The sequence below is a fragment of the Haloarcula mannanilytica genome, assembly GCF_005406125.1.
In the GTDB taxonomy this organism is placed as follows: domain Archaea; phylum Halobacteriota; class Halobacteria; order Halobacteriales; family Haloarculaceae; genus Haloarcula; species Haloarcula mannanilytica.
The window spans coordinates 1-55793 of the sequence record NZ_BIXZ01000010.1; the positions used below are offsets into that span (position 1 = coordinate 1).

Consider the following 55793-nt stretch of genomic DNA (forward strand, 5'->3'; position numbering starts at 1 on the left):
TTCTCGCGGCTTTCCTTCGTCTATCTGCTCTTTGAGCTTGTAGAGTTCCTCAAGCGTGATCTCGTCGAGCCGACCCATTACCGGCTCTACAAAATCTATCGGTAAATAACTTCCTTAATTACTATGAGGACTTCGGTGACGAGCAGCTGGACTATCAGGTCGTCGATGACGCGTTCCAAGCCGACGACGGTCGTGCTTTCAGCATCCGTGAGTACGACCCGTGGGAGTTCGACACTCGTGTTGAAGCGAATCTCGACTGGGAGGAGAAATATCGAGGCTGCCATTTCGTCGAAGAATACGGGAGCCACAATTGGAGCCAAGTACCAGGATATGCACATCCGGATGGGTACGAATACGAATACTGCTGGTGGTGCGGATCACGCCGGCGGTACGATCACGAACTAACCAGGTTCGTATACGACTACGAGGGTGTGCTCGCACCAGAGGTCGACATCGAAGTTCTTCGTGACGCTGTTATCCCCTATCCCGATGTTGCGGACGATTTTGACGACTGGAAGAACGGCGACTCGTTCGGTCGTGAACGGTCGTTTGAGGGAGCATTAGCAAACCGTACTGATGTCGCACCGTGTCGCGGACCACACGGCATTCACGAATGGACGAGAAAGGAAGTCATCAAACGAAGGTACGATGATCGCGTTGACGTCGCGCTCTGGGAATGCCAGCACTGCCCTGTTCACCTTCTCACGAACCATACCGGGCAGGGGGAGACAGAGGCGGCAATTCTGTTCGGAAAAGCTCCAAATCCGGATTGGGGATTGGACCACCTAAACGGAAATCCGCGAAAGTGTAACAACCGCTCTCACCACGAACAGGCGGACTGGGACTATTGCCCGGACTGCTTTCAGATAGACCCATAGAGATCGTATTCAGAAGTAGAGAAAATTAGCTTAGAGATCGAGGTAATGCACCTCTCATCAGGGAATTAGCCTAACAGTGCGTTGCCCGTGTTTTATACTACGGTAGCGTATCTTCCTCGACTATGGAGGCCTACTTGGATTCAGTTACCGAGTCATTTCTTGAAGGCGACCATCAGCTCTCTCAACTGTCTGTCTCTACGTCTGTGATCGAGTCCGATGACTCTTGGAACCTCGAGGAACCGATTCCAGTCGGAGAGATCATCAATGCCTTTCGCGTCCAAAAGACACTGGTTCAGCAAGGTGGTCAAGTATTTATTCCTCTCCACGAAGATGAGTCGGCAGAGCTAACTGGAGAATATCTTATTTATCGCCGAGAAACTGATGAGACCCTACTTAGTGATGATTCTGACCCACATGAGCTACACTTTCTGAATGGTAACACGGGCGGGGATGATTTCCGAGAGGTCAGAGAGGCTGAATCGACGTATCTAGCGTATCGAATGCGGTTCTGGCACTCTAGTTATTCGCCATCTGAGCTACCCTCATACTTGCCTTCTGAGTATTTCGATGATCGTCCGCCACAACCACCACGGGAACTCTCGGCTGTTGCTCCCCTATCGGATGATGAATATGACGACTTTATCGACGCAACGGAGCAGGCGATGGCGAATGAGTTGGAGGCGGAACGACGGTCTGTCTGGGACTCCAATAGAGGAATGTCTATCGATAGACTGCAGCGGGAACAAGGCGGAGATGGAATCGCTTCTGCGGGATACTCCAGTTTAGCTGAGGATCGTATTTCTGTTTCAGCACCAGGTTCTGGAACGCACCGTAATCCAGTCCAATCGACTTACGGAATCCACGAGGGCAACATTGTCGGGGTTGCGTCAGGTGGTGATTCGAATTCGCCGATCGTACCGGGCATCGTTACGCGTGTCGGGTTGAGTGATTTCAACATAGAGCTTGATTGGGAGGCGACAACTCGGACTTCTCAAGCGAAGGATGATCTCCGACGGGCAGACCGGGTTTCTGTTGCGATCCTCGACCGAAATATTGCTTTCCAGCGCGAGCGTTCGGCTTTCCGACAGATGGCCGACTCCAGTTCGGGCAAGCAGCTTCTAGCAGGTGATTCATCTCTCTCGTTCGATGCACCCCTATCGGTTTCACTGAATACTTCGCTCGAATTGAATTCCTACCAGCGTCGAGCAGCGATTAATGCTCTTCGAGCGGAGGATGCGTACTGTATTCATGGGCCACCAGGAACAGGAAAGACCCGAACACTAACAGCGGTCATCCAGTCGGCAGTCGAGTCGGGGGAACGTGTCTTAGTCTGTGCGCACTCAAATCAAGCAGTAGATAATCTGATCGCTGGAGAGAGCAGTCTGGATGACCTTGACGAGGAGTCACTCCACGGGATAATTCAAGCAGAAGGGTACCGAATGGCACGAATCGGCCGGAGAGACCAAATCACGTCTCGAGTTGTTTCCAGCCACTATGCAGATGAAGAGACGGACCGGGCTCAAATTGTTACAACGACGACCAACAGCGCAGATCGACTTGATCTGGCCCGATTTAGCTTGATTGTGGTTGATGAGGCAACGCAGGCGAGTATCCCAGCAACTGCAGTCCCGTTTCAGCTTGGATCAAAACTCGTGTTGGCTGGCGATCACAAGCAACTCCCGCCGTACCATTCTGCTGAAACCGCGTCAGATGAAGTGTTCTATCCGTCGTTGTTTGAGCATATATTGGACCGATTCGGAGACGATGCGAAGACCACACTTAGAAGGCAATACCGAATGCACGAATCTATCGCCAATTTCTCTAATAAGGAGTTCTACGATGGGCTTTTGCTCCACGGCGAACCGAACAGATCGGCGACTATCTCCGGGTTACAACCGCTAGTTGGAATAAATATCTCCAACCCGGAATCTGATCATGGGAATTCACGTGAAAACCCATCCGAGGCGGAGGTCGTCGTTGCACAAGTTCAGAGATCACTGAACGCTGGAGTTGATGCAAGTGACGTTGGAGTGATCACGCCATATACTGGTCAGAAGGGTCTCGTAGAGAGTGAGCTAGCTTCAGAATTTGATACAGAGACAGCAGAGAAAATCAAGGTACAAACCATCGACTCCTTCCAAGGAGGTCAACGAGAGGTAATCATCGTCTCTTTTACGGTGAGTAATGACCGAAACAACTCTGGGTTCTTGGCGTTCCCAAATGAGGGGCCTCGTAGATTGAACGTTGCACTCACTCGTGCAAAGAAGCGACTCGTATTAGTTGGTGATTGGGATACACTCTCCTCAATCGCTCCCCACCGCGATACTTCTACAAGTTGTGCCGATCTGTATCGTCGTCTCTTGGACTATATCCACGAGCAAGGTAGGATGGTCGGGTAGACTATCTCTGAAAACGAATACCACAAATTAGTGCCATATGCCGATATGGGGAGCTACATTGGCTCTTCTACTTGGAGACTCATCGTAATTATATGCTCTAAGGTCTGGATTGAGTAGACATCTGTAGAACTGGACTGCTCTATTGCTTCTGACATCGGTTCTGCTATAGTTTGTCCGCCTTCTCGCCCCATAATCAGGTTGTAGATAAGATTCAAAATCACCTTCGACATCTGCTTGCACACCTCACTGTTCACATGGTAGAGGTTCAACTCAGCGTCGTAATGTCGGTCCCCGAGCGCCTCCGTCTGAAGTCTAAGGAAAAAGAAGCCCCATTGGTCCTGCTGTACAGCTTCCATGTCGTCTATTAGGTCTTCAACCTCGGTATCCAGCTGTCCGAAAAGCCCCTCTTCCCAAAGCCACTCAATATCCGCCATCGTGACTGGTAGAACGCGAAATCCGTGCTTCAAATCATTCAGTAGCGGTCGGAATCCTCGCCAAAAATTGAGGGCAGCATTCGCAGCTGCGATATGTAGGTCGGGATCTTCAACGAAGTCTAATTCATTTGTTTCCTCGTCGTAGACTGCGGAACACCCTAAGAACTCTCGTGCGATCATCTCCCGGTCTGTTGCATCTATTTCGTCGATGACCTGCTCAAACTCAATTAGACCCTCCGGCTCCTCTGCTAAGCGGCTAACTGAAACCATCTCACCGTCATCAATTTCGACTGTAAGCTCATCAAGAACACTAGTGATATCATATGTATAGGTATCCTCTTTCACCATCATCCACGGCTGCTCGGGGTTCCGTGTATTCACCGCGAACAGGTGGGCATATAGATCCGCTAATTGAGCCAAAATATAGAGAGAGTCCATCCCATCGTACCGATTGTAAGGGTTGAGTTTCTTGATTCGGTTATCCCAGTAGCCAAACGCGAAATTGCGGCGCCATAAATTTGCTAAAGGATTTTCCAAATCGAGGTCTTCCATACTGATTCTCTGAAGTGATGCAGATACAAAGAATGACTGTTTATATAGTGGCTGGTAGATTTTGAGATGCAATGTCTGACCTAATCGTCAAAGCAGCCGTGAAAGACGCACTCGCGGACAACAACGTCTCGGCAGATTTCTACGACGCCCTCAACGAAGAGGTCGCCGAACTGCTCGACGACGCCGCAGAGCGTGCCGAGGCCAACGACCGAAAGACGGTCCAGCCCCGCGATCTGTAAGCCTGCGTAACGCAGCCCACCCCGTCGCTCGAACGTAGCTTTTTGAGGTTCCTGTTCAGAAGTTAGGAAACGGAGATGGCGGACGCACCGGATACCGAACGGGAGGCGGTCGAACCCGATGCGAGAGAGGTCCTTAGCGTGTCCCAGCTGAACGACCGAATCGCGTCGGTCGTCCAGGACACGCCTGCCCTCAACGGCGTCCGCTGTATCGGGGAGGTCACTGACCTCCACCAAAACAACACGGCGCTTTACTTCACGCTCACCGACGGCGACGCCGAGCTCCCCTGTATGATCTGGGCGAACCGCTACCGGGAGATGGACGCCGATCTCGAGGACGGGACCGAAGTCATCCTCGAGGGCGATATCGATTACTGGGTCGAAGGTGGGAAAATCGATCTCAAACCGTGGGAGGTGATCGTCGTCGGCGACGGCGACCAGGCGGCTGCAGTCGAGCGACTGCGAAGCGAACTCGAAGAGCGTGGCTGGTTCGACGACGAGCAGAAACAGCAACCGCCGGCGTTCCCGGAGCGGGTCGGCGTCGTCACATCCCTGCGAGGAGACGCCCGGTACGACATCCAGAACGCAATTCACGTACAGGACCCCACCGTCGACATCCTAGTGAAGGACGCAACCGTCCAGGGGTCGAACGCGCCGACGTCCATCGCGAACGGCATCCACCATCTCGACCGCTCGGAGGACGTCGACGCCATCATCGTCGGCCGTGGCGGGGGGAGCGATTCGAACCTCCAAGCCTTCAACACCGAGCGGGTCGCGGAGGCGATTTTCACCGCGAATACCCCGGTGGTCACCGCGATTGGACACACCGATGACCGGCTCATCGCGGATCAGGTGGCGGACGTCGCGACGATCACGCCAACCGCCGCCGGCGAGTATATCGTAAACTCCCGCCAAGAGTTCCTTGCGAGTGAGATCGAGCCGCTGGAGCAACAGCTCGACGCCGCGTACGAGACCTTCCAGCAGGAGCACGAACACGAACAGGAACTCGCCGAAACAGTCGATGAAGCGACCGCACCCGAGGGCCTCCCACCGATTTACTACAAGGTCGCCATCGTAGTGCTGCTGTTGCTGTTGTTGGTCATCACCGGGCTTTGGCTGGGGGTGATCTAACCGTGGCAAACGACTCCGAAATTCACGATCGGCTAAGTCGCGTCGAGGAGATTATTGAGCAGCTCGATGCGGACGAATGCGACCTCGATGAAGGTACAGCCCTCCACGAGGAAGGGAAGGAACTCCTGAGGGAGGTGCGAGAGCTCCTCGACGAGGGAAGCGGCGAGGTTGTGGAGCTATAGTAAGTGAGCGGAATCACACCCTTAACCAACAGAACTCTACCCCTACCGACAAGTGTTGGTTAAGTCTTTCTACGAGGGAAACAAGTAATTAGGTTATAATTTACTCAACAAATTTGCAGTTCTTGCTGGCCAGAAAGCATTTAGGTATCATCCAGCTACCGCGCCAATATGTACCGGGACTGAGCCGGTGCATACCCATACCCGCATGTATGATTACGAGGTCAGTCACCATCGAGGATATCGATGACCTGTACCTGATGTGGAACGACCACATCAACGCCTCCGCCCTCTATCGCCGCGCCCTCCGCGAGGAAATGGAAGTCCGCGGTGTTGATCCCGATGAACTCCGCGACCTCCTCGAACGGGCCCGCGAGCAGGGCTACACGCTCGAAGAGATCGCAGAGGACACCAACCGCTTCGACGACCTCCAGTCGCTCGTCGAAGAGCAGCAGAACCAGCCTACGGCTGGAGACGCCACCGATGATTAACCCGCTATGTCACAGGACCAGACTCCCTCCGACCCTGAGCGTAGCGTCGAAAACCAGTCACCGCTGACCGGGAAGATCCCTCGGCAGGCAGCACTCACCGTCGTCCTCCTGAGCCTGTTCGCTGTCCAGCCGGTCGCCGCCCAGAGTAACGCGGTCTGTAGCGCAGACAACCTCCCGAGCATGATTGAGGGCTTCTTCCAGCTGACCACCGCGCTGGGGATCGTCGGCCTCGCCATCGTCTGGCAGGCTGACTCCCTCATCGAGATGTTCACCCTCAATCCCGAGCAGAAGAAGGGCCTCAAGCGCCACAAGCGCTCGGCGATGAAGTCCGCGGTCGTTCTCGTCGTGCTCGGCCCGCTCTATACAGTTGCCGGGTCGATGATGGGCCTCCCGCTGGCGCAGTGCGTCGACCTCGTCCCCTGGTAACCACCCTACAGTCCCCGTTGCGAGCCCTATGAACCATCGAGAGCTCTCCGTGCTCATGGCCGGCTTGCTCGCGACGAGCCTAGTCACGGGTATCGTCGCCGCTGACCCGCCACGACCAGGTACGGAGGGGAACGGGCTCACGGAAAACGAGTCGGCAACGCTGTGGTCACGTGATGCGGACAACTACATCACCCAAGAGGAGTACCGCCAGCGCTACGGCGAGGACCGCTCCGCTGTCCATCAAGTCGCGAACGGGACGGACATTACGTTCAAACGGCCGCCCGCGACAGCGGCGACGTGGACGCGGAACGACTTCGAGGACCTCGACGCCGCCGGCCCAGATACGTCCGTGCATCCGCCGCACGCGAACCTCGAGGACGGCGTCTTCATCGAAGATGCTCACGCAACGATCTTCGCGGTCCAGCCCTCCACTCGTGGACACCTCGAGTCCGGTGAAACCCCACTCTACATCGCGCCGAATGGGACGATGCGCGGGTTCGTTGATTACCGCGTTCGCGTACCCAACGGGAGCTCCTCCGGTAACACAACTATCTCGTGGTCGCTCACGGAGCACGAAATTGAGGAAGTCCGGTTGAAAAAGGACGGTGAGACCATCGCGACCCAGGCTGGGTCCCACACGCCTGCCCTCGACTACCAGATCGAGGACGACTGGAGTGCGAATCTCACGCTGGAAGCGGAGATTAGCGTCCGGCTGAAGAAGACCGTCAGAACCGACCTAGGTGACCGGACAGACGTCGATGTCACCTACCGGACAGAATCCCGAAACGTTTCGGACTCGATCGCCGTCGAGATCTACGACCTCTCGGCGTACCCCTACTACGCCGAGTATCCGAACGGCGACGCCGGCGTGGCCATCTTCCAGTCGCGGCCGTGGCAGGGGTATGCGCTCACGGAGGACGGTGAGGCACGGGTCCGTGGCATCTGGCGGTTCTACACCGCTCGGAACACCAACTGGGATACGCTCATTCGGTCGAATCGCACGGATAGCGCCACCGTCGAGTCAGACGCGATTCCGGTGTACGTCCACGCCTATCCCTCTCGTATCGGGCCGCGTGCCGAGCCGGTTCGAGACGGGCCGGAACTCATCGAGACCTGGGGGACTGACCGCCCGTCGCCAGTCGGCACCATCGGTGAGAACATCAATATCGACATCGTCAACCAGTCGTACACGACGACGTACGGCGTCGCCGTTCGAGCCGATAACGTCGACCGAGAGGCCCTCCACGTTGCGGGAATCGTCCGGGGCGTGAATGCGTCAATCGTCGAGCCGGACGCCGGCTCCGAGCGGCAGCTCCGCCGCAGCAATCTCACTGTTGAGGTCATCCAGCAGAATCAGTCCCAAGCGACGCTCAGGGTCGAACTACGGGACAATCAAACTGGTGCGCCGATCGCGCTCGACGATAGCCGTCAGTATCCAATCGGCGGCACCACTCGGAACGGGTACATCACGGTCGCGGATCAGCGCGTCGAGACCAACGCCTCCGGGGTGGCGATCGTGACCATCGACGAACCGGGCATCTACACGGCTCGGTACCACCCTGGCTCGTGGATCGGCCACGACCCTGCGTACGTGAGTGATACCGCGACGGCCCGCTGGCACCCACTCGGGACGATCGACGGCTGGTTTGCGCTGGTGTTCGAGGTCGGCTGGCAGCTCCTGCCGTTCTTCGTGATGTTCTACGCTGGCAAACGCCTCCTGCGGATGCTCGGCCCAGAAGACATCTTCGGACAGAAACCATGACTCAGGACAATCCCCACCTCAGTAGACGGACCGCCCTCCGAACAGTCGCCGGCGCCGCTCTCGTGAGCGTGGCCGGATGCCTCAACAGCGGCGATTCCCCAGGTGGCGGGAACTCAACACCGTCTGATGAAGGAGGAGTCATCCAGCAAGTCACTGTAGAGGGGACAGAACTCGTCGTTGAATACTCCTCAGAGGGGGAAGTCGACCAGATCAACCTCGTCCAGCCGAATGGGGAGCTGTTCGGTCAGCGAGAAACCGCTGCTGGGTCACAACAGGTCTCTTTCGAGATCGGAACTTCATACGAGCCTGGAGAGTATACTGTCGTGGCTCTCAGCGGTGAAGAAACGATATCTGAGAGTTCCTCACTGATTCAGCCGGAAATTGGAATTCAAGAGGTCGGTCTTTACCGGAATAACCCTGAGAAGCCGTGGGACGAAGTCTACGGAGATACCGAGACGGATCGGCTAAAGAACGGGGAAGCGTACGTCACCGTCGAAAACACCGGAAGCGGACCAGGAGCGGTTGTTGAGTTAATTTTCTCCGGTGATGTTCCAAACCCGGTTGAAGATCCCCGAGGTAGCGGGATGTATGAAACCGAGCAGGTGGTGATCTCGCCGGGAGAAACGACCGACCTGTTCAGTAGTTCGTTCCCGTTTGGTTCCGAATCTGAGGAGGGAATGGGATGCTCCCCGGACGGGAACAGCGGCCAGTTCACCGTCACAGTCCGAACCCAGGTTGACGGCGACCAGGTGTCCGAATCCTTCGATGTACAGTACTCCGGATCCACGGAGATGAGTGACTGCGAGGTTTCAATCACGGAGGCCTAACGATGGTGGACCTGATAGACGTCGTTCTCGAGGGATTCAAAGACGTCGTCGATTGGTTCATCGGTCTGTTCATGGACGGGCTTCGGTCGGGGTATCAGACGCTGACCGAAGAGATGTTTGGCACTCCGACTCCCCAGACTGACGGGACGTTCATTTTCGGAGAACCAAGTAACGCCCCTTGGCCAGCAATCCAAGAAGGGCTCATCGGCGGCGAGATCATGTTGATTTCTCTGCTGCTACTCGTGATGAGCGTTCAGGGACGACACACCATCCGCATCTTCAATATCGGGAGTGCGTACGAGGCTCGGAAGACCAAGAAGACTGCCTGGGTCGGAGCCTTTCTGATTATTACCTGGTACTGGATTGGGGCGCTCGCACTCTACCTTGTTGATGGGTTCACGATTGCCCTGATGCCGGAGCTGTCCTCGCTGGGCTCTGCTATGCTGCAGTTCATAACGGGGTCGATTACCAACCCCGGTCTTGGTCTCCTCTTTGCTCTTATCGGAGGAATTTCGATGTGGGCACTGGAGGCGCTGTTCTACATCCGGCAGATTCTCCTTTACGTCTACCTGTACGGGATGCCCATCGCGTTCGCCGTCGCCTATGGCAACATTCCTGTCCTCTCTGATGTCGCGATGGGGTTCAGCAAACGGTTCGTCCCATTGGCCATCCTACCCCTGCCTGCGGCGATAGTACTCAAAGGATACGACCTACTCTACTCTGGAGGGACGTTGACGCCGGGATCAGCGTTCCTCAAGTATCTCGTTGCGGCTTCACTTCCCCTCGTTGCGCTCTATGTCACGTGGAAGACGTTCAAGTACGCGACCCCGCTGACGGCGAAGGTTCTCGGTGGTGCGACGAAGGGAGCGGCCCTCATCGGCGGTGTCGCCGCTGGGGCCTACATCGGCGGCGCCGGCGTCGCGACGACCGCGGCCCGGTGGGGACCGAAGGCCGCAGCGGGACACGCTGTGGCGCAGAAAGCTGCAGCCCGGGGCGCGAACAGCGACGAAGACAGCGGGACGCCGTCGTACCGGCGGACCGAGAACGATCCTGGAAGCTACTAACAATCCATGTCCATCGACCAAGACGCAGCCGCACGGCGCATCATGGACCAGTTCGGTGAGGAGAGTCGCATCCCCTACCTCAACATTGAGGAAGGCGACGTTGGCGTCCTGATCGCCTTCCCGATCGTCGGCCTGTTCATCGCCGGCCTCACCGGCATCGAATCACTCGCCCTCCCGTTCGTCGCAGGTGGCTTCGGGTTCGGCGTCGCGATCGTCTACGTCTCACCGGATCACCTCAATGCGTGGACGTGGACGAAAGACGTCTATCGCTACGTCAAGCGCCCCCAGATCACCTTCAGCGCCCCAGAGGAGGCCGACAGTAGTACCAACGAGACAGAGCGCAACGAAGGCGGGCTCGCGAACTACACGCCATTCAAGCCCGACGAGCGAACGCAGGACCTCACGAACATCGAACGAGCGTGGCCGGGCGCTGGCGCGATCCAGCGCGATGACGGGACGATGGAGGCGTTCATCGAGATCGACCCCGGCAATATGGACTTCGCGATGTCCGACGACTGGGCACAGCTCCAGGACGCCGGCGAAGAGTTCGCCAACAAGGAACTGGACTCGAAACTCAAACTCCACGCCACGACCCGCTCGTTCCCGGTCGAACAGATCACGGAGAACATCGAGGACCGCCTGAACGACGAGGACGTCAAAGAGAACCCCATCTTCCGGGAACTCCTCGAAGAGTATCGGGAGACGCGGCCGAAGGAGATGCGCGAGCGGGGTATCCAGCAGGTGCGGTACTACATCGGCGTCGAGGTCACCCCGCTGGAGGTCTACGACCGCTTCCGGGACGAGGGCACACCGGCCGAGAAGCTCACCCAGTTCCCCGTCATCGGGTTCCTGTTCAACCCGTTCGTGACCCGCCGCGAGGACCTCACCGACGTCGAGCGCCGCGCACAGATGTTCGAGAAGCTCGACAGCCGGGTCAACGATGTGCGGTCAGAATTCATCCAGCAGGCGTCGGGCTGGTCCGCACGTCGGCTCAGCACGGTCGAACTCTTCGTGTTGAATATGGACTTCTGGAACGGCCGCGAACACGAGTACGACGACGCAGAGAGCGTCGTTCGCGAACAACCCATCATCGGCCATTCGCGCAGGGAGGATGACCACGATGCGTAACCTCGTCCTCCAGACGGGCAGCGGAGCCGTCGACCAGCTCACAGAGTGGCTCACGAATCCAACCTCAGCTGAAGGTGCGGCTCTCTACATCCTGCTCGCGGTACTGGTCGGTATCGGCGGGAAATTCCTTTGGGACTGGTACACCGAAGACGACGAGGAAGAGGTCGAGTTTTCGGACCTCCTCGACGAGGAGACCATCGAACAGGGCGCGGCCGAACGCCAGCTTCTCGACGACATCGCCGAATCACACAAGACGGTGACCGCGCCGGCGGCAATCGAGTGGGAAACGCGTGCGGCACGGGTCGGCGAACAGTGGACGACGACGCTGTACATCGCTGACTACTCGGACTACCCCAACGATGGCTACCTCTCCGAGCTCTTCGAGCTGACCGACGTGCAGTTCGACCTGACGGCTCACATCATGCCGAAGAATCAGGAGCGGGCCCGGAACGAACTGCAGGACATCGCTGACGACCTTCAGGTGGATGCTGACCTCGAACAGAGCGTCCGGAGTGCCTACCTGCAGGAACGCGCCAACGAGGCCGCAGCGACGTACAAGGCCGTCGAGAACGGCGCGAACGTCTTCGACCAAGGAATGTTCATCACGGTGCGGGCTGACGAGAAGGAGGACCTCCGCGACGCCGTCCAGAAGGTCAAGAGCGCTCTCCGTGACGACCCGGCGAACCTCACACCAAAGACGGCGATCTGTCGGCAGGATCTCGCCCTTCAGTCGGCCGCGCCTATCGGCGACAACGAGTTCGGGCGGACGTCGATTGCGCTCGGCGGCGCCGTCGGCGCGTTACTGTCTTCGCCGCACAACGCGACGATCCTCGAGGAAGGCGGGGTGGAGTTCGGGATTCACAAGGACAACCAGAGCCCGGTGGTCATCGACCCATTCGCCCGGGACAACGGGTACGCGATGTTCACCGTCGGCGACACCGGCTCGGGGAAGTCGTTCAGCTCGAAGCAGAACTTCATCCGGTCGATCGAGCAGAGCAAGGACCGTATCGGCATCATCCTCGAGCCGCTGAATAACTGGGCCGGCGTCGCGGAAGCGCTCGATGCCAAACGCATCACGGTCGGAGGGACGCTCGGACTGAACCCCTTGGAGATTCGGGAGACGCCCGAACACGTCCAGCGGGCGATGGGTGAAGACGCGAGCCCGTTCAACGAGAAGCTCGACGACGCGATGAGCTTCCTGACGAACTTCTTCGCCCTCCGCGGGATCTCGCTTGGCGACCGCCGGACGACGCTCGAACTCGGGCTCAAGCGGGCGTACAAGCGCAACGGGATCACCGACGACATCTCGACGCACGACAACCCGAGTCCGACGATTCAGGATATGATGGACGTCTTCGAGGACATGGTCGACGAGCCCGAGGAGTTCGTCGTCCGGTCCGATGAGGAGGCGGGCAAGATCAAAGAGGACGCGACGTGGCTCCTTGACCAGCTCCGACCCTTCGAGGACGACGGTCGGCACGGCAACCTCGGCCAGGAGTCCGACTTCGATATCCGCGACGAGAAGGTGATCTACCTCGACCTCGCCCAGCAGGAGGGCAGCGTCGACAGCAGCACGGCGCTGACGATGCAGCTACTCATCTCGCTGGTGTACGAGCGGGCGAAAGTCTCGGAGAAGGAGGTCGTGTTCTACATCGACGAGGCGCGCTACATCATGCAGGACGCCGCGAGCTTAGCGTTCCTTGAGACGGTGTTCCGCCACCACCGCCACCACGATCTCTCGATTCGGCTGGTCACGCAGACCGTCGACGAGTTCTTCGAGCACGCCGAGAGCGAGGCCATCCTCGACCAGTGTGCGGTCAAGCAGTTCCACCGCCTCGACGGGATGGACGAGGAGTGGGCCGACGAGTTCGGATTGAACTACGCGCAGATGCGGTTCGTTCAGGACGCCGTGCCCGGCAACGAGGACGCCGGCTTCTCCGAGGCGCTGGTGGGCGTCGACGGCGAGTGGCGCGGCATCCAGGTCAAAGCGATGCCCAAGGAGAAACAGGTCATCGACTTCGACCCGACCTCCCAAGTTCGGTCCTCGCTGCCTGGCGCCGGCGACGACGCCGTTGATACCGAGATGAAGGAGTTCCAGGACGAGCTCGAACATCGAGCAACGAACGGAACGAACGAAACGAGCGAACTGAACGAGGACTCAGACGCCGTCGAAGCTGAGCCAGACGGCGGGTCCACGGAGGGGACCAACGATGGCTGAGTACCTGCGCGTCACACCGACATCCGAGCGGCTTGACCCGGAGAGTATCTCCCGAGTTCTCGACAGCCTCCACAAGCTGACCACGCCCGGCTCGTCGGGTCTCGGGGCGAAGCTGAACCCACTCCACAGTGAGACACCACCCCGGTTCGAGTTCCTCGCGATCAGTGATGGCCCGGACGACCCAGTAGAGTTCTTCTACGGGGCCGATGCGCACCTCGATACGCTCGAGAAGCGCCTCCGCTCCATCTATCCGGCCACGTTCGACATCGAGCGCGTCGACGTCGACGTCGCCGCTCGGCTCATTCAGCCAATCGAGCTCACACCCCAGGAATTCGTCGACCACTACGAGGCCGGGCGGCTGCAGTACGAGTTTGACCCGGCAGAACAGTACGACATCGTCGACGAGGAATCAGGGGACTCCGAGACAGCCGAAGCCGACCCCGTTGTCGACGGCGGTACGGCAGCCACGAGGGTCCCCGATCATCACGTTACTGTCGGAGACTCAGCTCTCGAACTAGCGCCGCCCGATGCGCTTCCAGACGACGAGGAAGAGCGACGGGCCATCGAGAAGCCGACGATGACACCGGCGGGAACGATTCTGGCTCGCCCGGCACAAGACGCTGTCTCGCCGCTCGGTGTCCGGTGGTGTGGCTCCGCGTCGCGGAAGCAGGACTGGATGACCTCGCTGACGCCGTTCACGGCAGAGGAAACGAACGGCGACCTCTCGTCCGTCGACGAACCGGGCGCGGCGCTGGCGTCGCTGATCGACCACCTGATGGAGGCGACAGCGCCGACCGCGTTCCAGGTCGTCTTTCAACGGCGTGCCAGCTGGCAGTCCGACGCGGAGGTGCGGAAAGAGGATCTCGTCGACGGCCGCGACACGTTCTTCCAGGAGGTTGTCGGGTCGCTACTCGAAGTCGAGGACCAGCGGAGCGACCAGGACGACCGCCAGCTCAGCGAGGCCGTCGAGAAGCGCATCGAGTACATCGACGCGAAGAACGCCAAACGGTCGTTCACGGTCAACATCCGGGCCGTCGGCGTCCCCACCGACAACACCCGCGACGATCTCGATGGTCGGATGGACTCGCTCCTCCCGGTGTTCGACCCGCTTGATGGGCCGTTCTACGAGGTCGAGGGGCAACGCCTCCGGGACAGCGGCTTCCGTGAGAAAACGAAGGAGAAGAAGGCGCGGGCCGCTCTCCAGCGCCTCCTCAATCGCGAGTTGACGACGGGCCGGGGGAAGACCCGCCCCGAGCTGGTTCTCTGTGGGACGGAGCTCGCGAACTTCGTTCTCGTCCCCTCCTCCGAACAGCTGACCGTCGAAGGGACGCGGGGAACCAGGGCCGAACAGCAGAGTCGGAACCCGCTCCCGTGGCCGAATCCCGACTTGATCCAGCAGTTCCAGGACGGGATGGCCATCGGCTACGCACTCGACGAGAACGGTGAGCCACGGCCGGACCCCATCCGGATCCCGCCGGACCTATTGCCGACGCATTACGGCCGGTTCGCGTCGACGGGCGGCGGGAAGTCGAAGGCCATCATCAACGATGCGCTCTCCCTGCGCGAGTCGACGGGTGGCCCTGTCGTCCTCGTCGATCCGAAGGGGGACGGGATGTGTGAGAACTACCTGCGCTGCCACTACGAGCGGTTCGGGGGCCTCGACGATGTCTACCACTTCCGCGTCCCCGAGACGATTCCCGCGTTCTCGTTCTTCGACATCCGCCCCGCACTCGAGGCGGGGCGGAACCGCGAGGACGCGATTCAGGACAAGGTCGACCACTTCCACGACATCCTCCGGATGATTATGGGCCGCGAGCAGTACGGCCAGGCGTTCGTCGCGAACGAGATCCTCAGCTACCTCATCAAGGCGCTCTTCGACGAGGAGTACGGGAGCGACGTGTTCGGGCTGGACGATCTCTTCGCTGCTGCCCTCCGGATGCAGCGCGACCAGACGATTCCCCCGGTTTCAGCGGACAACCAGAACATCGAGGAATCGCTGACGCGCCACTTCGCGAAGGACAACCACCAGTTCCAGGTGTCGATGGACGCCGTTGGGAATCGCCTCGACAAGCTCAAAGAAGACGCACATCTCCGGCGAATCTTCAGCCACGTCCCCGAGCAGAACGACGCCGGCGAGTACGTCGACAATCGCTTCGACTTCCGCGAGTTCCTCGATGAGGATGCGACCATCATCTTCGACCTGGGAGACCTCCGCCCGGAGGCCCAGCGAGCGATTACTCTACTGCTGTTGAGCAACCTCTGGGACGCCGTGCAGGTGCGCCGGCGCGACGGCCAGACCGACTACGAGAAGCTCACGAACCTTATCATCGAGGAGGCGGCGCCGGTCGCGTCGACGAAACTGGTCTCCGAGCAGCTACTGCCGCAGGGCCGATCGTTCGGCCTGAGTATGGGGCTCGTGATGCAGTTCCCCGAGCAGGTGCGGAACCGGAACGAGCGAGCCTATGACGAGGTGCTGAACAACATCAAGACGAAGCTTATCGGGAACATCTCGATCGAGCGCGACCTAGCGGAGTCGCTTGCCCACGAGGACCTCAGCCCGACCGAACTCCGCAACCGAATCAACACGCTCCCAAGTGGCGAGTGGATTGCGCAGCTCCCGAGTCCGTCGTTCGGGGAGACTGGTCCGCCGCCGTTTTCGTTAAAGCCGCTCCCGATTGCGCCGGGGCATCCAGAAAGCGACCAGCCACTCACAGAGCCCCAGGAAGACCATTTCGAGTCCGTGTCCCGGCCACGGATGGTCGAACGGACACAGGCCCAGTACGGGCTGACAGAGCCGACTGAGTCGAGCACTGCCCCAGAGGAGACTGGCTGGGGGAGTTCGGGGACTGAGACGACGGGCTCAGCTGCCGACGGCGACTCAGGAACGGAACCGACGCAATCCGCGTTCATCAGCGAATCGACGACCGAGGACGCGTCGACGTCGACCACCCAGCCCGAGGCGGACAGCGACCCAGATGCAGGCGAGGCAGCGATGAGCCCCCTGTTCGGGCAGGCCACCGAGACGGACGAGGAACCAACTGGTGACCAAGCAACGCAGCCGGAGAACGGGGCAACACCCGTTCAGGAAAGCAGCGTGCCCGTCCCCGATGACGAACTCCAACAACGCGGGCTCAGTCGAGACGACGTTCGGTTCCTGAATCGGGTCCTCGACGTGATGAATCGAGAGGACGACGAGTACACGCTACTGGACAGGATGAGCCAGCTTCGGGACGAATACGACGACCTCCATATAGAGCGGCTCACAGAGCAGGATCTCCTGGAAGCGGACTCCGCGGCGGGGCGCAAGTACTACACCGTCCTCCCGGACGGTCGAGACCTCCTGGGGAGAGAATTGAAGGCGGGACCAGGAGCGGGCGATCTCGGCGAGAAAACGCCACACAAGGTTGGCGTCCGGCTCCTCGAGCTCTGGCTCCAGCAGCGGGATGACGTCGTTCGCGTGGAACCGTACTACGAAACTGACGACAGCACGGTACTGGACGTGGCCGGCTTCGACGCGGACGGCGATCTCGTCTGGGCCGGCGAAGCAGAGCTCGCGAGTAACAACCGGCACGCCCCAGTCGAGGATTACGACAAACTCCGCGCGGTGGACGCCGACGCGATCTGGGCCTTCAACAATCGCGAGACGGCGCTCGATGTCCTGGATAGCCTTGCCGACGCGGATCGGATCGAAGAGCGGGTCAGCGGGCGGGCGGCACGGTCGTTCGCGACCATCAGAGACGCCGTCGACGAGTTCGATGCTTCGGGGCTGACCACCGTTCGGGGCTTCAAAAATCTCGATCAAGAACTCAACCAATGACTTGGCGACAGGCGACCCGCGAAGAGATTTACACCTACTACGCCGAGGAGTTCCCCCGCTATCTGGACGACCTACCGGAATTCATCACGGCGACCGGCCCGAAACAGTACGCCATCGCCTTCCGCGAGTCCCACCCGGTTCGCAAAGACGAGGTGCCGGACAAGGACTTCATCCGGCGGGATACGTGGCAAACAGATCCATCGGGGGACCGAACGACGCCCGAGTTCGACGACTTCGAGGACGTCGTCGAGTTCATTCGGCATCCAGCGCGCAACGACCCGCTGGGACGGAGCGAGTTCGCGCTTGCTGATCCAGAGGTGCTGGAGAAACCGGACCCACGGCCCGACGCCGTCTACTACGCGCTGGATCACTGGGAACGTCCCTGGGTCCTCCTCGTCGACATCGACGCCAAAGAGATCGCCCGAGACCGAGCGGACGAGATGGTGTCGGCGGACCTCGACGATCGGGACGACGATGCGCTCCTCGACGCTGCGGGTATCCTCGACGCCGCTCCCAAGGGATATCCGTACGCCTTCGAAGATATCGACCGCGCCATCGAGTACGGGTTCGAGGTGCGCGATATCTTCGAGGACGATTTCGACGCCGAGGAAACGATGGTCGTCTACAGCGGGCAGGGTGTCCACGTCTACCTCCTCGACTCTGACCCGGCGCACCGATACGACGAGCAGAGTCGCGAGGTGTTGAACGACCTCCTCCTCGAGACGTACGACATCCCCATCGACCCCGTCGTAACGGCCGACCGCCGGCGGGTCGCCCGTCTGCCCTACTCACTTCACGCCGACGTTTGTAGCATCGTTCAACCCATCGAGAGCCCGGCGTTCGACGTTCGGTCGGCGACACCCGAGGTGATCGACGAATGAGCCCCAGTACGCCTACCGACGACGAGGACATGGCGTATCGAGTTGCAGCACTCCCGCTGGAGTACGGTGAGACCCGTATCAACCAGCTGTTTACGCGTGGCTACAATCGATACGTCGTCGACGGCGAGGACCAACCCGAGGACCTCGTGAACGACATCGAGCGGTTCGGGACAGCGGCGTTCAAAGAGCAGGTTCGTACCGATGCCTCCGTGGAGCCGTTCGTCGACGAGCCGGGGACGCTCGCCGTGCTCGCGACGCTGAGTGCGATCTGTGTGAAAGAGCACCCGAAGTTCGAGCACGCGTCGCCCCGGAACATCCAGGTGCTCTACGACATCCGAGAGCTGTACGTCAACAATCTCGCCTCCCTCATCCGTGCTCGCGGTGACGGGGGGCTCCAGCAGGACATCGCAGACGTGCTCTACAGCAAGGAGCCCGGCGAGGATGGACCGCATCCCGGCCGGGTCTGTACGAGCATCACAGAGTTGCCGGAGTTCGGGGATGGCCTGTACCTCGAAATCCCGATGGCGGCGGCATCACGCAAATGTCTCGTTCGGGAGGACGAGGCGTCGACGGGAAGTGACGATGGCGGAAAGATGCTGACACGAGTCAAAGACAACAAGCTGTACGTCCCGGTCGGTGATTTCGACAGCAAGTATCGGGACTACGCTGAGCGGGCGTTCAAGAAGCTCCTTCAGGTACAGGAGGATGGGCTCTCGGAGGAGCAGCTGACGTGGCTGACAACGAACGAGTCGGCCATCACGGAGCGGATCGACCGATTCCTCGAGACCGGCCATCACGAGCGCATCTGGCGGAACTGGGACCGTGGCGAACGGACGATTCGAGTGCTCCGGCGAGCCCTGAGTGACGCCCCCGACGACGTCGCCCAGAAAGGAGAGTTCCTTACAGCGAAAGAGCTCTATCGAGCGGTCGAGGCGTACGATGCCGGGGACGACTGGGAATCGTCTGTAACGGATTGGATCTCGAGTCCGAGCAGTCTCGCCAAAACGTTGGCCGACCACGAGTCACATTCGGCGGTCACGATCGACCGCGACGGGCGCGTCAACACCTATCGAATCGGGCGGGCCGGAACCGGCGCCGAACAGATCGAGGTGAGAGAGATTGAGGATCTCTTCGAATTCCCCTGTATGGCGAATATGGAGGAGCGACTCCACGAGAAGAAGCCGGTTCGGAAGGATCTCTACAACTTCGCGCGGATGGTGATGTGGCTCCCGCAGTACCAAGACAGCAGCCTCGACGAAATCGTCGCGGACCTCAAGGACGTTTTCTCCCGGTGGCCGTGGTACGACGAGCAGGAGACCGAATACCAGGTCCGCTACGAGTTCTCGAACACGATCGACGGCGACACGCCGTTGCCGATGAACTGCGATAACGACGATCTGCAGCGCTACTGTATCGGCCAGGACCAGTGCCCCTACTCGATCTGGGGCAGCCTTCCGTTCCCGGATGAGATGTACGAGCAGGTTGAGGAGGAGTCTGCCGGCCCCACTGAGCAATTCTAAAGCATAGACTCCCCGAATTTGTGGAACCCTAGATTGTGATTGGTTTGGCGACTCTGCTGAATAGAGAGTGCGGATCGACCATCGCGTTGAATCGCTAAGTACAGAAGAGACAGATATCGGCCAATCCAAGCGTCTTGCCGTTACTCAGATTCCGCCATCTCCGAGAATTCAATCCGTACCCCCGTCTTCACTCGTCGTCACCTTCACCCAGTCCTTTCCGTTCAACTCGACCTTCTGATGCTCCGATTCCTACCTTTGTGATTCCTCCCGCAGCTCCCGCTGCGGTGATCGGTGCAACCATCCCCGAAGTCAAGAAAAATACAATCACGAAAGCAACTGCAGTCATCCCGACAGCGATCTCATCCTCTGTTGCATCCGTCAACTCTCCAGCCTGTTTTGCCTTCAGAAAAATATGGTCGACAATCGTCACTGCAATCTCCCAGATACGGTCCTGATACCAATCTCTGCCTTCCCACGATGTCTTATTGAGGATCCGTTCTTCCGGTGGTATCTCATGTGATGGATTTACAGGAGATGTGGTGGATGGTGTAGAGGTGGACGCCTTTCGTTGAGTTATTTGGATTGTGGCGAGGTCCGCCTGGATGCTCGGGGAGTCGATCTGTTGCAGTACGGAATTCAGTGTGTTCTCAAGATCGACTATCGTAGAGACGGGGATGTCCAACTGGATCGGCTGGAAGGCGTTGTTGAGAGTGTAGATTGTTGAAGGAGACATGCCCACTTTCTGGGCTACTCGTGCCTTCCTCAGTTCCTCTTCGGGGAACGCCCGTTGAGCAGAGAGAACGATATCGATTACCTCAGAATCTAATTTGTATAGTGCCGCATCTAAACCGGAGAGATCAGGAAGAGTTAGTCGTAGATCCACCATTGGCGGCAGTTTGCTGTGATTTCACATAAAGTTGATTCAGTAGAAAACGCCAGAGTGGACTTCGCGTAGGCCGTCGACGAGATCCTGAACCTCGTTCTCCTCAGGATAGTACTCATATAGAAGATCGTCTCCGCCGGCATCGAGCAGCGATGTCTCTTCTTCGAGGATCGATTTTCGTTCGTCCTCATCGTCGATTGTTATCTCAGCATAGAGCACTGAGATATCCTCCTCTGAAAGGTTGAAGTCCAGCTCGGCGTCGAACGTTTCTCCCTGAAACTCCAGTTCGCTATCGACGAAAAACCAGCCGATGTCGTCACCCATGTGCTGGTCGACCCAGATGTCGTGTTCCGTTTCCTCCTCGACTGCGTCCTCGAATTCGTCTACCTTATCGGACATGGAACGGGATTCAGGTGGGATATGTATGAAGGTATTTGTGAAACTGCTTCTTGAAAGCGAGCTATCATACATGTGTGCTCTGAACTGAGGAACAATGCCACCCGAACCAGAGGGTCTTCCACTAACACTGCTGACTGGAGAATCACACGCTGTAATCTACGAGGCAAATGGGTTCGAGATCGTTCCTTGGTATCGCAAGGACTGGGGGTTCGAAGGGCCAGGAGTAGAATACTTCCCGAACTACGTAAAATCGCTGGTCAAGTACTACGAACGGCCCGAGGAGTTGTGGGACCAGGAGAAGTCCCACTTGGAACATCGTCCTATCTACGACCAAGAGGACCTCTCAGACATTTGGTTCGAACCGGAAACACTCCCAGACGAGCCAATAGCGGATCAGTCTGAGGTCGAGAAGCACCAACCTTTCTCGGTCATTATCGACGACGATGCTCCATTCCCTGACGATGAAACCCAGGTCCCCGACCATGAGGTCCGTATCGAGGACTCTGAAGGGGCGATCTGGTATCTGATTCAGGCAGATGAGTACGATGCGTACTACCGAGAAAACGAGGAGAAGGCACCAGAGGCAGTTGCGGATTTCACTACATCACTCCGCCTGATGTACGAGAAGCCCGAAGTCTTCGTAGCTCGCTACACTCCAGAAGAGTAACCCCTTCAGATGAGTCGCTACGGACCTTAGTAGTGAATACCGGTGCTTGGCCAAAGGCAGAGTTGGGTTGGCCATCTTGTGGTGACCCTACCGCTTTCTCCATTAATGCGTAGTCCGCCTACCCATTTAAGTCCAATATCGGCGTAGTTGTAGGTAAGAACGTACACCTAATTAACGGCAATTTCTCTATCGAAAGCGCGAAACAAACATCGGCAGCATTCTGCATCAATCCCCTAATTTAGCAAGCCAGGCTTGTGAGTTAGGACGGTTTCAGCTGATCCGCTCCCCTCAGTATGTCGATGATTATACTTCGGACTAGAATCAGATTCTTCTGAACCCCCGTCGAGCAATTCTCAGATGCTAACACGCCCGGAATTGATAGAATCGGGGGTATTTCACGATTAGAAGGGTCGAATCGGATGACCTCGAGAGACTTAGCACAGGTGAAGCAGCGGTCCCAAGAATCCAGATACGACCAAAATCACTTTCGTTACCCCACCGTCGAGCAATTTCTGAAATCACAGCATTATCCTGAAACTCGTCGAGGTATCTTCTACGCTCTCAAATCGGCCCGACGATGTTCTTCTCCGATTTGATGGCGTGATATCGTCTTGCATATCGCGGTTTTCGTCCAAAGAAAGAGGCGATATGCAATGTGCGAAGGCCGCCGGCTCTCTCAGGCCGAGGGGCCGTCACAGAGAGAGTTGAGTAACGAGCGTATCAGATGTAGCGCATAGATTGACAGGGTGCGTTTCGGTGGTGTCTGTTGCCCCCGCGAGGGGGTGGCGGGGTACATCACGTGCCCCCGATAGACGATGGCTTCGGAACGACGCAGCGAAACACGAGCAGCGCATCACGCAGCAAGTACTCCCGGCGGGGAAGCGCCGTGGGGAGCCCTCGAGATGACGGTTCCGACCGACCGGGATCACGCGTCGGTCGTCGCGCTCGTGGAGTGTGCCCTCGTCGAGGTCACGCACGAGGCCGTGGGCGCCGTTTTCGTCTCCCGGCAGATCGGACGGGCCACGCGGACGCAGTACGTCGCCGCCGACGACGTCGGCGAGCAGTTCCAGAAGCGGCACTTCGACAACCGGCTGGGCTGGCACGAGACCACCGTCCCTCGACAAACCGTTCGCGACGAGCTTATCACCCAGCTCACGCGGTCGGCATCAACGACGGCGGAGCGGTCAGGTGAAGAAGCAGCCAGCGAGCCAGACACCTTCGTCGTGAAGCCAGTTCGAGAGCTCCGAACGCCGTAGCGGCTAGACTTAACCAACATTCCGAACCGATACCGACACACTGTTGGTTAAATCTGGGGTTGGATCCACTCCCTCGCCCCCACCCACCGCCCGACTCCTCGAGTGAATGAATCCTGGCGACCGGTCGACTCGAACGGCCGTCGCGACGGGTTTTATCGGGCCGCTACTCCTCGAGAGCGAGTATGGTCGTCGTCGAGGAGGTCACCAAACTGAGCGAGCGCCGTACCCAAACCTCGTCCGAGGCGTTTCCGGACGATGCGCTGGCGTCGATTCGGTCGGCCGTCGAGGCCGTCCCAGCAAGCGTCTTCGACGGCTCGACGAAGCACACAGAGGTCGGCGGCTTCGATGCCGCGATCGCCGACGGGCTCTCGCAGTACGAGTACGAAGGGGACGCCGCCGGCGGCTACAACCCGAACTGTAAGCTCTGGTCGCATCAGGGGTTTAACTACAGCGTCGATCTCTACGACGCCGACGCCCGCATCGCCATCGAGGTCGAGAAGAGCGAGCGGAAGAACGTCAGCGACGACCTCCTCAAGTTCCAGAAAGGCTACCGCACACAGAAGGACGGCCGCCCGAAGATCGAGTTCGGCTGCCTTATCGTGCCGGTGAACTACCTCGGGCGGCACAACCTCTACCAGCACAGCCTGACCAAACTCGACTTCATGAAGGGCGTCCTGTTCATCGACGACGTCGCCGTCATCGGCTACCGCGACCCACGGCCGGACTGATGCCCTCCAACTGGGCTGTTTGTCGGCGCCGGGAGGCGTGCAGCGCGCGACAGCGTGCGCAGCGTGATTCACCATGCCTGGTCCCGATCCTCACGACGACACGAGTAGCGACTACGAACGGTTCGAGAAGGAACAGCTCGCCCAGGACCGCGACGCTACCCGGGTTGACACGGCGGACATCGACGACGCATCTGCGCAGAACCTGGTCAGCGAGCTCATCGACGCGGACGTCGTCACGCTGGTTCCCGAGGACCAAGTTCTGGTTCACGAACCGAGCGGTACCGCGTTCGACTCATCGACGCAGCTGGCCGTCTTCCACCGTGGCTGGACGGCCGGCCGCGACGCCGACGGGGAGGGCGAGTGATGCAGCAGACCCTCGTCGGCTGTGCGTTCTGCGACGCGCCGCCCGGTACCGAGACTGGCGAAGCCCACACTTGGGGGCAGGACGAGCGGGTCACCCACCCGATCTGTGTCGACTGTGCGATTCAGACGCGGCCGGATCCCGACGAACGCGACCACGTCGCCTGTGACGGCTGTGGGCTGGTCGTCGACACGCTCGCAGCGCTCACGCGCTTCCGGGTCGAACTGGGGCACCTGGAAGGCCCGATACAGCTGTGTGCCCGCTGTAGTCCGGGTGGTCTCGCGACGTACTGGACGCGCGATCTCGAGGAGCATCTCGTCGCGACGCCGGCGGAGTGACCCCAACACTCTTTACTGATTCGCTGTAAACTGTAATCAAGAACGAATCGTGTCACGCACCTCAAACCGCGCCGACGGCGACATCGTCCAGGACTTCCTCTCGGTCGCGGACCTCCTCGAGGAGCCACAGCTCGCCCAGCTGTACGCCTACCTTGCTCGTGAGGGTGAGATGACCGTCCAAGACGTGATGGACGACCTCGAACTCGCTCAGGGGACGGCATACAGCTACGTCAACCGGCTCGTCGACGCCGGCGTCGTCGACGTCACCGATGACGAACAGCCCCGCCGGTACGCCGCCCGGGAGATTGACCTGACTGTGACGACGGCCGCCGGCGACCGCGAGTACACGATCACGCCGGCGCTCATCGACGCCGTTGGCCGACGCGAGACGGACGCGGACATCGATACCTACATCGACCGCCACGGCGTCGCCGGTCTCGCGACGGCGCTCACCTACGCGGTCGCTCGCGAACGCGGTGAGGTGACCCACCGGCTGATGTCCGACGACCTCGATATCTCCCCGCTGGCCGCGGAGATGATCCTCCAAGCGCTCCGGCCCGTCGTCCACGAGCACTACGACATCGAGGCGGCAGGAGCGTCGCTCGAGGAGTTGGATATCGACGACGACGTCTCCGCTGACGACGCGTGAGCCGGCTCCACATCGCCGACACCGGCCTGTTTGTCGCGATGGGACAGCCGTCGAACAGTCGCTACCAAGCAGTGCGGCGATTCGCCCGGCTGAACGACGTTACCTTCGTCCTGCCCGAACGGGTGTACGAAGAGCTGACCGTCGACGACCCCGACGTCGAGGACGTGCCAGTCGACGCCGCGATCGACGAGGGATGGGCGACGGTGGCGGCGCCGCTCGAGTTCTCCGAGCCGATCTTCTCGCGGGTGATGGACGGCGTCCAGCGGTACATCGCGAACGCCGATGACCGGCCCGCGGACGAGGTCGAACGGGCGGACGCCGCACTTGCGGCCCTTGCTGCTCAGGAGCTCAGCGCGGGAGCGGTGATGGAGGTGTACATCTACACGACCGATATCGCGGCCGGCGAAGGCGCTGAAACCGTGCTCGCGAGCGAGGGGTACGGTGACTCGGTGACGTTCGTGAACGGCTTCCGATTCATCGAGGAGCTGGTTTCGTCGTAGTGAGGGATAGGGACGGAAGGAGACGCATCTTACCAAGATTTGTGGTCGCTCAGCATCTCCCCCTTATTCGATTCCAAGTACCATCGCTACAAGAGCGACCAGAAATAGACCAGCAACAACCGTCGCTTCGAACCACGAAAACGCAGAAGATGCAGCTAACCCCGCTTGAAGCTCACTTGCAGCACCAACGAGTGCGCCGCCGATGAGCACGAGTACAAAGAGGCCAACGATGAGGCGAACATCGACCTGACCACGTTGGCTGGATGCTGCAGCATCGTTTTCTTTCCATGTACGTAGTGATTCGCCAGTCAACCGCCAATAGACGACGTATTCAGTAACAATCGTAGCAAGCTGCGTTCCACCCCCGACGAACCACGCTGCTCCACCACCACCTGCGATGGCGTATCCCCACACGAGCAGTACATCCGCAAAGGGATCGACCGGCGTTGCTGCGAGTGCTGTACTCAAGCTCGTGAAGATGAGGGCAAACCCGGTGAGGAGGATATACATTCCCAGTCGGCGGGTCATTGCAAACTGGTCTCGGATTAGGTCAAAGGCGTGAACAAGGCGGTCGATTTCAGGCGGAACTACGTCTCGCCGTTCATCTGGATGCAGATCCCAAACGAGAACGCTGCCGATTTTCTGTGACTGGACTCGATTCTCGAGTTCGAGCTCGTCTAATCGGTTCTCGACTCCCTGTCGAGACATATCTACTGCATCGGCGATATCCTGGGTTCCCATCGCGATACGGTCATTCTCACGGAGGACGTTCAGGATCTGCTCATCTGGAACCTCCTTTCGGTCATTCGTCGAGACGAGGTCGACGAGAAGTGAGCGTAGTGTCATACAACCTCCGAGATGACGGCACCGGCTGCAGCTGCAGCGGCCGTTACGAGGACAACGATACCGACGAGGACGTAGACGATCCCCCAGAAGCTGAGATCGATCAGCCCCGTCGTACCCAGAGCGCTCCCGAACAGGAGGAAAATGAATCCCCCGCACACTAGCGCGATAGCGCCCTCGGCGGCATCAAGCAGGTCACTCATCTGGACATCACCCGGTTTTGATTCGAGTACGTTAATCGCATCGTTCAGTAACACGTATATTCCGGGGTTACAAAGGTCATATCGACCGTTTTCGTGATTTTACGGTCTGGATTGGACTGGGGATAGACGAAGTGGCTCTTTGCCCCTGCAAACACCGTGTTGGTCCAGAGCAAACCGCATGAAGGCACCGTGATAGACGGTTCACGACTAATTGATGAAAGCCCTCGTCCGCTCGACGTCCCGCGACCACCGCTGCGCGCCTCGTCCCTGCGGTGCTTGCGGGGTCGGGGGACGGCCGAGGCGGCCTCGCCCTTTCTGAGTCCGCCAGGCCGGTAGATGGTTCACTGAGCGACATAGCCGGCTGAACAGGTGTGTACGTAGCGGCCCGCCCCGCTCGCCGCTGCCGCCCTCCGCGTCGCTCGCGACCGACCATTCCGGGCGTGCGGGCGCTCTCCGCACCGCCCGCGCCCGTTCCGGGCTAAAATGAATGTGCCCTCGGCGCCAGCGGGTAAGCGCGAGGGGTTGCGCAGCGTGGCTGCTCACCCCCCACGCTTACTCCGCTGGCCGCTCGCTCCGGGCGGGTCGGCGCGCGGTGCTGGTTGGGGCCACCTCATGCAGGCGCGCTCTCGCTCGCGCCCGGTAGGGCGCTCGCGAAGGCGCGAGCGAGAGCGCGCAGATGGTTCTGTCGGTCGTTGTCGTCGGAAAACCGCGATGTAGTAGCATCGCGGAGTCGGCGCGTGAGCGCCTTCGGAATCTGGTGTGATTCCAATGTCTAGTAACAACGCTAGCGGAAAGGTCGTTTCGGTCGATGAACAGGCATTCGAGAAAGCGGGCGGTCAGGCCGTCGATGAAGACGGCTTCCCGGTCGTCGACGAGACGCCGGAGTTCGAGGCGACGGTCGAGCAGGAGACGCAGGCGAAGGTGGATGCGAACCACCCGGACGGAATCGCGGACACGAGCCAGGAACGGATTCACGGTGTCACCCTCGAACAGGAGGAGCGCATTCGGGCGCGGGAAGCGGAACTGGAGCGCATCAGTGCCCAGGCCGAGCTGGGAACGCAGGACGGTCGCGAGCAGCGCACGCGAGAGGTCGTCAGCGAGCAGTGTGGTCGTGACGAGCCGGCGCCGGCGGAGCGCACGGACCCCCGGGAGAAGCTGACGCAAGACGAACTCGCGGAGGTCAACGAGCAAGCAATGCGGATCAGCGACGAAGTGCAGGGCGGCTGGTCGAGAGCGGTCGCCGCGAAGCAACTGGCCGAAAAGGTGCAGCGCGGTCAGGACATCACGAAGGCGGTACTGGAAACCCTCGAAGAACTGAAGGCGGCGCCGGGGGCGATCGTGCCCATCGCGGACGTGCCGGACGTCCCGGTCGGTGAGGTGACGGTCGAAGGTGAAATCACGCAACTCTGGGATCCAAGTGATACATCCATCTCTCAGGTCGGGCTAATCGAGGACGACAGTGGAAAAATCAAGTTCACGATTTGGGAGAAATCCCGGAAAACGGTCGTGAGCGAAGGTGAGACGGTCCGGTTCCGGGCCGTCAAGAAGAACTGGTACCAGGGACGGTGCAGCATCGCCATCACGGGCTGGAGCAGAATCGAATTCCCAGAGCGCGGTCGGTGGTGGGAAGAGTAGGCAAGCGCGGCGCCGTTCTTTTTTCGTGTGTGCCGGACCGGCCCTGACCCCGCCGCCCCACCCTCCGCTCCGTGCTCGCTTCGCTGCGCGCGCAGCCACGACCTTCGTAAACAGCCAATCACGTCATAACCCGTCCATGCTCCGACAGTCAAGGAGATGAATTCGGAGGGATTGTTGTGGTTCAGTCCGTGTTTTGGTACAGCCGGAAGCCGCTGACAGCGCATCCGAGGAAGGCAATTCCTTCCCAAACTAGAATCTCGATTAGGCCAGTGGTGACAGCTCGCCGCACTGAGGTGATTCCCCAGAGAGCGGTTGTTCGGCGTAGACTTATCGCTCCCACTGTTTTGATGGCTTCTACTGGTGAGACACCGAGGAGTGCTGATCCGGCGAAGGTGAGTACTACGAGAAGAGCTAATTGCTGGCGGCCGAACTGGAAGAAGTTGCCGACGGCACTACTGAGATAGGTGTTGATGACGTATCGAATTGTCCCGAGGACACCCACCATTTCTTACTTGTCCCATTTCAGACTGAATCGCATAAATTTTCTCACGGATGCAGGGTTCTATTGGCCGCCGATCCCTCGCTTACGTGCGATCCAGAGAATCAATGATTCGGGCGGGTACTGGATTCGGAGGCGGATCTTGTGAAGGAGTCCAGCATCGGATTCTTCCTTGACCTCGTCAAGTACGGATCGATACTGTGATCGTCCGATCTTGGAGATCGCAAAGAGTTCGGCCATTGTCTCATCGATCCAGCAAACAGCTACGAACGGAAGTATGGCGGCGATAGTGATCCCGATCCCTATAATCAGGTAGGCAGGTAGCATCACCGTAGAGGGTGCGAACTGGAAAGCTGCAACGAGTGTGCGTGGTAAGGCCATTATCCCGGCGAGGAAGAGCAGGCCGAATGTTAGGTAGAATGCCCAGAATAGGGCCCTCCCGATGAATCCCATCTGGTCGTGGCCAACCTCATGCAGAAAGACGTAGTCGACGACATCTACTGAGAAGTCCTCCTTGGCTTGTTCGTTCATCAAGAAGGTGCCGAGCGGAGAGTAGTCTCCCATCCGTTTGCTCTCGTCGTGGAACCAGTACACGGTCCGTGAGATCCCGCTGGCAGAGTATTCCCCGGTTTCGGTGACTCCTCCCCGGTTCTTTGCGTAGAGTCGAGTCAGCCCGGACTGTATTTTCCCGAACACGACCACGTAGCACCGTCTTGGCAAATGTATATGAGAAGCTGGTATTTAAACGAACTGACGGTGATGGTCACCGGATTCCTGAGCCTTTGGTTACGTGAGCGGACCGCCGTTGACGTAGAGATATTTGGATGGATGGCCGAATTTCGCTACGAAAGGGGTGGGTCTGAGCTGGTAGCCGATCCGGAGGATGTCTACTATTGGCATGACGGCGTTGATGTGGTGGTCCTGTCCTATCCGCAGGTGACCGTGCGCTGTCCGGTTTCTCATGTTGCCGTCGGCGGTTTCTCCGGTTTTCTCGTTGTACGCGTACTCGATGTATTCCTGAAATTCCTCTCCTGCGTGGGTGTCGATCTGGGATATGAGTGGTGTGAGTGTTCTTGTACCGGTACCGCCGTCCATTTGCCGGACTACGTCGTCTCCGAGATCGTTCAGTAGTTCGTAGAGGGTTGATTCAAGTCGGGGGATGCTGATGTGGATGGAGGCTGCGTATTCTTTGTCAAAAAGGTGGTTGACGGCATCCGTAAGGTACCAGATGGTGTGGTTGGAAAGCCCCGAGATCATGTTCAGTAGACGGAAGAAGTCCCGTTCCCGAAGCCATCCTTCTTCGATCAGTCTGATCACCGCTCCGGAGATCACTACATGGGATTGGAGTAGGTCTTGAGCGTAGTCCTGAGTGATGTCGTCGTCAGGACCGACCTGAGTGAGGTGGCCTGACAGCTGCGGGTGAAGGTTGTCTACGTGATCGATGAGCGAGAAGTCCTCCGGGTCCTGTTCTCCGAACGGTGGGAGCAGCTCGAACTCGTTTACAAGCCAGTAGAGTGCCTTCGTAGGGTTGTCGTAGACTGCGATATTTTTGAAAATGTCCTGAAGAGTTTCTGACTGTGCTTTCAGCGTTCCTGGGGCTGCTTTCTGGATTTTCTGCCCGGAGTTCTTCAGCTCTCGTCCGCCTTCCCGGATCGAGTCCTGCATCTCGTTCTTCCACTCCACCTTCTCATCGTCGTCCAGCGTTTCGGATACGATCGGGTCACGAAGAGCCTCGTCGATTATATTACCTTTCAGTAAGGCGTCTCGCTCGCCTTGTGTTTCGACGTATCGCCAGTATTCTTCCGTGTATCTCCGTTTAAGATCGGCGTCGTGGATATCGAGTGCTCTTCCGATCTCGATGGCTTTTCCCAGGAAATCGCGGCAGGCGTTCTGGTCGGTGACGTTCTCCCCCAGTTCGTCGTCTTCCTGTCTATACCGGTTCGCACGGACGATGCAAATCACAAAGAGCCGTTGGAGTAGACCTCGGTCGAAGGATTTGTCAGGGCCCGTGTGTTCGAGTACGAGGTCTATCGTTTCCTCGAATCCTGTTCTCGTGCCTTTCTCCTCTTCGTAGTATCTGTCGTCCAAGAAGTCGACGGCGGTGGAGAGTTCAGACGAGTTGTCGTGAGATAGTTTGGCTTGGAGGGCGACCAGTTCCTGAAGAGATCTGACGATGATCGAATCGTGCTCCTCCCTTAGTCCCTGCTGAAGAGATTTGCTGAGGAGATGTTTCGCGGCTCGTGCGTGGTCGTATGATCCATTGTTGACCTTCCACTGGCGCAGGGCTTCGATTGCTGCTATCAGAGGGTGGAGATGGGATATCGGCCCTAAGTTTTCTGGGATCTTCTCGTTCGCTGTCTCTGGGTTGTCGTCGATGAACCGGATAAAGATCTCTAAGTCGGAGGTGAAGCTAAAGGCTTCTCTGGGTTCTTCTTCAGCCTTCTCCCAATGTTCCTGTATAGTCTCTGTAGAAGGCACGTAGACGTACATCAGCGCTTGATTTTCATTATATCTTCCGTAGGTGTTTACTGATCTGGATTGTCTTCTGTCCACATATATCCGATATGCTGCTTAGTTCTTAGGCTATTGTCGTAAAACGTGGGAATATGGTATGGGCAAGAATCCAGCTGATGAAAGTGGGCGTCTTGAGACCGCTGTTACAACTCTTCATAGTATACTTCCCCGGATTCTCTGATCTGCTCCACTTCGTCGTCCTCGATTGAACTCTGTGGGATATAGCTCCACACTTCGACATCGTCCATCAGGCCACCGTAGTGGTCGACGTAGTATTCGGCGAAACTTTTGCCGTCGCTGTCTCTGAAGTCGTCTTGTATCACGATCATTTTCCGTTCTGCTTCAACGCGGCTCAGAAATAGCAGAGTCTCGTTCAGAGTGGATATCTTGGCAGGAGGAATATCTTCGCCATTAACCCAAGTGTAGCTCTTGCATTCGATGACGATCTCTCCATCTTTCGAGACCGAATCGAACTTATGGACTTGTTCTTGACCGACTCGCCATTCCTTTTCCCGGAAGAAACTCCGTCCGAAATACTGCTCAAAGTAGCGATTTACCCGGTCTTCGAATGCTCTCCAGTCGACCCGCTCCATAGAGCTATCTCAAATATCCTGGAACAATAAAATGGCACATATTTTGAGTAGTAGACTGCTTGCTATATACGGTGTCTCGTGTTGAGCGAGGTCTTCTGCGCCCGGAATAGGCACTTCAGTCCCGCGTAGAGTCTATTTACCCCTGAATGGGTGAGGGGCGCGCCGAACTGGCGGGTTCCCGAAACACGGTGAGACCGATGGCAACCAGAGACATCTACGAGAGCGGATTCGACGAGGACGTCCGAACGGAATCAAGTGCGAACCAATGCCCCGAGTGCGACGGCCGAGTCACCACGAACGCGGTCGAAACGGTCTGCGAGGACTGTGGCCTGGTCATCGACGAACAGCGCATCGATCACGGGCCGGAGTGGCGGGCGTACGACGACAAGGAGCGCGAGCGAACGGGTGCTCCACTCACTGCGGCCCGCCACGATCACGGCCTGTCGACGGAAATCGGTCGGGGTACCGACGCGAACGGGAACGAGATCTCCGGGCAGAAGCGACGGCGACTCGCTCGGATGCGCCGTGAGCAGACACGTGGTCGCTGGCGGTCGAAAGCGGAACGGAATCTCGCCCACGGGCTGGGCGAAGTGCGTCGGTTAGCGAGTGCCCTCGAACTCTCCGATTCGGTCCGCGACCAGGCGTGTCAGCTCTTCCGGAGCGCCCAGAACGAAGATCTGCTTCGAGGCAGATCCATCGAGGCCATCGCCGCGGCCAGCGTCTACGGAGCCTGCCGGTGCAACGGTCTCTCGCGGTTATTGGACGACGTCAGCGAGATGGCCCGCGTTGCGGAGTCACGGGTCACGAACGCGTACAAAACGCTGAACGAAGAGCTGGGCCTTCCCGCCGAGCCCGTCTCCCCCAGCATGTTCGTGCCGCGCCTCGCCTCGGACCTCGAGTGTCCGGACAGGATCCGACAGCGGGCCCGAACGCTCGCGGAGCAGGCCGAGGAGCGCGGCGTCACGACGGGCGTCCACCCGGCCGGATTCGCCGCGGCCTGCCTCTACAAGGCCGGTCACGAGGAGGGCCGATGGCTGACGCAATCCGAGGCCGCGGACGTGGCGAACGCCTCGAAGGCGACTGTCCGGGCACACCGGGATACGTTGGAGAAACAGGTCGCCTGAGGCAGATCACTGTCTCTCCGTCTGTACTGTACATCGTTCTATCCACGCTACGATTTAAACACGAAGACGAGCCATGTTCTCTGTAGACTACTCCATGAACGGTCGTTACTCCGACTTCGAGGAACTGCGGCCGACCGGCGAGGCGTCCCACGTACCGGATACGAGGCTGGACGACGTGTGTGAAGGTGACCCCCGACGGCAACGCGTCGCAACGAGCTCTGGTGGCTATCCCGATGCGCCGACGGTCACCGACGGCGAGTGCCGGTCCTGTGGGACGTCAGTCCCAGACGGCCAGACGAAATGCCGATTCTGCCTCACTAACCATCTCGGAAATGACGCGAATAGCACGGGCGAGACAGCGTCGACGACGGTCCTCGGCATCGTCCACCTAGTCGTCGAATCGACCACGTTCTACGGCGCCGTCGCGAAGGGCGGCGCCGCGGCGAACCTCCTCTCTGCCAGCGAGGCGGAGCCGGCCGTCGACGACTACACACTCATCTACGACCTCGACGAGGCGCCGGCGCGCCAGCTGGCCGAGCAATGGCCCTCACTCCCTGAAGCGGTACAGGTGTCGTCAGAGGAGGGAGAGCAGCTTCTCAGTGCCGCCCGTGACCAGACTGGGTGGCACGGGCAGGAAGCGTCGGAGGGTCAGGAGCAGGCCCCGACGCGGCTCTACGACCAGCGAGGGAACGGCATCCGCGACGAATCGCGTCTCGCAACGATCCTCGACGACGCCGACGACGCGGTGTGGCTGGTTCCAGCGATCGCGCTGACCGAATCTCCTGCCGAGGCTGTGGCTGATCGCCAGGTATCGTCGGTGCCGACGACGCAGAACCTCGACTGTCAAACCTGTGGTCGGACGACCGACCATCGGTTCAAGACCCACGAGTCGGTCCCAGATGAGGCGTGGTCGGGACAACCAATCTGGGAGTGCCAGGTGTGTGGCTCGGCTCGTTACGGCCCCAGTCTCGAGTAGGGTCAGTGCTGGGAGTGAATTAACCAACACCATGCGAGTAGCGTCGAGGTTCGTTGGTTAAGGCCGTGATCTCCTGCAAGCCCGACGCCAGTCTCGATGGGGAGTCTTTCCGCGCCGGCGAGCGGTGAGGCGCTTCCGATGGAGCAAGAGTTCAAACAGGGCTACCGGATGCACCGCGTACTCAGCAATCTCAACCGACTCGACGTCGATCGATTGGACGACGCGGATCGAGAGCGAGTCGAGACCGCGAGAGACCTCCTGGAGGAGGTGAGCCTTCTCACTCGGCCGGGCGACGGAGCCGGGGCGGACGCCCACGCAGATTCCTAACTGGCGTCGCCGAACACGCCCAGGGAGGCAGATCTCGCGTCGGTTTATCGCCCCCGATAGGGGTGCGGGGGCGACCCCGTGAAGTCCAGACATGGCGACACTGCAAGCTGCGACGACGTCGACTGGCGCGATCGTATCGGATCCGCAGGCAGTCCGCGAGCTCTGTGAGAGCTACTGCTTCGGGACGCTCGACTGGGAAGTGACCGAAGACGGAGAGCTCACCATCTGGGGGTACGACGACTTCGAGGTGTACGAGGCGCGGGAGAACGGCCTGCCGGACTACGAAGGCGGGATCGTGACCCACGAATTCCTGCGAGAACTCGCCGACCATCTCGAAGCTGACGAGGAACTCGATATCCAGACAGCGGGGTTCACCAAGTGCCGCTTTCCCGTGCTGGCGAAGCGGTACGTCGTTCGCGACGACGAAGTTCTCCACGCGGACCTCAGTTCCCCCGACCCGATCGACGAGTAGAGTTGTTCGTCCCCCGGGAGGGGTGCGGGGCGATCCAGTCGCGGTCGCCCCGTGAGGTGATTGCTCGATGGGACACCGCGCACTCGTTGCGTATGAACGCACAGACGGACAGTACACGCTCCACTACAGCCATTGGGGCGCAGCGAACCTGAAGCTCAAGCACCGAATCTCGGCTGAGTCGCCGTTCGGTGGCGACGACACCGACTCCACGTGGGCGAAACAGCTCCTCGCAGAGCTTGCCGATGGGCTCGAGGCAGATGCCGTCGACGGCTACCTCGCCGGCGAGAATCGTCCGTCGTCGGTCGTCGAGCCGAAGCCCCGCGCTACCGGGCTCACCCTCGACGAGATCGTCGCTGACCATCTCGACTACCTCCACCACGAGGCGTTCTTCGTGGTGTCGACGACGTTCGAGGTGACCGCCTATCGGACGCTGTGGTTCGGCCTCCAGTACGACTCGGAGACGGTCGAACAAGGAGAAACAGTCGGGAACGGCGCGCTTGCGACGGTGCGCTGGTACGACGGCGAGCCGGTCGGCGATGGCCACCTGCAGGGACAGTTCGCGGCACTCAAAGACGTCGTCGGCGATATGCTCGACAAGGGCGTCTTCACGCCGTCGACCGCGAGACAGTACCTGAAACGGAAGCTAGCCGAGCGAGTCGGAGACCGACAGGAGCTGCTCATTCCGACCGGAGAATCACCCTTCGAGAAGGCGATCCTCAACCACTCCTAGTTCGATCTGCTTCGTGGCAGCTGCAGTTTTTCAAAAGTCGGAATGGGTGAGCCCCGCCAAAGGCTCGTGATAGGGCGCGTGGCACTCCCACCAGTTCGTCGGACAGGAAACCCGAAGAGACAACCAACTGCCCTTAGGTTAGCGTGGGAAGCCACCGACAAGAGTCGTGGGAGGATATTACTTCTGAGCCGGGAAGGCAGGGTTTCAACAAAAGCCTCTCGGCCACAACCATTCGTCACTGGAGAGTGTTCCTAAGTGCCCCAAACTCGAGAGGCATAGCAGGCAACTCGCGGCTGGGCTTCCGTTCCTCTTCGAGATTGACGGCGAAGGCAAGGTAGATGAGTGCTGCTCGGGTTTTCCGCAGCATCGTGACTGCTTTCGTCTCGAATTCGTCTCGTGACATCTTCGTCGCTAATTCATCCGTAAAATGGCCCGCTGGTCGCTCCGTTGTCTCCCACCCCGTGAGTTTCACATACCGGTGCTCGACACCATTCCGCAGTTCAGTAAGCTCTCGGCCCGCCAAATCCAGCGAGTTCTCTATCCGTAGCGAATCATCTCGCAGGTCCTTACTCAACCAGTACAGTCCTCGAAGCGGTAGGTTCGCCCGGCCTGAAAATTTCTCTTGCAGAGTACTCCCGTGCCGGTTCTGGAACCAGATGTCGGTAAATGAGACGTCCTCCGTATCGCGGCCGCATTCGAAATAGTAGTTGATGAACTGCGCGATCTTATCGAACAGAGAGTACGCTGTCCGGAGCGCAATCTTCAGCTGCTCACCATACACGGAGTGAACGGGGTAATCCAGCGTATTCGTCAGAGAGACCTCCTTATCTGCGAAGTGCGGGCCGTCAGGGTGACTCCCCTGGTACAGCAAATACCGGGCAGTCACGTACTCCTCGACCAAGTGATTCCATAATCCAAGACAGGTCACAATTCGTTCCGTCCGAGCGTCCAGTAGCTGGCCAAGATGGAGTGTATCTTGAGCAGCAATCGGCTCGTCCGTTACATCGTTCAGCGTGTTCAGAAAGAGACGATGCCGGAGACCCCACCGTCGATACGCTCGCTCCTCGTCGCTGTCCCCGAGGTCACTCTCCTCGAAGTCAAGAATCTCATCAGATGGGGGTGAAGACTTGAACTCGGCTGTGATTCGGGTTTGATACCGGTCGAACTGCTGGAGCGTTTTCTCGGGCGAGAGGCCTACGAGGCGGTCCATCTTTGCCTTCTCTATTTCATCGTACGCTTTCTTCAGCAGAACCGCACGATGCCCCTCGTCGTAGTCATGCCTCCCGTACGTGTAGAAGCCGATGCCGCGTTGACCCCGGGCAGGGAAGAAGTACGGTTGGCGGATTAACGCCTCATTCCAGAAGTCGAACGCCTCGACGAACCGCCCGATGGTCGAATACAGATTCCCTAGGTTCGTGAACGACCGCCATTGTTCTAGTGGCGAGAGTTCGTCTACGGTATCTTCCTGAATTGCGAGGCGATAGTGCCGGATAGCGTGTTCCCGGTCGGTGTTCTCCCAGAGCCATTCGTCGCCCCGGTCGGCCTCCAAGGACATCCGGTTCGAATATGCTGTGCCGAGCCGGTAGTTCAACATTCCGCGGAGCTCGGCATCAAGCGAGGACGGGTCCAGGTCTTTGGCGAGGTCAATCCCTGCGGAGATCGCGATTCGACTGTCGATGTCGGCGCCGTGGTCAACGAGCCAGCCGATAACCCTAAGTTGATTGCGAGAAGAGAGATTCTCGACTGACTCGACCATTTTCAGGCGGTCGATGACCTCCTCCCGATATTCGGGAAGCAGATCCTGGAGTGACCGGACCTCTAAAGCTGTCAGACGAGACGTTTGCTCTGCTTCCACGGTTAACGGTCGAGAGCAGGGTGGCGGTTTATTCGATACATGTGCTCCGGGTTCGCTGTCTCGAGGGGGATGTCCATTTCAGTCAATACAATTTCATAATACTGTCGTGCGATTTTGTATTAGTACTGCTGCAATTCACATCGTAGAGGATGTGAAGTCTGATAGAGTTACGTAGCTACCTACTAAAGACCAGATTAATATTACTTCCTTATCAATTTGTCTCGTAGCAACTGCTGTTTTTCAGGGGCAGGAAGGACCGAGCCCCGCCATAGGCTCGTGATTTGATGACCGATGAAACAGCTGATGATTTCTTCGACGACTGCGAGTTAGATCCCGAGGCGGTCCTCGGGACACACACCTTCGAAGATGTCCTGTTCACTGACGAGACAGAAACCCCGGTGAACGTGCTGACCGGCGAGACACCGGCACATTCGCAAGCAACCGTCGAGGAAGCGAAGGAGTTCGCTGCGAGTATCGACACAGAGACGCCCCAGATCGCGCTCCCCGCATCCGTCGAGTCGCAGGTCGAAACACAGAGCAAGCCCTACACAGCGGCCGCGTTCTTCCACTTCAAGGCGACAGGCTCGCTCGAACGCCACCGCGCCTACCATGCCGCCTACAAGGCGGACGCGTTCTCGGTCGATTTCGAGGCTGACTACGCGTCGGGCGACCTGACCATCACTGTTGAACGAGCGGACGAACCCTGAGAATCCGCCGTCACGAGGAGAGTTTTTCGAGCGCCGGCGATGGGTGCCGGCGCAGCTGGAGCGAGCAACGATTCCCGGTGCGTCGGCGTTTCGAGGTGTTCGAGATGCATATGGTGATTTACGCACTGGTAGAGGCATCGACGCACGACGACGCGCTGGCCACCGGAAAGACGGTGTTCGACCGACTGGTCGGCGCGGACCCACACGCCGGCGCCGTCTTCGATTACTATGTGACCTTCGACGAGGAGGACACGTCCGTTGCGGGGAAGGCACGATGGGGGGAGTTGCCGACGGCAGCCCCCGTCGACTCCGATGACGGCGAAGACCTGCTCGAGCGTGGCTGGGAGGCGACGAAGGAAGAATTCGAGCGTAATCTCGACCGGGTGAAGGAGGCCATCGAGGAACTCTCCGACGAGGAGATCATGCGCGACGAGGACCTCGCCCGGCACGCCTTCCACAAGGTAGGTGCGTACGACGGCCCGACGATCTTCCTGTACACCGAACACGGAACCGGCATTCGCCACCGTGGACAACTGGATCGACTCCTCGAGGAGAGTGAAGAGCTCTGGATCGTACCCGCTGACGTCCACTTCTGAATAATGCCTCGCATCACCAACTGGCGACGCGAGAGCCGCTCGCCGACGCTTGCGTATCGGAACACCGAGACCGGTGCGCGAGCCGTCCTGCATCGAGCGCCGGATTCCTACCGGTACACGTGGCGCGGGGTGATTCTCGTCGACGGCTACCCGGTCTGGTCGCGGGATTACGAGACGAAGGATGCGACATCGTTCCGTGACGAACTCCGGGAGCGGCCCACCCCGGAACTCAGCTGTCCGGAGTGTCCGAACGACGACGTTCGCGTCGGCGAGAAGGCAGCAGACGGGGCGAAAATCCAGCGATGGTACGACTGCCCCGACTGTGGGTACGAAGCCCCCTCACGCATCGTCTACGGCGCCGAACGGTGAGTGAGTGAGCGGTGGGCGCTGTTTTTCGGCCGGGCACGAGGTGGTGGCCCGGGACGACCGGGTGAGTCAACCTATGACCCTCGAAGTACATGACCGACACAGTAAGGCGCTGTTCGAGTTGCTCTGGTGCCCCGTCTGCGGGCAGGAGGTCTTCACTCACATCCCCTTCGAGGGGGTGTTCTGCAAGAACTGCAACACCCAGGTTGAACTCCAAGAATCCCGAGAAACACGCGGCTACGAGGAGGCCGTGCTCGCCTGCTTCGATTCTACCACGACCTGGAACATTCACGTCGACGAAAAACTGCGTCGCGGCCTGCCTGATGGGTCGGCCCGCGTGAAGATCCTCGGCGCACCGGGCGCCTACAAGGTCGACTGGTGGAGTCCAGAGCCGGGTGAGGACTGGGAACCTGTAGAGCGCGGCGAGTTCGACGACGTCGCGGAGCCGGACGAGGTGTCACATCTAGCGTAGAAAGGCAGGACAAGGACGGGGGTTATTACGGGCGACACACATCGCAATCGGCGCATCCACGAGTTGATCGCTCGCCGAAAGTCAACTCCGAGTTTCGATTTCTGAATATTAGCGGCGCTCAATACAGATTACGTCGGAACAGAAGAGTGACCGATTGTTACTGAGGGCCACGAATCCGCCGTTGAGCTCGAGAATCCAGTACCTGCCGGGCATAGAGTGAATCCTTTCGGTCGCTTTCCGCGACCCATTCAAACGCTTGGCGAGAAATTTGTTTCATCAGTAGCTCACCGTTTTCGATTTTCCACCCAAACGGTTCTTTAGGATCTAATCCCCGCTCTCGAAGTATTTCATCGTCCACACGTAGAGCCATTACGAGGTCGTCCCCGTATTCAGCTGCTTGTTCCGGGCTCAGCACCAAGTTATCGAGGAGTCCATCGCTGTTCGGCTTGGGCGTCATCCACTCGACGGTCCACTCATCTCCGACCGGCTTGGAAGGCATACCTGTAGAATAATCGTTGCTCGATAAAATGGACAGGGGAACACAGGTTCGTATTAGAATGAAGAGTTTGCGCTCTGAGCAGATAGATTTCAGAGGCGAGAGATCATCAACATCCTCGGGAGATTTTTGAATACCGTCGAACCTGGGGCGAGAGGAAAACGATTCGACACCTTGGCCCTCAGATTACGCCTCCGAGTGCGAGCATGCCAAGCAGTAGTACAACTGCAGTAACTACCCCACCAGCCGTGAGGACCTTGTTCTCCATCGCCTTCTCGTGGATGGGCATGGCGGCGTACTCCTCGCGGAACGCCTCGAGGTTCTCCTCGTCGTAGAAGTACTTCGTCTTCAGCGCGAACCGCTCGGTCACCGCACAGCCCGTACAGACCGGCTCGCCTTCCAGCCGCTCCGTTTTGATGTGACTGGAGCAGGCGATAGCCCCGCAGTTCGGACAGTAGGTGTACTTCTCGTCGCCGCCGCTCGTGTCACAATGGACGCAGCGGTGGATGCCATCCTCAGCTGTCACTCGTGACGGACCTGCCGCGTAGTACTCGTAGGGGTAGGTGTACTCCTGGAGGCCGGTCGTGTGCCGAACCTCGGGGAGGTATACGGGCTCGATCGACTGCACGGAGATGTCCGAGCGGTTCGGCTCGCAGGTCTTGTTGTAGGTTACGTTGTTGTCGCCGGTGTAGGTGACCGTCGTCGTGTGGTGCTGCTGGAGTCGCTCGACGGCCCACTCCTTATACTCCGTTTGGGTCTGCCCGAACCGGCGCTCCTCAACGTCGTCGAACACCTCTCCGAACTGCTCGGCGTCGACGTCGACCGTCGCGTGAAGGTTCTCGGTGACCAGCGTTGCGACGTCCTCGTCCGCGACCTGTGGCTGCCCGCGTTCGGCGTGGGCGACGAATCGCGATCGGTCGTTGATCCGGTGGATGACGCCCACCGACGTCTCGAAAACGGCGTTCGTGTCCGCGGTGACCGCGACCACCGGCCGGAACGTCACCGATGAGTGTGGGTCTGGGAGGTCGGCGGCCTCGATGTTCTCGACGTCGCGGAACGCCTCTTCGACGGGTGTGTCGACGTCGGCAGCCGGGTCGTAGGGACGTAGCGTTTCGTCGCAGAGAATCTCGATGCGACCGTTGTAGAGGTCGAGGCCGATCTCGTCGGCGATCTCCCGGAGGTCCTCGCCGTCGAGCAGCTCGATTGGATGGGGATCGTCATTCTGCTGGAGGCGGTCGGCGTACTCCTGGGCGGGATTCGTGAACCGGCCGGTCGTGACGACCATCCCGCGTTTGGGGCCGTCGAAGTCGAACGTCGCGATCGCCGAGTGGAGCTTCTGGACGACCGGCCGTCCGACCGTCCCCGTATGCTTGCACTCGACGATGATCGCGCGCCGCGTGCCGTCGACGACCTCCTCCATGATGACGTCGCGACCCTCGTCAGCCGTGCGGTCGGCCTGGCGGACGTTCTCGTAGCCGAGGTTCCGGAACACGTCCTCCATCACGTCCTCGAACTCGAACCCCGAGAGATCGTCCAGTACAGCCATCCTCAATTATATGGACAGTACGTTGCAACTGCCAAATACGTTGCCGAACGCTGCGCCGTCCTGTTTGTTGAACCCCTGAGAGGGGTGCGGGGGTCACCGAACCGCCCGCGAGCAACGATGAACGGGAATGTACCTGTAGCAAGTTCGGAATCGGTTCCAGTAGCATCGGCCGCTCAGTCTCACCGAGACGCAGTCGAGTACGTCGGCTTCCGTGTCGACGGCCAAGCTGTCGTGCTGAACCTCTCGGAGCATCGGCGACTCTCCCTCGAGCGCAGTCTGGACCTCGTCAACCACAGTCCGAGCGGGTTCGAGTGGGGGTACAGTGGTAGCGGGCCTGCCCAGCTCGCGTGCGCGCTCCTTCTCGACTACTACGACGATGAACAGTTCACCCGTGAGCACTACATCGCGTTCCGGAATCAGGTGGTCTCACAGCTGGAGTGCGACGGTGCAGCGGCGTGTTGGCACCTCACTGGCGAGGAGATCGACGCCGCGATGGCGACCCTTACCGACGACGTCGTCGCGCTCGCGGACGGCGGACGGCCGTCACCGTCGCTCCCCGAGAACTGGCGAACCGTCTCTCGCCCGGACCGGCGGGTCTTCCAGCGCGCTGATCGCGACCACTACATCGTACTCGGGGATGGAACCGACGAGTGGCTGGTCGTGCTCTGCAGCCAGGGCGACCGTGCATATCCTGCTCCGCTCGCACATCGGACGGTTGCCGAGGATGCTGACGTAGAACGGGTAATCCAGGAACTCGCCGAAGAGAGCAACAACCTCATCGAACCCCCGGAGGGGGAGCACTGATGGAGACGCTTCGACTGGCGCGAGCCACCCACCAGCTCCTCGAACGTGGTGTCGAGGCGCTCGAGAAACTCGGGCGCGAACTGGAGCGATACAACGACCGACAGGAGCGCACCGACGACACCGACTCGTGACCGAAACTCACTCTCTAGACCAAATACGGAGTACCGGCTTCCAGTATACGCCTACCCCCGAGGGGTGCTCGTGTCCCATCCATCGCGACGGCCAGCCAGTCACGGCGCCGCTCGGTTTGCGGTTCGCAGAGCGGGTCCATATCGAATCGATCCCGCGCCATGTCGCCGGCGCGATCTACGAAGCACACCATTCCTATATGGACGATGTCCCCCGGACGAATCTCGTCCATCACGGACTCTGTTACCAGAACCAGCTACTAGGTGCGATTACGTGGCGCTATCCGCTGATTCGCTCGCTGGAGTACGAGGGGGCGCGATTCGAGGGCGACGAAATCGTCGAGGCAGCACGGATTTGCATCGGTGTCGATTTCCCCAATCTCGCCTCTGCCGCCCTCGCCCAGTCGATGGAACGGTTCGTGCGTCGGCACGGCCAGCGACGAGGCGTTCGGCTCCTGCTGACGTTCGTGCGAGCCGACTTCGACGGCTCGATGATCAAAGCGCTCAGAGACAAGGGCTGGCACTGTGCCGGTAAAACAGAGCCGGGTCAGGCTGGCAACCGACCAGACAAGCAGATCCGAGAGCAGCCGAAGTGGCGGTTTCTCTGCGAAGTCTCATCTGAATCAGACCGGGAACAGGCGCCACTCAATCGGTGGTCATGACGACTGTCCCACGCGGCGGTCTTCAAGGAACTGTTGCATCCGTTCGAGTGCTGCCTGTGCCTCCGCACGGTTCTCTTGTAAGTTCGACACGGTCGGCTCCGGGAGCCCCAATTCATCGGCCAAGAGAACCAGCCGGTCAAGGAGCGTGATTTCTAGTCGCTCGTTGATCATCCCGATACTGATTACGTCGAGATCTCGGAGGTCGTCGTCTTCGACATCGAGGACAAATTGATCTTTCTCCGCGAGCAGCCCCTCCATAATTGGACTGCCCTGTTCGCGCGGTTCCATATCGAGCGTCGCGAAGATAGCCTCAATCCGGTCGATCTGGTCGACCGTATCACCTTCGTGGCCGCCGAAGATGGCCCGAACCTCGTCGCTCGCTGCGGCGGCAGCAAGATCGCTATGAAGATCGAGGATTTCGATTTCGGCGTGATAGAGTTTCTGGAGTTCCCGATCGAAGAGTTCCCGCTTGGATGTGATGGACATCTCTATCAGACCTCCTCCGAATCGTCCTCGAGCAATTGATCGCGCAGACAGTCTTGCACGACGTCGGTATCGACAGCCCCACTCTCCATCAGGAGGTAGAGGCTGCCGGCGGACATCGGCTCGTCCGAGTGGAGGTCCTCAAGGAGCTCCGGGATTCCCACATCTGTGGCTTCAATATCCAGGGATACCGAATCGACAAGCAGACCATCCCGATGGCCGGCTCGTCGAAGCGCTGCCGTGAACAGCCGCTCAGGAACCGTCCCCTGCGACACCTGCCCGTCGCGCATCAAGGTGGCGATGCCCACCGTCCGGAGAAGAAACGCGAGGCCGTCGCGAACGCCCGCCTGGAGATCTTCATCCGCATTCTGCCACTGCTGCCCCCCATCCACTACTTCACCGAAAATTTCGCGCCACTCGTCGTCGTCCAACTCGTCGAGCAAAATCGAAAAATCCAGCATAGAGTTGTAGACGCGCTCACGGATATCTCGCCGGCGCTGATAGCGCTGCTGCTTCGCGTGTTGTCCGTCGTACACCTTCTCACCGGTCAACCACCGACGGTCTTCGGTGGTGAGCATCGCGTTCTTGCGGCCGGTCATATACCCCTCGATGAGTGACAGCAGTAAAAACCCGTCCGAAAGTAAATCGGAGATACTACACGACTAGAGAAATATTATTTACCCCGTGGCGAGATAGCCGTCTATGAGTCGTATCGTGTCTCGGTTGGAACCACCTGCCACCAGCGGCACTACGGGGGTGTTCAGAAACGGTGACTGACGTCGAAGCAGCCAGTGCTGTAGATGACTACAGCGGACGATCGAGCCCTGCAAAACTCGTCGAGATTGCGCGCTACTTCCTGTTCATCGGTATCGTCGGATTCGGCGGGCCACTTGTCCACATCGCCATGATGGAGGACGATCTGGTCGGTGAAGACTCACGAGGATGGACTGATGAGTCGATCTTCATGGAGGGGCTGGCGATCTGCAACATGCTCCCCGGACCGGCGTCGACGCAGCTCGGCATCTTCATGGGGTGGATTCGCGCCGGTAATCCGGGAGCGATCGTCGCCGGCTTCTTCTTTATGCTCCCGACGTTCATCCTCGTGGTCTTCTTCTCGTGGCTGTACTTCGCGTATCAGACATTGCCAGCTGTCGAAGCCGCCTTCTACGGAATCAATCCGGTCGTCATCGGACTCATCGTCGGTGCCGCCTACTCGATGGCTCAGAGCGCCCTTGCTGACGGGCAGTCACACGCCGAGTTTGACATCGGGTCGGATACCTGGTCGGTGGACTTCCTGCTGGTAGCACTACTGGTTGCCGCGACCGTCGCGACAGCCACACTGAATCCGAACCCCGTCCTCGAGTTCATTGTTGCTGGACTCATCGCTGTCGCGCTCTATCGGTCGGACTGGGTGCGGGCGAATGTGAAACGAATCGCCGCTGCCGGCGTCGTAACAGCCATCGTCGGTGGCCTGTACGCGCTCCGAAATCGCGTACTCGACCTGGTAGGCCCTCGAGTTCGGGCGGCGATCGAGGCCAGTCCGCTCTGGGGACTCGCGCTCGGTCTCTGGGCGAATCCGTGGGTGAAGCTGTTCCTGTTTATGATCTATACAGGGTCATTCATCTACGGTGGCGGACTCGTCCTCATCCCGTTCATCGAAAAGTACGTCGTCAACGAGTTCGCGTGGTTGACTGCACGGGAGTTCGTCGACGGCATCGCCATCGGCCAGCTATCCCCCGGTCCCGTCGTGATGACGACGGCGTTTGTCGGCTACAAGTTGTTGCTAGACGTTTCCGGCGGTGTCGTGTGGATTGCGATTCTCGGAGCGCTGGTCGCCACGATTGGCGCGTTCGGCCCATCCTTCGTTTTCATCATGGGCTTCTTCCCGTATTTTGCGCGAGTCCGAGAGAACGACATCATTCAGACGGCGCTAACGGGTGTCAACGCTGCTGTCGTCGGTGCGATCCTCGGCGCGACCGTCACACTCGCGGCAGAGTCGTTCGTCGACGTCTTCACCGTCGCCCTCGCCGTCGTGACGTTCGGGCTGTTCGTCCGCGGGACGCACGCCGCATACCTGATTCTCGGCGGCGGCGGAGTCGGCATGACATGGTACTTCCTCGTCCTATGAGTCAGGCACCGCCAATCAGGTACGGAAACGCAAGCACGCAATTGAGTTCAGCAGGATTCCGAGTATGAGTCAGGAGCAAGTCACGGTTGAGACGGACGAATCGGGACCGCTAGACACATTCCGGCAGTTCTTCGCGTTGAAGCGAGACGTACTGGTGCTGTCGCTGGCGATGTTCGCCTTTAGTCTCGGTTTCCAGATGACTAGTCGGTTTCTCCCCAAGTACATGGTCGCGCTTGGCGCATCTGGGTTCGTGGTCGGTCTGTTCGGGACTGTCGGGAACATCATTTCAGCTGTGTTTCCGTATCCGGGCGGGGCTATTTCGGACCGCATCGGATCCCGCTACGCACTGACCCTCTTCGGGTTGATTTCGACGCTCGGCTTCGGTGTCTGGTTGGTCGCGCCGAATCTCGGAGCGTTCGCCGTCGCCGGCGTGACGATCCAGCCGTGGATCTGGATCTTCGTCGGCCTGCTGCTTGCGCAGGGGTGGAAGTCATTCGGACTCGGAGCGACGTTTGCAGTCGTCAAGCAGGCGACCGACCCCTCACAGCTGGCCGCAGGCTTCGCCAGTACGGAGACATTCCGCCGGACGGCGTTCCTCATCGGGCCGGTGCTTGCGGCCGTCCTCATCGGCTTCCATCCGGACTTCACAGTGAGCTTCCAGTACGTGCTCGCGGTAGCGGTCGTCTTCGGTATCGTCGGAACGGTCGCCCAGCACCTCCTTTACGATGCCAGTGAGGACTCCCTCGGTAATTCGTTCGAGGGGGTCGCCCAGATCAGACACGACCTGCGGAATATGCCTGCCCCACTCCGTCCACTGTTGGTCGGAGATACGCTCGTCCGGTTCGCTAACGGGATGGTGTACGTCTTCTTCGTGCTGGTGATCACCCAGTTCTACCAGGTCGGCTTCGAGACGACTGTTTCGCTGGCTAGCTTCTCGTATGCGATCGATCTCTCACCAGAGGCATTCTTCGGGTATCTGCTGGGTGTGGAGATGCTGATCGCGCTGTTGATCATGGCGCCAGCAGCGAAAATCGCTGAGCGGGTCGGCCTCAAGCCGATTGTCGCGCTGGGGTTCGCAGTGTACGCGTTGTTTCCGGTCGTCCTAATCGGCGGGCCAGAGGTCCTTGCTCCGGTGATGCCGCTGCAGTGGGCGATGGTCCTCATTTTCGCGTTCTCCGGGCTGCGGTTCGCGGGGCTGCCCTCCCACAAAGCGTTGATCGTCGGCCCTGCTGAAGCTGGCGCCGCCGGACGCGTCACCGGGACCTACTATCTCCTCAGGAACACCGTCGTCATTCCGAGTGCTGCGCTGGGCGGCTACCTGTGGGAGTTCGTCAGTCCGGAAATTGCATTCACGATCGCAGCAGCTATCGGCGTCGTCGGAACGGGGTATTTCCTCGCCTTTGGGAAAGAGTTCGAAGCCTACGTCTGAACTCGTCTTGTCTTCTTCTCAACTGTGAGTGAAAACCAGACATCGGGAAGACGTTTAACCAACAGAGCGGTGGTTTCATCGATATGTTGGTTAACGTGGTGTTGTTTTTGCGCCCGGGAGAGGGGCGCAGGGCGCGAGACGAGGCAGGCGGCCGTCGATGAGCGTTCCTGCGTCGAGGTGACTGCGATGAAAGACCCAGAGTCCAGAACCATCTTCGCCGGCGTCGATGGACGTACCGACACCGAACTACCAGAGTGGTACCGAGAGCGACACGGGGATGCAGACCCTGTGACCTTCGCCGAGGCGATTCGCGATCTTCCGCAGGCCGTCGGCAGGTTGAGAGTTTATAACGCATTACGGAGGAACCGCGGAGGGAGGTGACGGAGCTTTGACCGACCATATTTGTGACTACTGTGGCGAGTCGTTTGCAACCTCCAACGAATTGGGCGGCCACGTAACCGCTGCCCATCGTCGCGACCAGATCGTAACGGACGCAGACCTAATTCTCGACGATATTCGGCGTGTTGCAGACGAATTAGGAAAGCCGCCGACAGCGAAGGAGATGAGCGAGCATGGTGAATACTCCCAGCGCGTCTGCCAGAACAAATTCGGGAGTTGGAATGAGGCGCTTCATGAGGCTGGCTACGTTCCAAATCGGAAATTCCGACTCACTGATCAGGATCTACTGGATGAAATCGACCGCCTTGCAGAGAAGTTCGGTCGCCCACCATCGAGCGGTGAAATTAATCAAGTGGGAAAGTATCACAAGTGTACGTATCTCGAACGATTCGGCGGGTGGGAAGAGGCACTCAACGAAGCAGGCTATCTGCAACCGAGATCGTATCAAGACTCCACGGAGATCCCCTACGGACCGAATTGGCTTGAGCAGCGGCAACGAGCCTTAGAACGGGATGACTTCGAGTGTCAAACGCCCTGGTGCGATGTAACCCAAATAGAGCATCAAGATCAGGTCGGGAAGGAACTCTACGTTCATCACATTATTCCGCGGAACTTTTTCTACGGGTCGGACGACCAGTTCGACTACCAGCAGGCCAATGCCCTCTCAAATCTGGTGACTGTCTGTGCGAAACACCATCTAGTGTGGGAGGCTGTCGCTCCACAGCGATTAGATGTGCTAGCCTACGAGAGACAACCTAGGGCGAGCGCCCCCGCGGATCGCGTTTCTCTACCCCCAGAGGGAGGTGAGGGGGACTGACTCCCCTCGTGGTCGCTATGGAAGACATTGAGCCCCATACAGACGAGGATATCCCGATTCCAGAGCGAGACGCAGTAACGCCGAATGAGCGACTCCACTGGCACCTCACAAACGCTCTCGTGAGCGCTGAATCTCCAGAGACGACAGCGCATCTCCGAGAAGCGCTCTCAGTGTACCAAGACCTCCCGCCGACGCCCCTCGTCGAGTGTCCGCTCTGTGGAAAAGTCGGGCTTCCGGAGCGGATTCGTACCCACGAGTGCCAGTAGCCGCTGTAGCGTCGTTTTTTGCGCCATAATGGGTGGAGGCGCAGATCAGAACGCATCGCGCCTTCGGAGGATGTTATGAAAGACCCAGAGACAGCGACGGTCTTCGCAGGACTCGATGGGAGAACTGACACCGAACTACCCGAGTGGTACGCCGAGCAACATGGCGAACCCGATCCGATCAGCTTCAGTGCGGCGATTCGAGAGCTTCCACAGGCAGTCGACACGGCAGTCGCGTATCGCAATCCATACACCGACGAGTGGGTCGAGACGGAGCGGTTCAACGCAATCGTCGAGCCGTCCCGGTTACAAGCAGAAGCAGGCGGCGACACCGGGACGGAGTCACTATTTCACATCCCGACTGACTCGTACTCGATCATCAACCCGGTCGACGTCTACGGGCCGCTGGAGGAGGTCCTCCGCGAGGAGACCATCGACGGAACGTCGCTGGGTGACGTGATGTTCGGCGAAATCCGGCGTTACCGGGGTGGCGGCGAGGTCCACATGGATATCATGTTCGACGGCCTCGAGGTGCGCCTCCCCGGCCGGTCGGACCCGATCACGATGGGCGTCACGTCGGGCTACGACTTCTTCGGCGAGCACGCGGTCTACGTCGAGGGCTTCGCTCAGGACGGCTACTGTTTGAACACGATGCGCTCGCTCACCGACAAGGAGGTCATCAAGCACGTCGGCGACGTGCGGAACTTCCGAACCTGGTGGGAGGAGCTCCTCGCACAGGTCGAACTCGTCGCCGACGACCTCTTCGAGTTCATCCGGGACGCCCAGGACATCGACCTCGACTTCTCGGAGCTTCCGTTCACCGTCACGGAGTTCTACACCCTGCTGGGCTTCCCGGACTACCTGGCCGAACGCGCCGCGAGCGATGCGGAGGCCAACGCAGCCTCTCCCGTCGAGATCGACATGTGGACGCTGCATTCCGGCGCGACGTACGCGCTGACCCACTTCTTCCAGGGCAAGGAAGGCGCGTCGCTGGACGGCTACGTCCGGACGGCCAACGACATTCTGTTCAATCCGGAGGGCACCATCAAGCGCGTCGAACGGGCCTATGAAGAGCAGCTGGAGGCGGACGGCGACAACGGGACACAGGCGTCTCTCGCCGGCGAACGGGCGCTCGCGAGCATCGAGCGGGTCAGCGACGACCTACAGGAGAAGGTCGATCAGTTCGAGGAGCGCGAGGATGCACTCCGCGAGCGGTTCCAAGAGGCGATGGCCTGAAGCCGCGACGATGAGCTAGTCGTCTGGTCTGTTTTCTCTCCCTCAAGAGGTGGAGGGCGATCAAGATGGAGAACTCCACGGACAGCGATGGGAGTGACGACAACTTCCCACCCGAGAAGCGCCTTGAAGCACCGAATTATCGACTAATCGAGGCCGGAATCGCGACGATCCCCGACATGGAGACACTCCGAGAGTGCGTTGCGTACGAGAACGCACACCAGAACCGGACCCAGATTTTGCGTCGCCTCCAGTGGAAAGCCGAAGAGTTGCGTGAGAGTGAGGAGTAGCGACCTGTCTTAACCAACTGTCGGAGCAAGGCACCATCCTGTGTTGGTTAACGTCGAGTAGATCCCGTTTTTCGGGCCCCGGAAGGGGCGCGGGGCGGCCAGCAGCGGCCTCGCGAGGTCAGTCGTTACAGAGACACGAGCACTGACATTCAAATACCAAGCCGGGACCAAACTGAGTGACTCAATCACCTCACAAATCATGGGCAACAAGCTGTATTCAAACAAAGAACTCCTCAATCGCCTCCAGCAATTCGCTTCAGAGCTTGGTCGACCCCCATCACTGAATGAGATGAATGCGTCCGGACCGCATGCTGCAAAGACATACACGGACCGGTTCGGCTCGTGGAATAAAGCCCTCAAGACTGCCGGACTTGAGACCGGCACAAACGAACCAAACGGGAGACCGGCGACACGGAAAGATGATCTGCTAGAGGATCTCAAGTCTGTTGCCGAAACCGTCGGAGAGGCACCATCTGAGCGGAGCTACAGCGATCACGGAGAGTATTCGGTGAAAACATACTGTAAGCGGTTCGGCGGCTGGAATTCGGCGCTCCGGGCAGCTGATCTCGAATCCAACGTTGAGCTGAATCTTTCTGAAGAAAAACTCATTACCGCGTTACAAGAGTTCGCTGAGGAACTGGACCGACCACCCACGACAGACGAGATGGATCAAGATGGGCCGTACACAACGGGCCCATACAAGCGGGTCTTCGGACATTGGAATCAAGCTCTTCGGCAGGCTGGGTTGGAGGTTAACTATCCACGGAATGTGAGTGAGGAGGATCTACTCTCTGAACTCCAGAGATTAGCCCAAGAGCTGGGACATATCCCCCGGCGAGATGAGATGCGAGATCAGGGAAAATGGGGTGGAGCAATCTACCAGGATCGATTCGGCTCTTGGAACGAGGCTCTGGCAGCCGCTGGCTTCGAGCCAAATTCCCGGTGGCGAATTCCACGGGAAGAGTTGATAGCCGAACTACGAGCCCTTACGAATGAACTGGGCCATCCGCCGACAACAACTGAAATGAACGAACACGGGAACTTCACAATCGATCCGTATCACCGCGAATTTGGAGGTTGGCGAACGGCACTTCAGGCGGCTGATCCAGATTACCTAGAAAACTACCGCCAATCAGATACTGAGACAATTCCGTTTGGTTCGGGTTGGTCACAGATTCGTGAAGAAATTATTGCGCGTGACAACGAAGCTTGTCTTCGCTGCGGTATGAGTCGCGAAGCTCACCGTGAGAGGTTCGGGCGTGACCTCCCAGTTCACCACCGGATTCCCCGACGACGATTCTACAATCACCCAGACCGGTCAGTGGAGGAGTCAAACGTTCCGAGTAACCTCCTGACACTCTGTATTCCGTGCCATCGGCGTCTCGAACGGATGCCAGTTCAACCAGTGGTTGAGTAATATTTGACCTTGATGGAAAGCTCGGTAGGCGATAGGTCGTGGACTGCGTACTGAGTACACTGCGCATACATAATGACGGTAACGAGGATGTAGACGTGGTCTATACGTACAGGCGACGTCGCTTCATTGCTCAGCAAGCCTCTCAAGTAAGGGTTTGACGGCTTCTTGGTCTGATTTCCAGTCGTCTTCAGACCGGATGACATACTTTTGTTGGCGCTTCCAACGGTCTCCATTCTGTTTCCAGAGATAAATACCGATCTCGCGCCCACTAAATCCGTTATACAGCACCACAGCTTTCCACCACTCGCTCGATTTGAAGATAGTCCTGCCCTCAAGAACTTCTAACTGCTCGTGAGTTGGGAATTCGTCAGGCATTGGCTTCACCCTCAAGTTTCTCAACGACGCGGTTGGCGGTCAACTCCGCGATCAGGGCTGCAGATCCTTGGGAGGTATCGTCCATCTCTTTTAGCAATTCTTTGAAGTTGACTTGATCCTGGAGTTCACGGGCCTTTTCCGCGAGTTCTTCTTGATCCTCACGACTCATCGATCCCAACTCTTCAATCGTTGTGCCCCAGCTCGGGATGCGGGGCCGAGGGTCGTGATAGGCGTCCAGAAGATGATTGAGATAGCCGTCCCACGTGGAATTGTCAGGCTTTGAATTGATTAGACGTTCGTGTGTGTCCGGACTGACTTTGATGTTTTTACGGTCTGCCATTGTATCCCATCTGTATCCCAGAGTGGAGGCTACAAGTAATTTGGGATAATATTGTATCCCAAGTTCAGCCAGTGGGACATAGAATCGATTAGCCAATTAGATTCTCCCAGATAGGGTACGGCCTTCGCTCAGCACAACCACCGTATTTTTGACCTCGTTTGTGTCAGTTTTCTCCACATAGCGTCTACTTGCCGCCAGTGTAAGGGAGGAGGGCCATCTACTCACTATGAAGCCAGGAACCGTCGCGCAGAACCCCTTTAGCGGGTGAGCGACTACACAGGGTAATGGACGAGTCGCCCGCAGCACAGTCGCAATCTCGCATCTACACGGCGCCGCGAACGGATGTCTCGCAGAATCAGGGCAAGTTCCGGATTCACTTCAATTTCCCCGGCCACGCCGTTCCCGACCACGACGACCACGGCTACGGCCCGCTGGCGACCGTCGTGGAGTCGTTCATGGACCCCGGAACCCTGATTCGGATGCACCAGCACCGCAACGAGGAGATCATCTCGTGGGTCCCCGAGGGCGTGATGCGCCACGACGACCGTCAGGGCAACCAGCTGGTCACCGATTTCGATCACCTAATGGTGATGAACGCTGGTAGCGGCTTCTGGCACGCTGAGGAGACCCTCGCGGACGACCCGCCCCTGCGGATGCTCCAGATATTCGTGCGGCCGCATAGCCTCGACCTCGAGCCCGGCATCCAGCACGAGCCGATCCCGAACCCGGTCGCCGGCGAGTGGCGCCACCTGTTCGGGCCCGAGGGGAGCGAGGCCCCGCTATCCGTTCGGAATGACGTCGACTGCTACGACTGCCGGCTCACGGACGGGGCAACGACGACGCTCCCGTCCCGACCGGGCCGGCACACCTACCTATATGTCTTCGATGGCGCCGTCGAGATCGGGGATGAACCGGTCGGGTACACTGAGAGCGCCCTCGTGACCGGCGACGACGTGGCCGTTACTGCAACCGAGGACGCCACAATCGTCGCGTTCAGCATCAATCCCGACGCGCCGGTCACGCGCCAGGGGACCATCGGCCGCTGAGACACCGGTGTACCGACTGTGAGTTGTTTTTCGCCCCCCTGAGAGGGTGAGGGCTTCAGCCGAAGTCCTCGCAATCAGGTGATTCCCGTGAGCCAACAACAGTCACCGAGAGATGTCTCGATCGACGACATTCCTGTCGATATCGACAACACGCAATCAGCGGAGGTCGATCCCGCCGACGTCCCGGCCGAAATCGAATCCATCACCCGTGGGCTCGCCGGTGAGCAGCCGCCGACGAATCCCATAGTGGTTCTCAAGGCGGCCCGGTGGTGGTACATTCACGGCAAGGGCGGCACGGATCCCGCCTTCCAGTGGGCCATCGAGTGGGCGCGTCATCTTGCGACCGACACGCCCAGTGACGTCGAGCGGTTCGACGAGTTCCTCGAGTACCTCGTCACGGTCGGCTTTGCAGACGAACGCCACGAGCTCCGCTGACCGACAGCGCGGTTTTTTGAACGCCCCTGAGGGGTGCGGCGCGGTCTGAACAGACGCAGTCGCCGTGAACTTGATTCGGTGAACACAATGGCTACGACTAGTAACTCGTCGGTCTCCTTCGAGGAGACCGACACGCGAGACGACGAGATGAACAGTACGATCGAACAGTGGATCGATGAACTTGTCGCCGGCGTCGACGACGCGCAGGCTAGCGAGGAGTTCCAGGAGTGGCTCGACGTCCAGAGTCGCTTCCACGACTACTCCTACCGGAACACGCTCCTCATCAAGCAGCAGTGCCCCGAGGCGAGCCGGGTGGCGGGCTACCGGACGTGGCAAGAGGAGTTCGACCGGCACGTCAAGGAGGGCGAGTCGGCCATCTGGATCTGGGCGCCGATCATCACCAAACAGTGCCCGGAATGCGAGAACTCGCCGAGCTACCATGAGGACAGTGACTGTGAGTACGACGAGACGCCGCCCGAGGAGTGGTCCGAGGGCCTGGTCGGGTTCAAGCCCGCACCGGTGTTCGATGTCTCCCAGACCGAGGGCGAGCCACTTCCCGACTTAGACACGGAAGCGACCGGCGACGCCGGCGACCTCGTCGAACGGTTGACTGCCGCCGCTGATGAGCTCGGCGTGACGGTGCGAATTGTTCCAGCCGAGGAGTGGACGCACGGCGAGGCGAAGGGCATCTGCGAGCAGCTGAGTCTCGTCGATATGCAGCCGCGTGTCGAGGTGCGTGATCGGGAGAACGACGCTGATCTCGCCCGGACGCTGGTTCACGAGTACGCGCACGCCCTGCTCCACTTCGACGTCGACGACGATACGGAGCGGTCGAAACGCGAAGTCGAGGCCGAAGCCGTCGCGTACGTCGTCGGGCGGTACTGCGGGCTCGACACCAGTGGGTCAGCGTTCTACCTCGCAGCCTGGGAGTCGGACAATCCCGAGGTCGTTCGCGAGCGGCTCGGACGGATTAGTTCAACAGCAGAAGAGCTCATCGACGTGCTCGAAGGCGAATCCTCGTCCCAACCCAGTTAACCAACAGGGTGATGGATTCCTTCCGCTCTGTTGGTTAAGTTTTTTCTGCGCCCGCCGAGGGGCGGAGGCGCATTCAGATCTCCGTCGAATGATGACTGAACCAAATCTCACGACGGTCCTTGAGGAAGCCGAGCACGTTGCCGAGCAGCACGACCAGGTCGCTCGAACGACAGACAACCAAGCTCACGAGTACCTCCGATACGCCGTCCTCCGGGTGCTTGAAGGCGAGGCGAATCACCTCCCAGCAGACTGGACGCCGATCGACGGCGTGACCGTCGGTTACGGCAGCGACGACGCGATGTTCGACAGTTGGAGCGCCAGCGAAGACTGGTGGGAGACCGTCCCGCCGCAGGAGGCGTGTACCCGCTTCCGGGTGTTCTTCCCGGACGACCACCAGACGGTCCCCCGGGTCATCGTCGACGTGATGGCCACGCTCGGTGCCTGGCGCGTCTGGACCGGGAGCGCAGCCGCGTGCGGCTCCTACGACCATCGCGAGCGCCGCGAAGTCCACTACCTGTGGCCGGAAGGCCATCCGGTCGAGGAAGTGCTCCACGAGCGGCTCAGGGGGCCTGCGGAAGCCCTCGCTCCCGACGGTGGCCGAACGGGCGATGTTCGCGACCGACTGGTCGTCGACGAGAACGCACAGTTGGAGGACGATCTTGAGCCCCGCACGAAGCGTGCCGTCGCCGAAGCGATGGACGTCTCACTCCTCTCGAAGGGTGGCCGCTACGAGGTACAGTCTGCGTCCGGGAACCGGTACGAAGTCGACGTCATCGACGAATCGTGTACCTGTCCTGACTGGCAGCAACGTTCACCCGAAGGCGGCTGCAA

Annotated in this window: 63 protein-coding genes (1 of these 63 running past the window's edge); 46 read left to right on the forward strand and 17 right to left on the reverse strand. The window is 59.2% G+C overall.

The features are described from left to right. Positions 1 to 95 precede the first annotated feature (95 nt). Positions 96 to 284: a hypothetical protein gene (locus Harman_RS21665; protein WP_200830979.1), complete on the reverse strand. Its 189-nt coding sequence runs from the start codon at positions 282 to 284 to the stop codon at positions 96 to 98. Between the two features lie 716 nt (positions 285 to 1000). On the opposite strand from Harman_RS21665, the gene Harman_RS18265 reads away from it, so the two are divergent. Further along, positions 1001 to 3277 carry a DEAD/DEAH box helicase gene (locus tag Harman_RS18265; RefSeq protein ID WP_137685142.1) on the forward strand — a complete coding sequence of 759 codons (2277 nt, stop codon included), beginning with the start codon at positions 1001 to 1003 and terminating at the stop codon, positions 3275 to 3277. A gap of 53 nt (positions 3278 to 3330) precedes the next feature. Here the strand turns inward: Harman_RS18265 and Harman_RS18270 are convergent, their stop codons facing one another. Further along, positions 3331 to 4263, reverse strand: coding sequence for a hypothetical protein (locus Harman_RS18270; protein WP_137685143.1), 933 nt, complete (start codon positions 4261 to 4263; stop codon positions 3331 to 3333). 71 nt (positions 4264 to 4334) lie between these two features. Between Harman_RS18270 and Harman_RS18275 the strand changes: the two genes are divergently transcribed. The 13 genes from Harman_RS18275 to Harman_RS18335 all read left to right on the forward strand — a co-directional run bounded on the left by Harman_RS18275 (position 4335) and on the right by Harman_RS18335 (position 19943). Further along, positions 4335 to 4502 (forward strand): DUF1931 domain-containing protein, encoded by a 168-nt coding sequence (locus Harman_RS18275; RefSeq protein WP_137685144.1) that lies wholly within the window; start codon positions 4335 to 4337, stop codon positions 4500 to 4502. A 75-nt stretch (positions 4503 to 4577) separates the two neighbouring features. Beyond that, positions 4578 to 5630, forward strand: a complete 1053-nt coding sequence (xseA, locus tag Harman_RS18280; protein ID WP_137685145.1) for an exodeoxyribonuclease VII large subunit — start codon at positions 4578 to 4580, stop codon at positions 5628 to 5630. 2 nt (positions 5631 to 5632) lie between these two features. Then, complete coding sequence (gene xseB, locus Harman_RS18285) at positions 5633 to 5812, forward strand: exodeoxyribonuclease VII small subunit (protein ID WP_137685146.1); 180 nt, start codon at positions 5633 to 5635, stop codon at positions 5810 to 5812. Between the two features lie 209 nt (positions 5813 to 6021). Continuing rightward, positions 6022 to 6300 (forward strand): hypothetical protein, encoded by a 279-nt coding sequence (locus Harman_RS18290; RefSeq protein ID WP_008364407.1) that lies wholly within the window; start codon positions 6022 to 6024, stop codon positions 6298 to 6300. Between the two features lie 6 nt (positions 6301 to 6306). Continuing rightward, positions 6307 to 6726 (forward strand): hypothetical protein, encoded by a 420-nt coding sequence (locus Harman_RS18295; RefSeq protein WP_008364408.1) that lies wholly within the window; start codon positions 6307 to 6309, stop codon positions 6724 to 6726. Between the two features lie 28 nt (positions 6727 to 6754). Next, entirely contained in the window at positions 6755 to 8488 is a 1734-nt protein-coding gene (locus Harman_RS18300; protein WP_200830980.1) for a hypothetical protein, read from the forward strand. After that, entirely contained in the window at positions 8485 to 9315 is an 831-nt protein-coding gene (locus Harman_RS18305; RefSeq protein ID WP_137685147.1) for a hypothetical protein, read from the forward strand. Before Harman_RS18300 ends, Harman_RS18305 begins: the two co-directional genes overlap by 4 nt. Before the next feature lie 2 nt (positions 9316 to 9317). Next, the gene (locus tag Harman_RS18310; RefSeq protein ID WP_137685148.1) at positions 9318 to 10379 is read left to right on the forward strand and encodes a hypothetical protein; all 1062 of its coding nucleotides are present in this window, start codon (positions 9318 to 9320) and stop codon (positions 10377 to 10379) included. Positions 10380 to 10385: 6 nt separating this feature from the next. Then, on the forward strand, positions 10386 to 11507 hold the full coding sequence (locus Harman_RS18315; protein ID WP_137685149.1) for a hypothetical protein: 1122 nt from the start codon (positions 10386 to 10388) through the stop codon (positions 11505 to 11507). Beyond that, positions 11491 to 13725, forward strand: coding sequence for a VirB4 family type IV secretion system protein (locus Harman_RS18320; RefSeq protein WP_200830981.1), 2235 nt, complete (start codon positions 11491 to 11493; stop codon positions 13723 to 13725). The genes Harman_RS18315 and Harman_RS18320 overlap by 17 nt, the downstream gene beginning before the upstream one ends. Next, entirely contained in the window at positions 13718 to 17542 is a 3825-nt protein-coding gene (locus Harman_RS18325) for an ATP-binding protein (protein ID WP_137685151.1), read from the forward strand. The genes Harman_RS18320 and Harman_RS18325 overlap by 8 nt, the downstream gene beginning before the upstream one ends. Continuing rightward, positions 17539 to 18423, forward strand: a complete 885-nt coding sequence (locus Harman_RS18330; RefSeq protein ID WP_137685152.1) for a DNA primase — start codon at positions 17539 to 17541, stop codon at positions 18421 to 18423. Before Harman_RS18325 ends, Harman_RS18330 begins: the two co-directional genes overlap by 4 nt. Next, complete coding sequence (locus Harman_RS18335; protein ID WP_137685153.1) at positions 18420 to 19943, forward strand: primase-associated protein; 1524 nt, start codon at positions 18420 to 18422, stop codon at positions 19941 to 19943. Before Harman_RS18330 ends, Harman_RS18335 begins: the two co-directional genes overlap by 4 nt. A 187-nt stretch (positions 19944 to 20130) precedes the next feature. Here Harman_RS18335 and Harman_RS18340 read toward each other — a convergent pair whose 3' ends face one another. After that, entirely contained in the window at positions 20131 to 20829 is a 699-nt protein-coding gene (locus tag Harman_RS18340; RefSeq protein WP_137685154.1) for a hypothetical protein, read from the reverse strand. Between the two features lie 36 nt (positions 20830 to 20865). Further along, positions 20866 to 21225 (reverse strand): hypothetical protein, encoded by a 360-nt coding sequence (locus tag Harman_RS18345; protein WP_137685155.1) that lies wholly within the window; start codon positions 21223 to 21225, stop codon positions 20866 to 20868. Positions 21226 to 21319: 94 nt separating this feature from the next. Between Harman_RS18345 and Harman_RS18350 the strand changes: the two genes are divergently transcribed. From Harman_RS18350 to Harman_RS18380, 7 genes are all read left to right on the forward strand, one after another. Further along, positions 21320 to 21892 (forward strand): hypothetical protein, encoded by a 573-nt coding sequence (locus Harman_RS18350; protein WP_137685156.1) that lies wholly within the window; start codon positions 21320 to 21322, stop codon positions 21890 to 21892. A gap of 815 nt (positions 21893 to 22707) precedes the next feature. Beyond that, complete coding sequence (locus Harman_RS18355; RefSeq protein WP_137685157.1) at positions 22708 to 23148, forward strand: hypothetical protein; 441 nt, start codon at positions 22708 to 22710, stop codon at positions 23146 to 23148. Between the two features lie 182 nt (positions 23149 to 23330). Next, a complete protein-coding gene (locus Harman_RS18360) occupies positions 23331 to 23876 on the forward strand; it encodes a hypothetical protein (protein ID WP_137685158.1) in 546 nt (181 codons plus the stop codon). Between the two features lie 73 nt (positions 23877 to 23949). Further along, positions 23950 to 24240 carry a hypothetical protein gene (locus tag Harman_RS18365; RefSeq protein WP_137685159.1) on the forward strand — a complete coding sequence of 97 codons (291 nt, stop codon included), beginning with the start codon at positions 23950 to 23952 and terminating at the stop codon, positions 24238 to 24240. Then, positions 24240 to 24575: a DUF7558 family protein gene (locus Harman_RS18370; protein WP_137685160.1), complete on the forward strand. Its 336-nt coding sequence runs from the start codon at positions 24240 to 24242 to the stop codon at positions 24573 to 24575. Before Harman_RS18365 ends, Harman_RS18370 begins: the two co-directional genes overlap by 1 nt. Positions 24576 to 24624: 49 nt before the next feature. Then, a complete protein-coding gene (locus tag Harman_RS18375) occupies positions 24625 to 25224 on the forward strand; it encodes a DUF7437 domain-containing protein (protein ID WP_137685161.1) in 600 nt (199 codons plus the stop codon). Beyond that, on the forward strand, positions 25221 to 25724 hold the full coding sequence (locus tag Harman_RS18380; protein WP_137685162.1) for a hypothetical protein: 504 nt from the start codon (positions 25221 to 25223) through the stop codon (positions 25722 to 25724). The genes Harman_RS18375 and Harman_RS18380 overlap by 4 nt, the downstream gene beginning before the upstream one ends. 63 nt (positions 25725 to 25787) lie before the next feature. Here Harman_RS18380 and Harman_RS18385 read toward each other — a convergent pair whose 3' ends face one another. Next, a complete protein-coding gene (locus Harman_RS18385; protein ID WP_137685163.1) occupies positions 25788 to 26570 on the reverse strand; it encodes a winged helix-turn-helix domain-containing protein in 783 nt (260 codons plus the stop codon). Next, a complete protein-coding gene (locus tag Harman_RS18390; protein ID WP_160140710.1) occupies positions 26567 to 26770 on the reverse strand; it encodes a hypothetical protein in 204 nt (67 codons plus the stop codon). Before Harman_RS18390 ends, Harman_RS18385 begins: the two co-directional genes overlap by 4 nt. A gap of 768 nt (positions 26771 to 27538) precedes the next feature. Here Harman_RS18390 and Harman_RS18400 point away from each other — a divergent pair. Beyond that, complete coding sequence (locus tag Harman_RS18400) at positions 27539 to 28405, forward strand: DNA-binding protein (RefSeq protein ID WP_137685165.1); 867 nt, start codon at positions 27539 to 27541, stop codon at positions 28403 to 28405. Positions 28406 to 28586: 181 nt separating this feature from the next. Here Harman_RS18400 and Harman_RS18405 read toward each other — a convergent pair whose 3' ends face one another. The 4 genes from Harman_RS18405 to Harman_RS18420 form a co-directional block, all read right to left on the reverse strand. Then, the gene (locus Harman_RS18405) at positions 28587 to 28910 is read right to left on the reverse strand and encodes a hypothetical protein (RefSeq protein ID WP_137685166.1); all 324 of its coding nucleotides are present in this window, start codon (positions 28908 to 28910) and stop codon (positions 28587 to 28589) included. A gap of 57 nt (positions 28911 to 28967) precedes the next feature. After that, entirely contained in the window at positions 28968 to 29606 is a 639-nt protein-coding gene (locus Harman_RS18410) for a hypothetical protein (protein ID WP_200830982.1), read from the reverse strand. A gap of 84 nt (positions 29607 to 29690) precedes the next feature. Then, positions 29691 to 31394, reverse strand: coding sequence for a hypothetical protein (locus Harman_RS18415; RefSeq protein WP_137685167.1), 1704 nt, complete (start codon positions 31392 to 31394; stop codon positions 29691 to 29693). Between the two features lie 167 nt (positions 31395 to 31561). Then, the gene (locus tag Harman_RS18420; protein WP_137685168.1) at positions 31562 to 32011 is read right to left on the reverse strand and encodes a hypothetical protein; all 450 of its coding nucleotides are present in this window, start codon (positions 32009 to 32011) and stop codon (positions 31562 to 31564) included. A 197-nt stretch (positions 32012 to 32208) separates the two neighbouring features. Here Harman_RS18420 and Harman_RS18425 point away from each other — a divergent pair, with 197 nt between their 5' ends. From Harman_RS18425 to Harman_RS18445, 5 genes are all read left to right on the forward strand, one after another. Next, positions 32209 to 33135 (forward strand): transcription initiation factor IIB, encoded by a 927-nt coding sequence (locus Harman_RS18425; protein WP_137685169.1) that lies wholly within the window; start codon positions 32209 to 32211, stop codon positions 33133 to 33135. Between the two features lie 94 nt (positions 33136 to 33229). Then, a complete protein-coding gene (locus Harman_RS18430) occupies positions 33230 to 34111 on the forward strand; it encodes a biosurfactant protein 1 (protein WP_137685232.1) in 882 nt (293 codons plus the stop codon). Positions 34112 to 34249: 138 nt separating this feature from the next. Then, a complete protein-coding gene (locus tag Harman_RS18435) occupies positions 34250 to 34438 on the forward strand; it encodes a hypothetical protein (RefSeq protein ID WP_099254199.1) in 189 nt (62 codons plus the stop codon). 91 nt (positions 34439 to 34529) lie between these two features. Beyond that, positions 34530 to 34910: a hypothetical protein gene (locus Harman_RS18440; protein ID WP_137685170.1), complete on the forward strand. Its 381-nt coding sequence runs from the start codon at positions 34530 to 34532 to the stop codon at positions 34908 to 34910. A 67-nt stretch (positions 34911 to 34977) separates the two neighbouring features. Continuing rightward, entirely contained in the window at positions 34978 to 35640 is a 663-nt protein-coding gene (locus Harman_RS18445; protein WP_137685171.1) for a DUF6735 family protein, read from the forward strand. Positions 35641 to 35875: 235 nt separating this feature from the next. Here Harman_RS18445 and Harman_RS18450 read toward each other — a convergent pair whose 3' ends face one another. Next, complete coding sequence (locus tag Harman_RS18450) at positions 35876 to 37495, reverse strand: LA2681 family HEPN domain-containing protein (protein WP_137685172.1); 1620 nt, start codon at positions 37493 to 37495, stop codon at positions 35876 to 35878. A 284-nt stretch (positions 37496 to 37779) separates the two neighbouring features. Here Harman_RS18450 and Harman_RS18455 point away from each other — a divergent pair, with 284 nt between their 5' ends. The 4 genes from Harman_RS18455 (at position 37780) to Harman_RS18470 (ending at position 39636) form a co-directional block, all read left to right on the forward strand. After that, complete coding sequence (locus tag Harman_RS18455) at positions 37780 to 38202, forward strand: hypothetical protein (protein WP_137685173.1); 423 nt, start codon at positions 37780 to 37782, stop codon at positions 38200 to 38202. Positions 38203 to 38306: 104 nt separating this feature from the next. Next, positions 38307 to 38798 carry a hypothetical protein gene (locus tag Harman_RS18460; RefSeq protein ID WP_095637988.1) on the forward strand — a complete coding sequence of 164 codons (492 nt, stop codon included), beginning with the start codon at positions 38307 to 38309 and terminating at the stop codon, positions 38796 to 38798. A gap of 3 nt (positions 38799 to 38801) precedes the next feature. Next, a complete protein-coding gene (locus Harman_RS18465; protein WP_137685174.1) occupies positions 38802 to 39167 on the forward strand; it encodes a DUF7568 family protein in 366 nt (121 codons plus the stop codon). 73 nt (positions 39168 to 39240) lie between these two features. Continuing rightward, entirely contained in the window at positions 39241 to 39636 is a 396-nt protein-coding gene (locus tag Harman_RS18470) for a DUF7567 family protein (RefSeq protein WP_137685175.1), read from the forward strand. Positions 39637 to 39793: 157 nt separating this feature from the next. Here the strand turns inward: Harman_RS18470 and Harman_RS18475 are convergent, their stop codons facing one another. Together Harman_RS18475 and Harman_RS18480 are read right to left on the reverse strand one after the other, a co-directional pair. Continuing rightward, entirely contained in the window at positions 39794 to 40135 is a 342-nt protein-coding gene (locus Harman_RS18475) for a hypothetical protein (RefSeq protein WP_137685176.1), read from the reverse strand. 178 nt (positions 40136 to 40313) lie between these two features. Further along, the gene (locus Harman_RS18480; RefSeq protein ID WP_137685177.1) at positions 40314 to 41678 is read right to left on the reverse strand and encodes a restriction endonuclease; all 1365 of its coding nucleotides are present in this window, start codon (positions 41676 to 41678) and stop codon (positions 40314 to 40316) included. Positions 41679 to 41795: 117 nt separating this feature from the next. Between Harman_RS18480 and Harman_RS18485 the strand changes: the two genes are divergently transcribed. The 3 genes from Harman_RS18485 (at position 41796) to Harman_RS18490 (ending at position 43272) form a co-directional block, all read left to right on the forward strand. Beyond that, positions 41796 to 42482 (forward strand): DUF6166 domain-containing protein, encoded by a 687-nt coding sequence (locus Harman_RS18485; protein ID WP_137685178.1) that lies wholly within the window; start codon positions 41796 to 41798, stop codon positions 42480 to 42482. Further along, positions 42482 to 42613, forward strand: a complete 132-nt coding sequence (locus Harman_RS22030) for a hypothetical protein (protein ID WP_268812813.1) — start codon at positions 42482 to 42484, stop codon at positions 42611 to 42613. The genes Harman_RS18485 and Harman_RS22030 overlap by 1 nt, the downstream gene beginning before the upstream one ends. 197 nt (positions 42614 to 42810) lie before the next feature. After that, entirely contained in the window at positions 42811 to 43272 is a 462-nt protein-coding gene (locus Harman_RS18490; RefSeq protein WP_137685179.1) for a hypothetical protein, read from the forward strand. Here Harman_RS18490 and Harman_RS18495 read toward each other — a convergent pair. Together Harman_RS18495 and Harman_RS18500 are read right to left on the reverse strand one after the other, a co-directional pair. After that, positions 43267 to 43758, reverse strand: coding sequence for a ferritin-like domain-containing protein (locus Harman_RS18495; protein ID WP_137685180.1), 492 nt, complete (start codon positions 43756 to 43758; stop codon positions 43267 to 43269). The genes Harman_RS18490 and Harman_RS18495 overlap by 6 nt on opposite strands. A 5-nt stretch (positions 43759 to 43763) precedes the next feature. Further along, positions 43764 to 44354 (reverse strand): hypothetical protein, encoded by a 591-nt coding sequence (locus Harman_RS18500; protein ID WP_137685181.1) that lies wholly within the window; start codon positions 44352 to 44354, stop codon positions 43764 to 43766. A 170-nt stretch (positions 44355 to 44524) separates the two neighbouring features. Here Harman_RS18500 and chrA point away from each other — a divergent pair, with 170 nt between their 5' ends. The 8 genes from chrA (at position 44525) to Harman_RS18540 (ending at position 51731) form a co-directional block, all read left to right on the forward strand. Continuing rightward, positions 44525 to 45883, forward strand: coding sequence for a chromate efflux transporter (chrA, locus tag Harman_RS18505; protein WP_137685182.1), 1359 nt, complete (start codon positions 44525 to 44527; stop codon positions 45881 to 45883). 64 nt (positions 45884 to 45947) lie between these two features. After that, positions 45948 to 47312: an MFS transporter gene (locus Harman_RS18510; RefSeq protein ID WP_137685183.1), complete on the forward strand. Its 1365-nt coding sequence runs from the start codon at positions 45948 to 45950 to the stop codon at positions 47310 to 47312. 186 nt (positions 47313 to 47498) lie between these two features. Beyond that, the gene (locus Harman_RS18515) at positions 47499 to 47693 is read left to right on the forward strand and encodes a hypothetical protein (protein WP_137685184.1); all 195 of its coding nucleotides are present in this window, start codon (positions 47499 to 47501) and stop codon (positions 47691 to 47693) included. A gap of 7 nt (positions 47694 to 47700) precedes the next feature. After that, entirely contained in the window at positions 47701 to 48528 is an 828-nt protein-coding gene (locus Harman_RS18520; protein WP_137685185.1) for a homing endonuclease associated repeat-containing protein, read from the forward strand. Between the two features lie 17 nt (positions 48529 to 48545). Beyond that, positions 48546 to 48794: a hypothetical protein gene (locus Harman_RS18525; protein WP_200830997.1), complete on the forward strand. Its 249-nt coding sequence runs from the start codon at positions 48546 to 48548 to the stop codon at positions 48792 to 48794. 75 nt (positions 48795 to 48869) lie between these two features. Then, positions 48870 to 50027: a dihydrodipicolinate synthase family protein gene (locus Harman_RS18530; protein WP_137685186.1), complete on the forward strand. Its 1158-nt coding sequence runs from the start codon at positions 48870 to 48872 to the stop codon at positions 50025 to 50027. 65 nt (positions 50028 to 50092) lie between these two features. Continuing rightward, positions 50093 to 50314: a hypothetical protein gene (locus tag Harman_RS18535; protein ID WP_137685187.1), complete on the forward strand. Its 222-nt coding sequence runs from the start codon at positions 50093 to 50095 to the stop codon at positions 50312 to 50314. Positions 50315 to 50513: 199 nt separating this feature from the next. Further along, complete coding sequence (locus tag Harman_RS18540) at positions 50514 to 51731, forward strand: homing endonuclease associated repeat-containing protein (protein WP_137685188.1); 1218 nt, start codon at positions 50514 to 50516, stop codon at positions 51729 to 51731. 123 nt (positions 51732 to 51854) lie between these two features. Here Harman_RS18540 and Harman_RS18545 read toward each other — a convergent pair whose 3' ends face one another. Continuing rightward, entirely contained in the window at positions 51855 to 52106 is a 252-nt protein-coding gene (locus tag Harman_RS18545; protein WP_137685189.1) for a hypothetical protein, read from the reverse strand. After that, positions 52099 to 52446 carry a hypothetical protein gene (locus tag Harman_RS18550; protein WP_137685190.1) on the reverse strand — a complete coding sequence of 116 codons (348 nt, stop codon included), beginning with the start codon at positions 52444 to 52446 and terminating at the stop codon, positions 52099 to 52101. The genes Harman_RS18545 and Harman_RS18550 overlap by 8 nt, the downstream gene beginning before the upstream one ends. 284 nt (positions 52447 to 52730) lie before the next feature. On the opposite strand from Harman_RS18550, the gene Harman_RS18555 reads away from it, so the two are divergent. The 4 genes from Harman_RS18555 to Harman_RS18570 all read left to right on the forward strand — a co-directional run. Beyond that, a complete protein-coding gene (locus Harman_RS18555) occupies positions 52731 to 53492 on the forward strand; it encodes a pirin family protein (RefSeq protein WP_137685191.1) in 762 nt (253 codons plus the stop codon). Positions 53493 to 53579: 87 nt separating this feature from the next. Then, positions 53580 to 53927: a hypothetical protein gene (locus tag Harman_RS18560; protein ID WP_137685192.1), complete on the forward strand. Its 348-nt coding sequence runs from the start codon at positions 53580 to 53582 to the stop codon at positions 53925 to 53927. Between the two features lie 87 nt (positions 53928 to 54014). Continuing rightward, positions 54015 to 54962 (forward strand): ArdC-like ssDNA-binding domain-containing protein, encoded by a 948-nt coding sequence (locus Harman_RS18565; protein WP_137685193.1) that lies wholly within the window; start codon positions 54015 to 54017, stop codon positions 54960 to 54962. A gap of 91 nt (positions 54963 to 55053) precedes the next feature. After that, on the forward strand, positions 55054 to 55793 hold the 5' portion of the coding sequence (locus Harman_RS18570; protein WP_137685194.1) for a hypothetical protein. It continues 76 nt past the right edge of the window; 740 of the gene's 816 nt are visible here — the first part of the coding sequence; it begins with the start codon at positions 55054 to 55056; its stop codon lies beyond the right edge, outside the window.

Bases quoted from the DNA above. Each gene is read 5' to 3' on its own strand.
- Harman_RS18290 (WP_008364407.1), top strand. From the start codon at position 6,022: ATGATTACGAGGTCAGTCACCATCGAGGATATCGATGACCTGTACCTG.
- Harman_RS18550 (WP_137685190.1), bottom strand. From the start codon at position 52,446: ATGGCAGACCGTAAAAACATCAAAGTCAGTCCGGACACACACGAACGT.
- Harman_RS18530 (WP_137685186.1), top strand. From the start codon at position 48,870: ATGAAAGACCCAGAGACAGCGACGGTCTTCGCAGGACTCGATGGGAGA.
- Harman_RS18265 (WP_137685142.1), top strand. From the start codon at position 1,001: ATGGAGGCCTACTTGGATTCAGTTACCGAGTCATTTCTTGAAGGCGAC.
- Harman_RS18475 (WP_137685176.1), bottom strand. From the start codon at position 40,135: ATGCCTTCCAAGCCGGTCGGAGATGAGTGGACCGTCGAGTGGATGACG.
- Harman_RS18345 (WP_137685155.1), bottom strand. From the start codon at position 21,225: ATGTCCGATAAGGTAGACGAATTCGAGGACGCAGTCGAGGAGGAAACG.
- Harman_RS18460 (WP_095637988.1), top strand. From the start codon at position 38,307: ATGCATATGGTGATTTACGCACTGGTAGAGGCATCGACGCACGACGAC.
- Harman_RS18440 (WP_137685170.1), top strand. From the start codon at position 34,530: ATGGCGACACTGCAAGCTGCGACGACGTCGACTGGCGCGATCGTATCG.
- Harman_RS18495 (WP_137685180.1), bottom strand. From the start codon at position 43,758: ATGTCCATCACATCCAAGCGGGAACTCTTCGATCGGGAACTCCAGAAA.
- Harman_RS22030 (WP_268812813.1), top strand. From the start codon at position 42,482: ATGGAGACGCTTCGACTGGCGCGAGCCACCCACCAGCTCCTCGAACGT.
- Harman_RS18480 (WP_137685177.1), bottom strand. From the start codon at position 41,678: ATGGCTGTACTGGACGATCTCTCGGGGTTCGAGTTCGAGGACGTGATG.
- Harman_RS18485 (WP_137685178.1), top strand. From the start codon at position 41,796: ATGAACGGGAATGTACCTGTAGCAAGTTCGGAATCGGTTCCAGTAGCA.
- Harman_RS18455 (WP_137685173.1), top strand. From the start codon at position 37,780: ATGACCGATGAAACAGCTGATGATTTCTTCGACGACTGCGAGTTAGAT.
- Harman_RS18330 (WP_137685152.1), top strand. From the start codon at position 17,539: ATGACTTGGCGACAGGCGACCCGCGAAGAGATTTACACCTACTACGCC.
- Harman_RS18355 (WP_137685157.1), top strand. From the start codon at position 22,708: ATGGCTTCGGAACGACGCAGCGAAACACGAGCAGCGCATCACGCAGCA.
- Harman_RS18335 (WP_137685153.1), top strand. From the start codon at position 18,420: ATGAGCCCCAGTACGCCTACCGACGACGAGGACATGGCGTATCGAGTT.
- Harman_RS18535 (WP_137685187.1), top strand. From the start codon at position 50,093: ATGGAGAACTCCACGGACAGCGATGGGAGTGACGACAACTTCCCACCC.
- Harman_RS18350 (WP_137685156.1), top strand. From the start codon at position 21,320: ATGCCACCCGAACCAGAGGGTCTTCCACTAACACTGCTGACTGGAGAA.
- Harman_RS18465 (WP_137685174.1), top strand. From the start codon at position 38,802: ATGCCTCGCATCACCAACTGGCGACGCGAGAGCCGCTCGCCGACGCTT.
- Harman_RS18405 (WP_137685166.1), bottom strand. From the start codon at position 28,910: ATGGTGGGTGTCCTCGGGACAATTCGATACGTCATCAACACCTATCTC.
- Harman_RS18540 (WP_137685188.1), top strand. From the start codon at position 50,514: ATGGGCAACAAGCTGTATTCAAACAAAGAACTCCTCAATCGCCTCCAG.
- Harman_RS18340 (WP_137685154.1), bottom strand. From the start codon at position 20,829: ATGGTGGATCTACGACTAACTCTTCCTGATCTCTCCGGTTTAGATGCG.
- Harman_RS18415 (WP_137685167.1), bottom strand. From the start codon at position 31,394: ATGTACGTCTACGTGCCTTCTACAGAGACTATACAGGAACATTGGGAG.
- Harman_RS18435 (WP_099254199.1), top strand. From the start codon at position 34,250: ATGGAGCAAGAGTTCAAACAGGGCTACCGGATGCACCGCGTACTCAGC.
- Harman_RS18305 (WP_137685147.1), top strand. From the start codon at position 8,485: ATGACTCAGGACAATCCCCACCTCAGTAGACGGACCGCCCTCCGAACA.
- Harman_RS18470 (WP_137685175.1), top strand. From the start codon at position 39,241: ATGACCCTCGAAGTACATGACCGACACAGTAAGGCGCTGTTCGAGTTG.
- Harman_RS18270 (WP_137685143.1), bottom strand. From the start codon at position 4,263: ATGGAAGACCTCGATTTGGAAAATCCTTTAGCAAATTTATGGCGCCGC.
- Harman_RS18510 (WP_137685183.1), top strand. From the start codon at position 45,948: ATGAGTCAGGAGCAAGTCACGGTTGAGACGGACGAATCGGGACCGCTA.
- Harman_RS18490 (WP_137685179.1), top strand. From the start codon at position 42,811: ATGGACGATGTCCCCCGGACGAATCTCGTCCATCACGGACTCTGTTAC.
- Harman_RS18315 (WP_137685149.1), top strand. From the start codon at position 10,386: ATGTCCATCGACCAAGACGCAGCCGCACGGCGCATCATGGACCAGTTC.
- Harman_RS18325 (WP_137685151.1), top strand. From the start codon at position 13,718: ATGGCTGAGTACCTGCGCGTCACACCGACATCCGAGCGGCTTGACCCG.
- Harman_RS18420 (WP_137685168.1), bottom strand. From the start codon at position 32,011: ATGGAGCGGGTCGACTGGAGAGCATTCGAAGACCGGGTAAATCGCTAC.
- Harman_RS18545 (WP_137685189.1), bottom strand. From the start codon at position 52,106: ATGCCTGACGAATTCCCAACTCACGAGCAGTTAGAAGTTCTTGAGGGC.
- Harman_RS18320 (WP_200830981.1), top strand. From the start codon at position 11,491: ATGACCACGATGCGTAACCTCGTCCTCCAGACGGGCAGCGGAGCCGTC.
- Harman_RS18500 (WP_137685181.1), bottom strand. From the start codon at position 44,354: ATGACCGGCCGCAAGAACGCGATGCTCACCACCGAAGACCGTCGGTGG.
- Harman_RS18565 (WP_137685193.1), top strand. From the start codon at position 54,015: ATGGCTACGACTAGTAACTCGTCGGTCTCCTTCGAGGAGACCGACACG.
- Harman_RS18295 (WP_008364408.1), top strand. From the start codon at position 6,307: ATGTCACAGGACCAGACTCCCTCCGACCCTGAGCGTAGCGTCGAAAAC.
- Harman_RS18300 (WP_200830980.1), top strand. From the start codon at position 6,755: ATGAACCATCGAGAGCTCTCCGTGCTCATGGCCGGCTTGCTCGCGACG.
- Harman_RS18370 (WP_137685160.1), top strand. From the start codon at position 24,240: ATGCAGCAGACCCTCGTCGGCTGTGCGTTCTGCGACGCGCCGCCCGGT.
- Harman_RS18360 (WP_137685158.1), top strand. From the start codon at position 23,331: ATGGTCGTCGTCGAGGAGGTCACCAAACTGAGCGAGCGCCGTACCCAA.
- Harman_RS18275 (WP_137685144.1), top strand. From the start codon at position 4,335: ATGTCTGACCTAATCGTCAAAGCAGCCGTGAAAGACGCACTCGCGGAC.
- Harman_RS18430 (WP_137685232.1), top strand. From the start codon at position 33,230: ATGAACGGTCGTTACTCCGACTTCGAGGAACTGCGGCCGACCGGCGAG.
- Harman_RS18400 (WP_137685165.1), top strand. From the start codon at position 27,539: ATGTCTAGTAACAACGCTAGCGGAAAGGTCGTTTCGGTCGATGAACAG.
- Harman_RS18555 (WP_137685191.1), top strand. From the start codon at position 52,731: ATGGACGAGTCGCCCGCAGCACAGTCGCAATCTCGCATCTACACGGCG.
- Harman_RS18390 (WP_160140710.1), bottom strand. From the start codon at position 26,770: ATGAGTGACCTGCTTGATGCCGCCGAGGGCGCTATCGCGCTAGTGTGC.
- Harman_RS18385 (WP_137685163.1), bottom strand. From the start codon at position 26,570: ATGACACTACGCTCACTTCTCGTCGACCTCGTCTCGACGAATGACCGA.
- Harman_RS21665 (WP_200830979.1), bottom strand. From the start codon at position 284: ATGGCAGCCTCGATATTTCTCCTCCCAGTCGAGATTCGCTTCAACACG.
- Harman_RS18525 (WP_200830997.1), top strand. From the start codon at position 48,546: ATGGAAGACATTGAGCCCCATACAGACGAGGATATCCCGATTCCAGAG.
- Harman_RS18425 (WP_137685169.1), top strand. From the start codon at position 32,209: ATGGCAACCAGAGACATCTACGAGAGCGGATTCGACGAGGACGTCCGA.
- Harman_RS18445 (WP_137685171.1), top strand. From the start codon at position 34,978: ATGGGACACCGCGCACTCGTTGCGTATGAACGCACAGACGGACAGTAC.
- Harman_RS18365 (WP_137685159.1), top strand. From the start codon at position 23,950: ATGCCTGGTCCCGATCCTCACGACGACACGAGTAGCGACTACGAACGG.
- xseA (WP_137685145.1), top strand. From the start codon at position 4,578: ATGGCGGACGCACCGGATACCGAACGGGAGGCGGTCGAACCCGATGCG.
- Harman_RS18515 (WP_137685184.1), top strand. From the start codon at position 47,499: ATGAAAGACCCAGAGTCCAGAACCATCTTCGCCGGCGTCGATGGACGT.
- Harman_RS18310 (WP_137685148.1), top strand. From the start codon at position 9,318: ATGGTGGACCTGATAGACGTCGTTCTCGAGGGATTCAAAGACGTCGTC.